General features: G+C 45.9%; 51 protein-coding genes and 1 pseudogene. 27 read left to right on the top strand and 25 right to left on the bottom strand.

Annotation, left to right across the window (positions count from 1 at the left end; genetic code table 11):
* A pseudogene (locus tag QUA42_RS13325) lies at positions 1–472 on the bottom strand (hypothetical protein); the annotation flags it as partial.
* Here QUA42_RS13325 and QUA42_RS13330 point away from each other — a divergent pair.
* A complete protein-coding gene (locus tag QUA42_RS13330) occupies positions 459–1,649 on the top strand; it encodes an Ig-like domain-containing protein (protein WP_333137682.1) in 1,191 nt (396 codons plus the stop codon). The pseudogene QUA42_RS13325 and the gene QUA42_RS13330 sit on opposite strands and share 14 nt — an antisense overlap.
* Positions 1,650–1,905: 256 nt before the next feature.
* Here QUA42_RS13330 and QUA42_RS13335 read toward each other — a convergent pair whose 3' ends face one another.
* The 4 genes from QUA42_RS13335 to QUA42_RS13350 form a co-directional block, all read right to left on the bottom strand.
* The gene (locus QUA42_RS13335) at positions 1,906–2,610 is read right to left on the bottom strand and encodes a rhomboid family intramembrane serine protease (protein ID WP_333137683.1); all 705 of its coding nucleotides are present in this window, start codon (positions 2,608–2,610) and stop codon (positions 1,906–1,908) included.
* Between the two features lie 535 nt (positions 2,611–3,145).
* The gene (locus tag QUA42_RS13340; protein WP_333137684.1) at positions 3,146–4,243 is read right to left on the bottom strand and encodes a DJ-1/PfpI/YhbO family deglycase/protease; all 1,098 of its coding nucleotides are present in this window, start codon (positions 4,241–4,243) and stop codon (positions 3,146–3,148) included.
* Between the two features lie 137 nt (positions 4,244–4,380).
* Positions 4,381–5,139 (bottom strand): SDR family oxidoreductase, encoded by a 759-nt coding sequence (locus QUA42_RS13345; RefSeq protein WP_333137685.1) that lies wholly within the window; start codon positions 5,137–5,139, stop codon positions 4,381–4,383.
* Between the two features lie 258 nt (positions 5,140–5,397).
* Complete coding sequence (locus QUA42_RS13350; protein ID WP_333137686.1) at positions 5,398–9,258, bottom strand: PAS domain S-box protein; 3,861 nt, start codon at positions 9,256–9,258, stop codon at positions 5,398–5,400.
* A gap of 245 nt (positions 9,259–9,503) precedes the next feature.
* Between QUA42_RS13350 and QUA42_RS13355 the strand changes: the two genes are divergently transcribed.
* From QUA42_RS13355 to QUA42_RS13370, 4 genes are all read left to right on the top strand, one after another.
* Positions 9,504–11,678 carry an EAL domain-containing protein gene (locus QUA42_RS13355; protein WP_333137687.1) on the top strand — a complete coding sequence of 725 codons (2,175 nt, stop codon included), beginning with the start codon at positions 9,504–9,506 and terminating at the stop codon, positions 11,676–11,678.
* A gap of 177 nt (positions 11,679–11,855) precedes the next feature.
* Positions 11,856–12,800, top strand: a complete 945-nt coding sequence (locus tag QUA42_RS13360) for an NAD(P)-dependent alcohol dehydrogenase (RefSeq protein ID WP_333137688.1) — start codon at positions 11,856–11,858, stop codon at positions 12,798–12,800.
* Between the two features lie 179 nt (positions 12,801–12,979).
* Positions 12,980–13,825 carry a twin-arginine translocase subunit TatC gene (gene tatC, locus QUA42_RS13365; protein WP_333137689.1) on the top strand — a complete coding sequence of 282 codons (846 nt, stop codon included), beginning with the start codon at positions 12,980–12,982 and terminating at the stop codon, positions 13,823–13,825.
* Positions 13,826–14,495: 670 nt separating this feature from the next.
* Positions 14,496–15,935: a calcium-binding protein gene (locus QUA42_RS13370; protein ID WP_333137690.1), complete on the top strand. Its 1,440-nt coding sequence runs from the start codon at positions 14,496–14,498 to the stop codon at positions 15,933–15,935.
* Positions 15,936–16,138: 203 nt separating this feature from the next.
* On the opposite strand, the gene QUA42_RS13375 is transcribed toward QUA42_RS13370, so the two are convergent.
* Both QUA42_RS13375 and QUA42_RS13380 read right to left on the bottom strand, forming a co-directional pair.
* Positions 16,139–16,447, bottom strand: coding sequence for a carbon dioxide-concentrating mechanism protein CcmK (locus QUA42_RS13375; protein WP_006631236.1), 309 nt, complete (start codon positions 16,445–16,447; stop codon positions 16,139–16,141).
* A gap of 411 nt (positions 16,448–16,858) precedes the next feature.
* Entirely contained in the window at positions 16,859–17,176 is a 318-nt protein-coding gene (locus QUA42_RS13380; RefSeq protein ID WP_190661639.1) for a DUF3067 family protein, read from the bottom strand.
* Positions 17,177–17,393: 217 nt separating this feature from the next.
* Here QUA42_RS13380 and petC point away from each other — a divergent pair, with 217 nt between their 5' ends.
* From petC to QUA42_RS13410, 6 genes are all read left to right on the top strand, one after another.
* Positions 17,394–17,936, top strand: coding sequence for a cytochrome b6-f complex iron-sulfur subunit (gene petC / locus QUA42_RS13385; protein ID WP_242717315.1), 543 nt, complete (start codon positions 17,394–17,396; stop codon positions 17,934–17,936).
* Between the two features lie 165 nt (positions 17,937–18,101).
* Entirely contained in the window at positions 18,102–19,091 is a 990-nt protein-coding gene (gene petA, locus QUA42_RS13390) for a cytochrome f (protein WP_333137691.1), read from the top strand.
* Positions 19,092–19,196: 105 nt separating this feature from the next.
* Entirely contained in the window at positions 19,197–20,048 is an 852-nt protein-coding gene (locus QUA42_RS13395; RefSeq protein ID WP_333137692.1) for an alpha/beta fold hydrolase, read from the top strand.
* Positions 20,049–20,159: 111 nt separating this feature from the next.
* Positions 20,160–20,603: a photosystem II protein PsbQ gene (gene psbQ, locus QUA42_RS13400; protein WP_333137693.1), complete on the top strand. Its 444-nt coding sequence runs from the start codon at positions 20,160–20,162 to the stop codon at positions 20,601–20,603.
* 351 nt (positions 20,604–20,954) lie between these two features.
* Positions 20,955–22,007 carry an FAD-dependent oxidoreductase gene (locus tag QUA42_RS13405; protein WP_333137694.1) on the top strand — a complete coding sequence of 351 codons (1,053 nt, stop codon included), beginning with the start codon at positions 20,955–20,957 and terminating at the stop codon, positions 22,005–22,007.
* A 51-nt stretch (positions 22,008–22,058) separates the two neighbouring features.
* A complete protein-coding gene (locus tag QUA42_RS13410; RefSeq protein WP_333137695.1) occupies positions 22,059–22,541 on the top strand; it encodes a hypothetical protein in 483 nt (160 codons plus the stop codon).
* 198 nt (positions 22,542–22,739) lie between these two features.
* On the opposite strand, the gene QUA42_RS13415 is transcribed toward QUA42_RS13410, so the two are convergent.
* Both QUA42_RS13415 and QUA42_RS13420 read right to left on the bottom strand, forming a co-directional pair.
* Positions 22,740–23,264 carry an NUDIX hydrolase gene (locus QUA42_RS13415; protein WP_333137696.1) on the bottom strand — a complete coding sequence of 175 codons (525 nt, stop codon included), beginning with the start codon at positions 23,262–23,264 and terminating at the stop codon, positions 22,740–22,742.
* A 176-nt stretch (positions 23,265–23,440) separates the two neighbouring features.
* Positions 23,441–26,071 carry a M1 family metallopeptidase gene (locus tag QUA42_RS13420; RefSeq protein ID WP_333137697.1) on the bottom strand — a complete coding sequence of 877 codons (2,631 nt, stop codon included), beginning with the start codon at positions 26,069–26,071 and terminating at the stop codon, positions 23,441–23,443.
* A 224-nt stretch (positions 26,072–26,295) separates the two neighbouring features.
* Here QUA42_RS13420 and QUA42_RS13425 point away from each other — a divergent pair, with 224 nt between their 5' ends.
* The gene (locus QUA42_RS13425) at positions 26,296–27,378 is read left to right on the top strand and encodes a class I fructose-bisphosphate aldolase (protein WP_333137698.1); all 1,083 of its coding nucleotides are present in this window, start codon (positions 26,296–26,298) and stop codon (positions 27,376–27,378) included.
* Between the two features lie 191 nt (positions 27,379–27,569).
* On the top strand, positions 27,570–28,451 hold the full coding sequence (gene cas6 / locus QUA42_RS13430; protein ID WP_333137699.1) for a CRISPR-associated endoribonuclease Cas6: 882 nt from the start codon (positions 27,570–27,572) through the stop codon (positions 28,449–28,451).
* Here the strand turns inward: cas6 and QUA42_RS13435 are convergent, their stop codons facing one another.
* Positions 28,452–28,778: an antibiotic biosynthesis monooxygenase gene (locus QUA42_RS13435; protein WP_190661662.1), complete on the bottom strand. Its 327-nt coding sequence runs from the start codon at positions 28,776–28,778 to the stop codon at positions 28,452–28,454.
* A 428-nt stretch (positions 28,779–29,206) separates the two neighbouring features.
* Here QUA42_RS13435 and QUA42_RS13440 point away from each other — a divergent pair, with 428 nt between their 5' ends.
* Both QUA42_RS13440 and QUA42_RS13445 read left to right on the top strand, forming a co-directional pair.
* Positions 29,207–29,674: a response regulator transcription factor gene (locus QUA42_RS13440; RefSeq protein ID WP_333137700.1), complete on the top strand. Its 468-nt coding sequence runs from the start codon at positions 29,207–29,209 to the stop codon at positions 29,672–29,674.
* Positions 29,675–29,774: 100 nt separating this feature from the next.
* On the top strand, positions 29,775–30,068 hold the full coding sequence (locus tag QUA42_RS13445; protein ID WP_190661665.1) for a DUF2103 domain-containing protein: 294 nt from the start codon (positions 29,775–29,777) through the stop codon (positions 30,066–30,068).
* Here the strand turns inward: QUA42_RS13445 and QUA42_RS13450 are convergent.
* A complete protein-coding gene (locus QUA42_RS13450; protein ID WP_333137701.1) occupies positions 30,057–30,683 on the bottom strand; it encodes a HEAT repeat domain-containing protein in 627 nt (208 codons plus the stop codon). The two genes, QUA42_RS13445 and QUA42_RS13450, sit on opposite strands and share 12 nt — an antisense overlap.
* An 18-nt stretch (positions 30,684–30,701) precedes the next feature.
* Here QUA42_RS13450 and QUA42_RS13455 point away from each other — a divergent pair, with 18 nt between their 5' ends.
* A complete protein-coding gene (locus QUA42_RS13455) occupies positions 30,702–30,884 on the top strand; it encodes a hypothetical protein (RefSeq protein ID WP_333137702.1) in 183 nt (60 codons plus the stop codon).
* 4 nt (positions 30,885–30,888) lie between these two features.
* Here QUA42_RS13455 and QUA42_RS13460 read toward each other — a convergent pair whose 3' ends face one another.
* The 6 genes from QUA42_RS13460 to QUA42_RS13485 form a co-directional block, all read right to left on the bottom strand.
* Positions 30,889–31,728, bottom strand: a complete 840-nt coding sequence (locus tag QUA42_RS13460) for a HEAT repeat domain-containing protein (protein ID WP_333137703.1) — start codon at positions 31,726–31,728, stop codon at positions 30,889–30,891.
* A gap of 241 nt (positions 31,729–31,969) precedes the next feature.
* Positions 31,970–32,266 (bottom strand): phycobilisome linker polypeptide, encoded by a 297-nt coding sequence (locus QUA42_RS13465; protein WP_333137704.1) that lies wholly within the window; start codon positions 32,264–32,266, stop codon positions 31,970–31,972.
* Between the two features lie 101 nt (positions 32,267–32,367).
* Entirely contained in the window at positions 32,368–33,237 is an 870-nt protein-coding gene (locus QUA42_RS13470) for a phycobilisome linker polypeptide (protein WP_333137705.1), read from the bottom strand.
* Positions 33,238–33,456: 219 nt separating this feature from the next.
* Positions 33,457–34,272 (bottom strand): phycobilisome linker polypeptide, encoded by an 816-nt coding sequence (locus QUA42_RS13475; protein WP_333137706.1) that lies wholly within the window; start codon positions 34,270–34,272, stop codon positions 33,457–33,459.
* Positions 34,273–34,421: 149 nt separating this feature from the next.
* Entirely contained in the window at positions 34,422–34,910 is a 489-nt protein-coding gene (gene cpcA, locus QUA42_RS13480; protein WP_006631256.1) for a phycocyanin subunit alpha, read from the bottom strand.
* A 102-nt stretch (positions 34,911–35,012) separates the two neighbouring features.
* Positions 35,013–35,531: a phycocyanin subunit beta gene (locus QUA42_RS13485; RefSeq protein WP_333037001.1), complete on the bottom strand. Its 519-nt coding sequence runs from the start codon at positions 35,529–35,531 to the stop codon at positions 35,013–35,015.
* Positions 35,532–36,898: 1,367 nt separating this feature from the next.
* Between QUA42_RS13485 and QUA42_RS13490 the strand changes: the two genes are divergently transcribed.
* The 7 genes from QUA42_RS13490 to QUA42_RS13520 all read left to right on the top strand — a co-directional run bounded on the left by QUA42_RS13490 (position 36,899) and on the right by QUA42_RS13520 (position 47,173).
* Positions 36,899–39,718, top strand: coding sequence for a cation-transporting P-type ATPase (locus QUA42_RS13490; RefSeq protein ID WP_333137707.1), 2,820 nt, complete (start codon positions 36,899–36,901; stop codon positions 39,716–39,718).
* A gap of 296 nt (positions 39,719–40,014) precedes the next feature.
* Complete coding sequence (locus tag QUA42_RS13495) at positions 40,015–41,268, top strand: DNA replication/repair protein RecF (RefSeq protein WP_333137708.1); 1,254 nt, start codon at positions 40,015–40,017, stop codon at positions 41,266–41,268.
* A 148-nt stretch (positions 41,269–41,416) separates the two neighbouring features.
* Complete coding sequence (gene psb27 / locus QUA42_RS13500; protein ID WP_333137738.1) at positions 41,417–41,815, top strand: photosystem II protein Psb27; 399 nt, start codon at positions 41,417–41,419, stop codon at positions 41,813–41,815.
* Between the two features lie 473 nt (positions 41,816–42,288).
* Entirely contained in the window at positions 42,289–43,932 is a 1,644-nt protein-coding gene (locus QUA42_RS13505; RefSeq protein ID WP_333137709.1) for a family 10 glycosylhydrolase, read from the top strand.
* Positions 43,933–44,490: 558 nt separating this feature from the next.
* On the top strand, positions 44,491–45,090 hold the full coding sequence (locus QUA42_RS13510; RefSeq protein ID WP_333137739.1) for a polysaccharide deacetylase family protein: 600 nt from the start codon (positions 44,491–44,493) through the stop codon (positions 45,088–45,090).
* A 165-nt stretch (positions 45,091–45,255) separates the two neighbouring features.
* Entirely contained in the window at positions 45,256–45,822 is a 567-nt protein-coding gene (locus QUA42_RS13515; RefSeq protein ID WP_333137710.1) for a restriction endonuclease subunit R, read from the top strand.
* Between the two features lie 73 nt (positions 45,823–45,895).
* Complete coding sequence (locus tag QUA42_RS13520; protein WP_333137711.1) at positions 45,896–47,173, top strand: bifunctional sterol desaturase/short chain dehydrogenase; 1,278 nt, start codon at positions 45,896–45,898, stop codon at positions 47,171–47,173.
* 129 nt (positions 47,174–47,302) lie between these two features.
* On the opposite strand, the gene QUA42_RS13525 is transcribed toward QUA42_RS13520, so the two are convergent.
* Positions 47,303–47,902, bottom strand: coding sequence for a glyoxalase-like domain protein (locus QUA42_RS13525; RefSeq protein ID WP_333037013.1), 600 nt, complete (start codon positions 47,900–47,902; stop codon positions 47,303–47,305).
* 120 nt (positions 47,903–48,022) lie between these two features.
* On the opposite strand from QUA42_RS13525, the gene QUA42_RS13530 reads away from it, so the two are divergent.
* Positions 48,023–48,427, top strand: a complete 405-nt coding sequence (locus tag QUA42_RS13530) for a gamma-glutamylcyclotransferase (RefSeq protein ID WP_333137712.1) — start codon at positions 48,023–48,025, stop codon at positions 48,425–48,427.
* A gap of 22 nt (positions 48,428–48,449) precedes the next feature.
* Here the strand turns inward: QUA42_RS13530 and QUA42_RS13535 are convergent, their stop codons facing one another.
* Genes QUA42_RS13535 through QUA42_RS13545 form a run of 3 tightly spaced genes read right to left on the bottom strand, consistent with a single transcriptional unit; the run spans position 48,450 to position 49,835 of the window.
* The gene (locus QUA42_RS13535; protein WP_333137740.1) at positions 48,450–48,797 is read right to left on the bottom strand and encodes a winged helix-turn-helix domain-containing protein; all 348 of its coding nucleotides are present in this window, start codon (positions 48,795–48,797) and stop codon (positions 48,450–48,452) included.
* A 6-nt stretch (positions 48,798–48,803) separates the two neighbouring features.
* The gene (locus QUA42_RS13540; protein ID WP_333137741.1) at positions 48,804–49,187 is read right to left on the bottom strand and encodes a response regulator transcription factor; all 384 of its coding nucleotides are present in this window, start codon (positions 49,185–49,187) and stop codon (positions 48,804–48,806) included.
* Positions 49,188–49,241: 54 nt separating this feature from the next.
* Positions 49,242–49,835: an ATP-binding protein gene (locus QUA42_RS13545; RefSeq protein WP_333137713.1), complete on the bottom strand. Its 594-nt coding sequence runs from the start codon at positions 49,833–49,835 to the stop codon at positions 49,242–49,244.
* Positions 49,836–50,057: 222 nt separating this feature from the next.
* On the opposite strand from QUA42_RS13545, the gene QUA42_RS13550 reads away from it, so the two are divergent.
* Positions 50,058–52,436 (top strand): NACHT domain-containing NTPase, encoded by a 2,379-nt coding sequence (locus QUA42_RS13550; protein WP_333137714.1) that lies wholly within the window; start codon positions 50,058–50,060, stop codon positions 52,434–52,436.
* Positions 52,437–52,603: 167 nt separating this feature from the next.
* Here QUA42_RS13550 and QUA42_RS13555 read toward each other — a convergent pair whose 3' ends face one another.
* From QUA42_RS13555 to QUA42_RS13565, 3 genes are all read right to left on the bottom strand, one after another.
* Positions 52,604–53,209, bottom strand: a complete 606-nt coding sequence (locus tag QUA42_RS13555) for a zf-HC2 domain-containing protein (RefSeq protein ID WP_333137715.1) — start codon at positions 53,207–53,209, stop codon at positions 52,604–52,606.
* Between the two features lie 140 nt (positions 53,210–53,349).
* Positions 53,350–54,009, bottom strand: coding sequence for a sigma-70 family RNA polymerase sigma factor (locus tag QUA42_RS13560; RefSeq protein ID WP_041622468.1), 660 nt, complete (start codon positions 54,007–54,009; stop codon positions 53,350–53,352).
* Between the two features lie 107 nt (positions 54,010–54,116).
* Complete coding sequence (locus tag QUA42_RS13565; RefSeq protein WP_190659969.1) at positions 54,117–54,608, bottom strand: molybdopterin synthase catalytic subunit; 492 nt, start codon at positions 54,606–54,608, stop codon at positions 54,117–54,119.
* Between the two features lie 641 nt (positions 54,609–55,249).
* Here QUA42_RS13565 and QUA42_RS13570 point away from each other — a divergent pair.
* Positions 55,250–55,651, top strand: coding sequence for an SH3 domain-containing protein (locus QUA42_RS13570; protein WP_333137716.1), 402 nt, complete (start codon positions 55,250–55,252; stop codon positions 55,649–55,651).
* Between the two features lie 137 nt (positions 55,652–55,788).
* On the opposite strand, the gene QUA42_RS13575 is transcribed toward QUA42_RS13570, so the two are convergent.
* On the bottom strand, positions 55,789–56,769 hold the full coding sequence (locus tag QUA42_RS13575; protein ID WP_333137717.1) for an aspartate carbamoyltransferase catalytic subunit: 981 nt from the start codon (positions 56,767–56,769) through the stop codon (positions 55,789–55,791).
* Between the two features lie 630 nt (positions 56,770–57,399).
* Here QUA42_RS13575 and QUA42_RS13580 point away from each other — a divergent pair.
* Positions 57,400–57,618 carry a DUF4327 family protein gene (locus tag QUA42_RS13580; RefSeq protein ID WP_193973492.1) on the top strand — a complete coding sequence of 73 codons (219 nt, stop codon included), beginning with the start codon at positions 57,400–57,402 and terminating at the stop codon, positions 57,616–57,618.
* The last annotated feature ends 53 nt before the right edge of the window (positions 57,619–57,671 follow it).

Here is a 57,671-nt window from a genome sequence, read left to right on the forward strand (position 1 = left end):
CATCACCGGGGACAAGTCCGGCAGCATCACCTGCAACATCACCGGGGACAAGTCCGGCAGCATCACCTGCAACATCACCGGGGACAAGTCCGGCAGCATCACCTGCAACATCACCGGGGACAAGTCCGGCAGCATCACCTGCAGCATCACCGGGGACAAGTCCGGCAGCATCACCGGGGACAAGTCCGGCAGCATCACCTGCAGCATCACCGGGGACAAGTCCGGCAGCATCACCTGCAGCATCACCGGGGACAAGTCCGAATCCAACTCCAACCACGGAGCCATTGCCGATACAGGTTCCGGGTACAAGTCCGAGCCCGACTGCGGGCGCGACAACTCCGAGTCCGAGTCCTTCGATCGTCCCGCTTCCAACTGCGGTGCCCCCAACTCCTCCGCCTTTGGGTGGCGGGCCGACTCCGCCGAGTTTTACATCTCCGACTCCTAACCAGCCGCCGCTCGTGGAAGCGGGCAAGACGGTGACTGGTTTGCAGAATTTGCCTCTGTCTCTGAGCATTTCGGCGCCCAGCGACCCGGAGGGCCAGCCACTGTCGATCGCGGTAGTCGGACTTCCCAATCCTACTTTTGGTCAGGTAATTACGGGTACGAACCCGGTCACCGTGAACCAAAAGTTAACAGTTCAGGATTTACTCGGGCTGAAATTCCAACCTGGAACAAACGTGATCGGGCAAGCCGGTTCTTTCAGCTACAGCGTAGCTGACGACCAAGGCGGCACGGCAGCAGCGTCAGTCGCAATTAACATCAATTCTTTTGATACCTCCGTAACTGTTCCAACTCTCCTGCCGCCGATTGCTGTGGATGACGGCATCGTATTTACCAATACGAATAATTTGCTGCCCACTTTCATCGACGTACTGGCGAACGATTCCAGCCCGCAAAAAGGGACGCTCAGCATTATCAATGTCAGCACACCACAACTGGGGGTAGCTGTAAATCTTGTCTCTCAAGTGCAATTCATCCCCGGCAACGTAGCGGGTACAACTGCTTTCACCTACAGCGTCAGCGACGGATTCGGGACAATTCCGGGCGTAGGTACTGTGACCGTTCAAATCTTGCCTGCAGATAGCGGGCCTAACAATTTGGTTGGAGGTTCTTTGCCTGACAACTTGGACGGTTTGGCGGGCAGCGATACTATTGATGGTCAAGGTGGCAACGATACGATTAACGGCGGTGTGGATAACGACGTGCTCGTAGGGGGCCTCGGCGCAGATACCATGACAGGGGGCGGCGGCAACAATCAATTCCGCTATACCAGCCCTGCACAAGGTGGCCCTGCCTTTGATGCGGCTTCTTCGGCGGCGATCGAGGCTGCGATCGCGGCGGGCGGATACGATGTGATTACTGATTTTAGCGGTCTCGGTGTGCCGATCGCCGATCAGTTTAATTTTGCCCCCGGATTTGCGAATCTCAGCGGTAACACCCAAGTTCTGCTGAATGTGCAGACAACGGTTTCTGCAAATATTCTGGGAGGAAGTGCTTTCTTGTTTGCCTACGATGCCGGCGGCAATACTTACATCATTTATGACGGCAATGGCAATAACCTCACCGGCAGCGATTCTCGCATTTTGGCGAAGTTAAATGGTGTAACTGGGGTTTCTTCTATTTCGGAATTTGATTTGACATTTATCTAGGAAGATAAGAGGTTTTAAACCGCAGATAAACGCAGATAAACGCCGATTTTGTTGGCAGTTTATCTGCGTTAATTTTTGTTCACCGGCGGTGAAAAATTAAATCTCATTATCTTCAGAAAACAATCCCAACCAAGAGCCAAGCATACCACCAAACTTTTAGAAAAATCAGAGGTTTTAAACCGCAGATTAACGCAGATAAACGCCGATTTTCTTGGCACTTTATCTGCGTTAATTTGCGTTAATCTGCGGTTTAAAATTAAATCCGATTATCTTCAGAAAAAAGCCCCAACAAAGGGCCGAGAATAGCGCCGAAAACAAAGCCGCCAGCGTGGGCCCAGTAGGCAACTCCCCCGGATTCCATGCCGACACTTGCCGGCGCATTCAAGGAAGCCAGGCCGCTCAATGCTTGCTGTGCAAACCAAAATCCTAGAAAGAAGAAAGCGGGAACTCTGACAGTGGTAATAAAAATTCCCAATGGAAGCAGTGTCAGAACTTTGGCTTGGGGATATCTGAGAATGTAAGCTCCCATGACGCCTGCGATCGCGCCGCTAGCACCTAGGGACGGAATGGCAGATGCTGAGGAAAAAAACCACTGAGTTAGTGATGCTAAAACGCCACAAGTAAGGTAAAATATTATAAATTTGACGTGTCCTAAACGGTCTTCTACGTTGTTGCCAAAAATCCACAAAAATAACATATTGCCGGCAATGTGGAGAAAGCCTGCGTGCAGGAATTGGGAGCTAATTAGTGTTGTCCATTCGGGAAATGGCGAAGCTGGCAGGGCAACCCGACACATATTGCTTAACTGGCAAGGAATTACGGCCCAAGAGTAGAAGAATTGGGTTAATTGTCGATCGCCCAAACTGAGTTCGTACAAAAATACTAATATGTTTGCGGCAACCAGCCCGTAGGTGACATAGGGAGTGATAGTAATGGGATTTTCATCGCGTAAGGGAACCACGGCCTTTTTTCCTCATCAAAATATTGGCAACACAGTAGCGCATTTATAGCCCAGGTGTCTCCTGTCTAAAGGAAGAGGGAACAAGTCAATCGATTTTAGATTAAAAAATTAAAGAATTAAAGAATTAAAGAATTGAATAATTGAAGAAAGCGACTTTACGGATGTATCCGGGGGCTGGTTAATCGAGGTGAGATTTTAGATTAAAGAATTAAATAATTGAATAATTGAAGAAAGCGACCTCACGGATGTATCCGGGGGCTGCTTATAGGATACTATATTTTTTATTTCTGCACGGAGGAATCCGGGGGCTTGTACTGCCCCCGGATGCCGCAAGCTTCCTTCAACCCCCCGTGTCCCGGTGAAACAAAAATAAAACCCTCCACCTTGCAGTTAGTTGAATATCGGCTTTTTAGTGTTGGGTTTTATTTTACCGCAAAGGCGTATATTATAGGATTGCATAGCAAGTTGGTAGTTGCGATATTGGTGGGGTTTTAACACGTCAACACAACTACAAACTTATTTATCCCCTTGCTGATTACATTTTTACAGCGGGGCTAGTCGAAGGTTTAGGCGACTTAATTTCCTGGGAAACTGCACGGGCGCGGAAGATTTTAGCAACGACTTGTTCACACTTAGACAAATCCGATTCTATCTCTGTCAAAATCGCAGTTGATACCGGATCAGTGAACTTGACCCGCAGGTTATTGATATCTACAACACCGGTTTGCAAATCACCTAGAGTGCTCCGCAGCAAGAACGTTTCATCTGTTCCTTGCATCGAGGCTTTTAATTTAGCGTATTTGTCCGCAATTTGGGCGGGAATTGAGGGCTTTTCACCTAAATCGTTGAGGCGTTTTTCGAGAGCGAGGATGTGGTGCTGTTTGTTTTGAATCATATCTCTCAATAGCGATCGCAAATCGCTGTCTTGGGTTTTTTCCGCATAATTTTGAAACGCTTCGCAAGCATAGCGTTCCCCTGCGAGGGCGGTATTCAAACCTTTAACAATGTCGCCTTGTGTAGAACCTCCCCAACCATTAGCTAATTTCCACCATTCTGCATTTGTGTCAGTTTCTTCTGGCAAACCGACTTCTTTTCCACCGTAACCGAGGCGAGCCAGAATTGCCGTGGTAAATATTGCTAAATCTCCCGGTTGGCGGGAAGTAATCAAGTTGCCGTCAACTACTAAAGCTTCGTTAATGTAGTTAGCCCCGGCATTAATCATGTCTTTTTTAATTGCCAAGAAACCCGTCGCATTTTTGCCTTTTAGCAAGTCAGCTTCAATCAAAACTTGGGGGCCGTGGCACACAGCAGCGACGATTTTTCCTTGCTCAAATGCTTCTTGTACAAAACGTACTGTATTGGGATTAGTCCGCATCATATCGGGAGCCATACCGCCGGGAATTATCACTGCATCGAATTCTGCGGGTATTGCTTCTGTGGTAGTTCCGTCAGCCTGCTGAGCAACTTTTCCTTGTTTCCCTGCATACTTTTCGTTTGTCCGCGAACCGAGGACAACTACTTCAAATCCTGCTTGTTTTAAGGCGTTGTAAGGAACTAGAAATTCGGAATCTTCAACTCCATTTTCAATGAGTATGGCAACTCGTTTGGTGTTGGTGCCGTTATTTGTTGTCATAATCAACTTTCCTCAGAGTATCTTTTTATCTAACGCTAAGTGATTTATAGAGTTTTTAGCGTCTTGCTAAAGTGATAAATTAGTTAGTTTTAAAATGTGTCAGCGTGAGCCTTGAGAGGTATTTTACAGTAATTGTCTCAATGCACGTAAGAGGCTCCGTTAATGTCGATCGTAGTCCCGGTAGCGTGTGCAGCTAAACCCGACGCTAAAAACGCGATAACATTGGCAACATCTTGAGGAGGAGCGATTTTGCCGATCGGGATATCGCGAATAATATCAGCTTCACCGAACTCCTGAATAAACTGATTAGACATTTCTGTACTGACAAATCCCGGTGCAACTGTAAATGCCAAAATATTATCAGCCGCAAACCCTCTAGCAATGCTGCGAGTTAAAGCAACAATAGCACCTTTAGAAGCGGCGTAGTGCAGATAATTCGGGTCATCGCCGCGAAAAGCAGCGCGACTTGCTATATTAATAATTGTACCGACTCGGCGAGTTTGAAAATGCAGGATAGATTCGCGGCACAAATCGGCAACGGCAACTAAATTTACTTGTAGAGTTTGCTGCCAAGCTGAAGACCAAATATCGAATTTGTCCTCTATACCCGCTGACTGCATAATCCCCGCATTATTAACTAAAATATCAATATGACCGCGCCATTTTAAAGCATCTCGCCACAAAGTCGAGGCCGCGTTTTCCACCCTCAAATCCGCTGCCAATAAATAACAGCGATCGCGCCCAACACTTGCTGCGATCGCTTCAGCTTCTTTCTGACTGCGAAAGTAATGCAAAATCACCTCGGCCCCAGCATTAACCAGAGTCCGCACCGTCACTGCACCAATCCCTTTCGAGCCACCAGTTACTAAAATTACCTTTCCGGTTAGATCAATCATTTCTTTATCTCTTTTCTCTTTCTCTGCCCCCTCAGCACCCTCTGCATTTAATAAAAAGAATAAATCTCCTTCACATACGAAATAGAATTGCTATATGATACAGCACATTCCATCCAATGTGTATGCCATTTCCTCAAGCTGATGGATATCTGCAATCGACCTCTCCAAAAACTTCCCAATCCTTTTCCCTGTGGGTTTCTATTGGAAATATAGCTACTGCTGAAAGCACTATAGCTTTTTTGTCCTTAAACTCGATAACTACAGTGGATTCGGCAGCAGAGGTCGAATTAACTCCATAATTCTATCAGAATTAAAATTATTGATATAATCAGTTAGTGCTTGGGCCAAACTTGCTTTGGATTCTGGAATTTGTACAATTAATTCATTCATAACTTCGGTATCGAGATAGTAAGCGGCGTGATACATTTGTTCTAACCACTGAGGGGACATCATGGATAGATCTTCTCCAGACACCGTTTCAACTAATTGTTTTTGTGGAGTTTGTTCTACGACTTCGTAGATATATTGCACTGGCAAATATTTAGCGATTTTGTCAAAGATGTCTCTCTGCTGAAATGGCTTGCTTATAAAGTCGTTAAAGCCAGCCATAACAACTTTCTCTCGCTCTTCTTCAAAAATAGTGGCAGTTAAAGCAATAATGACAGTTTCTTGGCTCTGAGGGCGTTCTCTAATATATTTACTAGCTGTGTAGCCATCCACGATCGGCATTCGCAAATCCATCAGAATCAGGTGCGGCCGCCAACTCTCCCACAAGGAGAGTGCCTCCACTCCCTGTTTTGCTTCTCTCACCTCAAAACCAACCGAGGTAAGGAACTCGACTAACAAGCGACGATTGTCTTCTAAATCTTCAACAATAAGAATGCGGTAAGTGGGTTGTCCGGGAGCTAAACCAATTACTCTTTGATTACTTGATTCTGGGGGTAAGGAGTCTGCTTGAGGTAACTGTACAGGAATCTCAAACGAAAAAGAGCTACCTCGGTGCAAAGTGCTTTTAACGCCAATTTGACCGCCCATGAGTTTGACGAGTTTTTGACTGATGGCTAAACCAAGCCCACTCCCTTGACTCAAATTATTCCCAGCTTGGGCTTGCACAAATACCTTAAATAGGCTATCAATTTCTGTGGGGGCAATTCCCACGCCTGTATCTTCAATTTCAAAATATAGGTGACAGGATGTTGTGTCTCTTTGTGTTGCTCTTACCCGTAGGGTGACGCTTCCTTTGTTGGTAAACTTAATCGCATTACCGAGCAGATTGACGAAGACTTGGTAGAGTTTTTTATTGTCGCTATGCACAAATCTAGGAATGTCGGGAGCTAGATCGAAAATTAGTTGCAATTCTTTAGATTGGACTTTAACTTGGAACATTTCTTCAATAGAAGCCAGTAAATTTGTCAAATCAAAGTCAGAAAGATTGAGTGTCATCCGTCCGCTCTCTATTTTGGATAAATCTAAAATATCGTTAATCAAGTCCAATAAATGTCTACCGCTACGATTGACAATTTGTAAACGTTCTTGAATAGAAGGAGCCAGATTTCTCTCATAGCTCATCAATTGCGTGAATCCCAAAATTGAGTTGAGGGGGGTGCGGAGTTCGTGGCTCATATTGGCGAGGAAGACAGTCTTGGCTTGGTTTGCTTCATTTGCCTGGTGAAATTCCAACTCAGCTTGTTTGCGATCGCTAATGTCAATTAAATATCCCAAGATTTCTACTGGTGTACCTGAATTATCTCGAATTAGCCTAAGCTGACTGAGCATCCAGCGATAAACCCCATCGGAGCGACGAAAACGGTATTCGTGTAAATAAAAATCATTAACCAATACATTTGGTAAGTCATTAAGCACGGGTTCTACATCATCTGGGTGTAAGTGATTCACCCAAAATTTAGAATCTTCTAAAAACTCGCTGCTTTCGTAGCCCAATATATCTTTGATATTTTCGCTGATGAACGTGGCTCCATAATCGCCAGCAGGTTTACTGCTAGAAATGACCACGGGGCTGTAGTTTAGAAGAAAATTGAGGCGATTTGTAGTAGCTTGCAAGGCTTGCTCAGCCATTTTTAACTCTGTTGCGTCCTCCTGAACGGCAACATATACAGTTCCGTATTCAGGATGCTCAAACCTGGATGTATGAACTCTGCACCAAAAGAGAGTTCCATCTTTCTTTCTATTGTGGACTTCATATTTCGCTTCGCCGGTCTGTTCAATTTGAGTGACGATATCTAGAACGGTTATATCTGGTGTAAAATTTGTATCGACATAATTCAAGACACCAAGGGCTTGACCTGCGAGTTCGTCCTCTGTGTAGCCAAACATAGCGTCAAAGGTAGGATTGGTGTAGACGATCATGAGGTCTGAGGCTTTGATTAAACACACTCCTCCTGCCATGTTATTCATGATAACGCTTTGAAGTTCTAGCGTTTTTTGAGCTTCTTTTCGAGCGGTAATGTCTTGGATTTGAGCAATAAAATGCAGTGGATTTCCCTGTCCATCTTGTACTAGCGAGCCATCAAGAAGAATCCAAATTATATGTCCTTGTTTATGGAAATACCGTTTTTCCAGTTGGTAAGTTGAAATTGTTCCTGCTAATAGGTGATGTGCATAACTAAGATCCGCGTCTAAATCGTCAGGATGGGTGATGTCTTGGAAAGTTAACGCTAACAACTCTTCTGAGGAGTAGCCAAGAATCTGACATAAGGCAGGATTAACTTTAATCCAGTACCCATCAAGTGAAACGATCGCCATCCCGATAGAAGCATCTTCAAACGCATGGCGAAACTGCTCTTCACTGTTTCGTAAAGCCATCTCAATTTGTTTGCGATCGCTAATATCGCGCATAATAACAGTAAATACCGTTTCATCTCTCATTTCCAGCTTAGAAATAGAGGCTTCAGCCGAAAACTGCGTTCCATCTTGACGACGACCCAAAATCTCGCTTCGTTCTCCCATCCTTCGCGCTCTGGTAGAAGACTGTGCAAATTGTTTGATATGCTGCGGATGTGCATTTCTAAACTGTTCTGGCAGCAGTAAATTCAGTGGCTTCCCTAAAATATCCTCAATTTTATAGCCAAACATCTTTTCTGCCCCTTGATTAAACAGGGTAATGCGTTGAGTGAGATCGACTGAAATAATTGCATCATTGGCGATTTCTAGAATTCCCGCAAAACGAGCCTGCGATTTTTGTAAAGCATCTGTTCGTTCAGCCACAAGAATTTCTAAAGTTTCGTTAAGTTTTTTAATTTCTTTTTCGGCTTTTTGGCGCTTGTAATCTATCTGGTTTAAAAAGCGAGCCGTCCCCAAGATGAGAATTGAGAACGTGACAACCATAACAGTGGAACGCAATGTATAGCCAAAATTAACGTTATACCAGCCTAAATTTTGTCCCTGAAGAGTCAACCAGTTCAGTGTCACTGGAAAGAGTGTCCCCCAAGGCAGCAACCACCGAACCATTACTCCGCCGACCAGCGGACTGCTTACTACTTGCATTAATCCTTCCTTGGGGCGGAGCCCTAAAATTCCTCCATAGAGGATGAAAAAGGTGGCGATCGTGTTTACGGGCTGAGTCGTCGTAATTGTAGCCAACCGTTCAAGAATATCGACATTGAATAGGTGTGCAAATAAAGCTAGTAGAGAAATTAAAGTTGCAACACTACTAAAAATCTGAGCCGACCAAGTATCCCGTTGGGAATTTTGCCCTAATAGTAAGAGTGCTAGTCCCATCAGCACAAAATTTAGGGCGGTATTTACTCCCATTCTTCCCGGATAAGGAGTCGCTGAAGACACGAAATCCCGGAATAGCCACTGATCAATACCCAGATTCCAACCAAAAATATACTGGCTCAGCGTCAGCAGACCGATGATGATTATGAATCCTGCCATCCCTTGAGCGATGCGATTGTGCAGTCGCGTTCTTTGGTACTGCAACAATCTCAAAGACCCTCCAGCCAGCAAAAAGCAAATTGCCGTGTTTGCTTTCATGGTCGAAGTCATACCCGGAAAACCACTTTTGAGTAGGGAGATGTCAAATTGCCAACCCAGCAGCACGAGACATCCGATCGCAATGACGAGTAGACTTGCCATTTGAGAAATCCGCTTGTTCATAAATCGGCTGCTGGGGTTGAAATACTCTTCTTCTGATGTTAGGCGAAGCGAAGAAGGGCAACCACGGGGGGACTGCCCCTAACCGAACTATTCAGATTTTGTAGGGCTGCGCCCCCTTGCCAACCCAATATATCGGGGCTCGCAGGACTTCTTTCTGCGTAAAGTGAGCTTGATAGGCTAATAATTCAACTATACTATTTGTGCATATGTTTATAGTCGTCTAGCAAGAAACTAGGGAAATCAGTATGATTATCGATAGAACTAGCGATAGGGTTAGCGATCAAGCTACACACTACCGAGGCAATATTTTAATTGTTGACGATCTGCCTGATAACCTGCGTCTACTAAGGGATACTTTGAGGGAAGAGGGTTATAAAGTTCGCAGTGCTATAACAGGGTCAATGGCGATCAGAGCCGCCCAATCGCCATCGACAGAGTTAATCTTACTAGACATTAAATTGCCTGATATTGATGGTTATGAAGTTTGCCGACAATTAAAATCTGACGAGGGCACCGCAGACATTCCAATAATTTTTTTGAGTGCGCTAAATGAAACTTTTAATAAGGTGCAAGGGCTGGCTGCTGGAGGGGTAGATTATATTGCTAAGCCATTTCAAGTGGAAGAAGTATTAGCTCGTGTCGAAACCCACCTAACGATCCGAAGGCTGCAACAAAGACTCCAAAAGCAGAATTTACGTCTCTTGATAGAAATTGAAGAACGGCAACGTCTCGAAGAGTCTCTCTTTGCCGAAAAGGAATTGGCTCAAGTGACACTGCAATCCATTGGCGATGCGGTCATTACTACTGATGCCCAAGGTAGGGTGAAATATTTCAATCCTATAGCTGAACGACTGACAGGCTGGAAAACTCAGGAGGTTCAAGGAGTTCCTTTCTCTACAGTCTTCCTAATTGTTGATCAAGTAACGCGAGAGCCAGTAGAGAATCCTATAAACAAGGCTCTATTAGAGCAGCGAATTGTCACCTTAGCTAACAATACTATTCTGATTGCCGATGATGGAACCGAGTATCCCATTGCTGACTCGGCAGCACCTATTCGAGACCGCCAAGGTCAAATTATCGGGGCAGTAATCGTCTTTCATGATGTTACTGAATCGCGCTATCTCACCCATAAACTGTCTTGGGAAGCCAGTCACGATGCCCTAACGGGGTTAATCAACCGTCGAAGATTTGAGCAGCAGCTAGTTGAGGCGATCGCCTCTGTTAAAGATAGCAATGAGCAGCACGCTCTCTGTTATTTAGATTTAGATCAGTTCAAAGTCGTTAACGATACCGTAGGTCATATTGCTGGCGATGAGCTACTGCGCCAAATCACCGCACTTATTCAACAGGGAGTCCGTGCTCATGATATGCTGGCTCGCTTGGGAGGTGATGAATTTGGTATTTTGCTCACTCAATGTTCGCTCTCTCAAGCAACTCAGATTGCGGAAAACCTCAAAGACCTAGTGCATCAGTTTCGGTTTATTTGGAATGGCAAAACCTTTATCATCGGAGTCAGCATTGGAGTTGTTGCTATTGACAAAAGCAGCCAAGATTTGAGGGAGCTTCTGGGAGCGGCTGATGCAGCTTGTTATGCCGCCAAAGCCAGAGGCCGCAACTGTGTTCATATTTATAGTTTAGATGATAGCGAACTAATTAAACAACGTGGTGAGAGGCAGTTGATTTCCAATATCAGCCGAGCGCTGGAAACCAATCGTTTTTCTCTTTATTACCAAAAGATTGTCTCTATTACCTCTAAACCATTAGTAGAGCATTATGAGATTTTGCTCAGAATGCTGGACGAAAATGGAAAAATAGTCTCTCCAAATGAGTTTATTCCCGCCGCAGAACGTTACGGATTGATAACAGAGATCGATTGTTGGGTAATCAAGACTTTTTTCTCTAATTATCACAAATTACCGGATAAAGATGTTATTAGTCAAGGCTTGTATACGATCAATCTCTCAGGGTCTAGCATTAGTAACAATCAGTTTCTGAGGTTTTTAATCGAACAATTTTCTCGCTACCAAGTCCCCCCACAAAGCATTGGTTTTGAAATCACGGAAACCGCAGCGATCGCAAACTTTGAGCAAGCCAGATATTTCATGAGCGAACTCAAAAAAATTGGCTGTTGCTTTGCTTTAGATGATTTTGGCAGTGGGTTGAGTTCCTTTGCGTATCTGATAAATTTACCAGTTGATTATCTAAAAATTGATGGTGCTTTTGTCAAGAATATTAGTCATAATTTGATTTCTCAAGCGCTGGTGGAAGGCTTTAATCGTATTGCCCATGCGATGAATCTTGAAACTATAGCTGAGTTTGTCGAAGACGAGGCTATCTTAAAAAAATTGCGGGAGATTGGAGTAGATTATGCTCAGGGTTATGGGATCGCCCGCCCCGTCCCTATTAATTTTAATCGCTAGCCATCGCACTCACCCAGCGAACCCATTCCCTCACGCCTGCGCCTTGTCTGGAGATTAGCAAGAGTCGATCGCCCGCTGCTACAAGGCTAGCTCAATTTACTGTGTCACATTTAGATCGAATGTGCTGTAATTGTAAAGGATTGAGTGTTGTATTGGAAATAAACCGGAAAATTGGCCATGAAAGCAGTTGCGTTCGATCGCTACGGTTCAGCCGAGGAATTGCAGTACCGAGAGTTGGAAAAGCCGATCGCCAAATCCAACGAATTGTTAGTGCGAGTTCGCGCTAGCAGCGTCAATCCCGTAGACTGGAAAATCCGGCAAGGACACCTGCAACTATTGACAGGATTTAACTTTCCTCGAATAGTCGGTTCTGACATCTCGGGAGTTGTCGTGGAAGTCGGCCGGGAAGTCACCAAATTTCAACCCGGAGATGAAGTTTATACTTTCTTAAATCCCATCAGTGGGGGTGCTTGCGCCGAATACGCGGTCGTGGCAGAATCGGATGCAGCAATTAAACCGAAAAACATCACTCATGCAGAAGCAGCAGGAGTACCGATCGCAGGTTTAACTGCTTTGCAATCGCTGAGGGATTTGGGTGAAATTCAAGCAGGAAATAAAGTATTGATTAACGGCGCTTCCGGCGGAGTCGGCACTTTTGCCGTGCAATTTGCGAAAGCAATGAATGCGGAAGTAACGGGAGTTTGCAGTGCTAAAAATAGAGAATTGGTCAAGAGTTTGGGAGCCGATTTTGTCCTGGATTACGCAGAAATTGACTTTACTCAACAAGCCGATAAATATGATATAATTTTAGATGCTGTGGGGACAAGAACATTTGCTGAATGCGAAAAAGTGCTGCAACCAGAGGGAGTTTATATCTCGACTTTGCCAAGTTTCGAGAACCTCACACCGATGTTAACGAGCTGGTTTATATCGGGTAAAAAAGCTAAATTCATTCTAGCCAATGCCAACCCCAGCGATTTAGAGGCTTTGCGGGAGTTAATAGAATCCGATAAAGTTGAGCCGATTGTCGATCGCACTTACAGCTTACAAGAAGTAGCAGCAGCCCACGCTTACAGCGAAACCGGCCGCGCGATCGGCAAAATTGCGATCGTGATTGAATAATGAAGGCACGACACGGGTTTTGACACCGCTACACGGATTAATTATCGATCGTTCCTTCTGCTGCTGAAGTCAGAATAAAGAATGAAGAAGGAAGTCGGAGCAATTATGAAATAACTATTCTCATTTACCCCTTTCCAATTACCAATTTCCAATTACCCATTACCAATTACCCATTCCCTATGACTGCTCCCTCAAACTTGGAGACATCCGAACAAGGTTCCGACAACAACCTCGAAGCAATTAGCCCGGAAAACAGCATTGCACCAATCGCAGGCGGTGCGATGGGTTCTCGCAACTTAGAAAACGAATTTCTAGACGAACTTCCTGACGAAGTTGAGATGTCTTTGTTCGAGCATTTAGAAGAATTGCGTCTGCGACTTTTCTACTCGCTAATTGCAGTAGTAATCGCTGTAATCGGTTGCTTTTTGACAGTAAAACCCATCGTGCAACTGCTAGAAGTACCGGCCGGGCCAGTGAAGTTTCTGCAACTAGCTCCCGGCGAGTATTTCTTTGTTTCTATCGAAGTAGCCGGATACAGCGGTTTGCTGATCGCCACTCCGTTTATTTTTTACCAGATAGCGCTGTTTGTTCTCCCCGGTTTGACTCGCAAAGAACGCAGGTTGCTGGGGCCGGTGTTTTTCGGTTCGAGTTTCCTATTTTTGGGCGGTTTAGTATTTGCTTACATCGCTCTGATTCCGGCGGCGCTTAACTTCTTTGTTACCTATGGGGCGGATGTTGTAGAGCAGTTGTGGTCGATCGACAAATACTTTAAATTTGTGCTGCTGTTAATGTTCAGCACTGGCTTAGCTTTTCAAATCCCGATCGTCCAAGTATTGCTCGGTGTTTTGGGCATAGTTTCTTCCAACCAAATGCTCTCCGGCTGGCGGTATGTAGTCTTGGGAGCGGCAGTTTTGGGAGCGGTTTTAACGCCTTCTACTGATCCTTTAACGCAAAGTCTTTTAGGAGGTGCGGTACTGAGCTTGTATTTTGGCGGGGTTGGTTTGGTGAAGCTTTTAGGACGATGAGAATTAAGAATAGCAGACAATGTAAAAGTTACCGAACATCTGAATTTTAAATTTGTCTGCTATTTTTAGCCGAGATGGGGATTGTTGTCAACTTATCTTAAAAACATTGCTTCAGCTATTTTGAGGGCGAATTCCCTATTTACTTAAGTAAGCTGATAAATATTGTGTAAAGCTAAGCTTCTCAGCTATTTGAGTAAGTTGATTCTTTTATATGATAATCTTTGCTGATTTAGTATCTGTTGGATAAGTATTTAAAATAAAATATAAAATTCACATTAGCAAAGTTTAGTGTTAGGTGTCTGGGGTCAAGGTTTTGAGGCTTAATTCACACTATTCTTTAGGCGATCGGGCTGGCAATCATAAGTTATTTTAATAATTTAGTTTTTAAGGTTTTCATGAAGATTGGACACGAGCCGCTCTTTAGTATTCGATTTAGAGATAACATACCCACACAGTGAAATTACTGAACAAGAACGTAAAACTTCAGCAAGAGGGTCAACTTGGCTCACTGAAGTCTAGCTATATCTTTTGAGTTTCCTGGCTGCCTAAGATAGGAGACTTGTTGGTTTTTTGAGTGGATTTTTTAGTAAGTTCATTTGAAAAATCCACACTGTAGATTTTTACCTTTTTCACGGTTTCAGTTTCTTAATCTCAATCGGAAATTAAATATATGGCACCCATAACTGGCACTTCTGGCCCTGACTACTTATACGGCCCTGGCCCTATCATTGATAGCGATGACACCATCTGTGGTCTGGATGGCAATGACACTCTCGATGGTGGCCTTGGCAGTGATAGTCTCAAGGGTGGAAGTGAAGATGACCTACTCTATGGTGGAAAGCAAGATTATCCGACCGATATTAACACTCTTGTTGGTGAAACTGGCAATGACGCTCTCTATGGAGGCGTAGGTTATGACTTGCTCGACGGCGGAAAAGGCAATGATTCTCTGGTTGGTGACTACACTAGCGATAATAATAATTCAGGTGGTAACGATGACACGCTCTACGGTGGAGAAGAAAATGACTTTCTTAGCGGTATCCGTGGTAGTGACCTTCTATATGGCGGAGTTGGCAACGATCAACTCGAAGGCGGCTTCGAGAACGATTTGCTCAATGGCGACGATGGCGATGACACTCTGTCTGATGGCAGTGAGATCTTAGGTGATCGTGATAACCCAGCAAACAACGGTAACGACACTCTCAACGGCGGCAGGGGTAATGACTATCTCGATGGCGGGGTTGGCAATGACTTCCTCAATGGAGGGGATGGCATCGACACAGTATCGTACATAGGTGCGAGAAGTGGTATCAATCTACAGTTGGCGCCTATTGGCGACGGGTCTGGGTTAGGTCGCGCTCTCGATGGATTCGGCGGTATAGCATTCGCGGGGATGTCCACGATCGTAATAGAGAACGGTGTAGACTCACTCTCTGGCATTGAAGTCGTTATAGGTTCTGGTTTCGACGACACCTTAGTTGGCGGGAGCAACAATGAAACGCTCTTGGGCGGGCGCGGTAATGACTCTTTGTCGGGTCGTGCTGGGAATGACTTGCTCAATGGCGGGGATGGCATCGACACAGTATCTTACAGTATTGCAGGAACTGGCGTCTATCTCCAGTTGGGGCCAGTCGGTGACGCGTCTGGGTTAGGTCGGGCTTCCGACGGGTTCGGTGGCGTAGACTCGCTCTCCGGCCTCGAAGTAGCAATAGGTTCTAGGTATAACGATACTCTCCTTGGTGGATACGGCAGCGAAACGTTGATGGGCGGGGGGGGCGACGACTTGTTGTTTGGCTTGAGCGGTGATGACTATCTGGTTGGTGGCAGGGGCGCTGACAAGTTTAGGCTTTGGAGGAGTTCGGGAATAGATACTATTGCTGACTTCAAACAAGGTGAAGATAAACTTTTGGTACGTTCTACCGCTCCGTCTCCCGCTCCGTCTCCCGCTCCGTCTCCCGCTCCGTCTGAACAAATTCCGTTTAAAGACATAACTTCTAAGTCTGTGAGTAATGGTTTAGATATCGATACCGGGATTTTTCAGAATGGCCAAATCATCGGAATTCTGAAGGGAGTTCACACAATCACCGCCAGTGATTTGATTACTGGCTGATTGTATTATCTGCGTTGATCTGCGCTTATCTGCGGTTAAGAATTCCAAGTTATTCTGCCTGCTGCTTCAGCAAAATATACCGCAGATAAACACAGCACAAAAATATATCGACTCGCAGCAAAAAAATATAGAGACGCGATCGCCCGCGCCTCTATAATTACTAAAAGTTAAAATTCCACACCAAAGTTTTGTCAAAACTTTGACTACATTCGGAACTGTTCTACTTCGGGAGTGTAGCCGATCGGCAAAACGTAATCCAGATTCTCGTGAGGACGAGCAATTATGTGATACGATAGCAACTTTCCGCCATCGACCTTTTTAACTGATTCAATTCCAGCAGCAACGGCTGCTTGCACTTCAGAAACATCTCCTCGCACTATAATTGTCCAGTAGGCGCGGGTTATTTTCTCATAGCGAACTAAAGTAACACGGGCTGCTTTCACCATTGAGTCCGCAACTTCTACTGCAGCGGGAAATCCTAAGACTTCAACCATTCCCAGTGCAACACCCATTACAACATTCTCCTAAATTTCACAAGATATCTGACCTTCATTGTATGTGAAATTGTTGACAGAAATTGGTTCGGATGATTTTGGTAAGCTAGAAGTCCGATCGCCCAAAATTAAAAAAGCCCCTAAAAAGCCCCAGAAACTGTTGCGGCATTTAAATCCCACAGTTGGGGGCGCGCAGCAAAGCCCGCCACACAAGACTTTGAATCAAAACAACTGTGCAAATTAGATGCGCCACAGCTTAGTTTCTCACCAGCAGCAAGTCGTATGACAAGCTCGCCGATCGATTGTCGGGACTTTGGGATCAACTAATCCAGCCGCGGCGCGACACAAAACTTTAGGGAACTCCCCCAGATCCCGGCTGTGGAGTCAATCTAAAATCTAAAATCTAAAATCTAAAATCGACTGAGTGATTCAAAACTCGTCTAGCAACCACTCCGAGGCTCTTTCACCCAAATCTAGAGGAACGCTGACAGCTTTACCCAAGCGGGGGCGATCGCGAGTAGTTACGATATATTCTCTCACCTGTTCTGTGCTCCCCCAGCCGTTGAGGTAATTGGCCACCGCATCCAAATGCTCGAAATAATCAGCCTCCGTCATCGGAAAAGATGCCTGTTCTAGATATTTCCACATAACTTGCACAAAAATCTTGCCCCGCGTCCGCCGCAATCTGATATCGTAAGACTTTCCCCATTTTTCTAGCAGTAGCTGGTGTAAATCCTTACCCGTCATGGTTGCTCCTGAGTTAATCCATTAAACAATAAAAGACAAAGTTCAAAAAATGTAATAATACTCTAATAAAGGCTGGAAGGCGCATTCTTAAAAGGAATTTTCGCGGCCTAAAATTTGTGCGAGCAGATTAACGGCAATTATCCCAGTTGTCTGCACGTACAGGTTCGCTAACAGCTAACAAACAAACAAACGTAACTTAAAACCGTAAAGGCAGGTCATGGCTCAATCTTCTGCTGGAAATCCCGATGTTCCCGATATGGGGCGTCGCCAATTTATGAATTTGCTGACGTTCGGTACAGTCACAGGTGTGGCACTGGGCGCACTCTATCCCGTTGTCCAGTATTTTGTTCCTCCGTCGAGTGGGGCAGTTGGTGGCGGAGTGACAGCTAAAGATGCTTTGGGTAACGACATCATCGTTAGCGAATATTTGGCTTCGCACCCTGCGGGCGATCGCAGCTTAGCCCAAGGTCTCAAAGGCGACCCCACCTATGTTGTGGTGAAAGAAGACCAATCTATCGCCGACTACGGCATCAATGCAGTCTGCACTCACTTGGGTTGCGTCGTGCCTTGGAATGTTAGCGAAAACAAGTTTATCTGTCCTTGCCACGGTTCTCAATACAATAATGAGGGCAAAGTGGTGCGCGGCCCCGCGCCTTTGTCTCTGGCCCTGGCCCACGCCACTGTCGCAGATGACAAGATCGCTTTTACAACTTGGACAGAAACAGATTTCCGCACCGGCGAAGCACCTTGGTGGTCTTAAACTATTTTGGATTTGAGATTTTAGATTTTAGATAGGGGGTGAATGGTGAAAACCACAGATAATTGCATCCCTAAAGCAGTCTAATAATCCAAAATCCAAAATCCAAAATCCAAAATCCAAAATCCAAAATCCAAAATTGTCTGACCTTTGAGATTGAATACTCTAATGCCACAAACTAATTTATCTGCGATATTTCGCCGCAGTGCCAGGACGATCGCGAAAACAGCCTTAATTGCGATCGCAGCCACAGCATTTTTCCTCACCAGCGACATCGCACTTCCCCAAGCAGCATTTGCTTACCCTTTCTGGGCTCAGCAAACTGCCCCCGCTACTCCCCGCGAAGCAACAGGCCGGATTGTTTGCGCTAACTGTCACCTCGGTGCAAAACCGACTGAAGTTGAAGTACCGCAATCTGTTTTGCCAGATACGGTGTTTGAAGCTATTGTCAAAGTTCCCTACGATACTAACGTTCAACAAGTTGGCGGCGACGGCAGCAAAAGCAGCTTGAATGTAGGCGCTGTAGTGATGTTGCCCGAGGGTTTCAAAATTGCTCCCGCTGACAGAATTCCCGAAGAAATGAAGGAAAAAGTCGGCGATCTTTACTTCCAACCTTACAGCGAAACCCAAGAAAATATTGTTTTAGTGGGCCCAGTACCGGGAGAACAGTACAAAGAATTGGTATTCCCAGTTTTGTCGCCGAATCCAGAAACTGACAAGTCCGTTCACTACGGCAAATACCAAATTTATGTTGGTGGCAACCGCGGTCGCGGTCAGGTTTATCCTACTGGCGAAAAGAGCAATAATACTGTTTACAATGCTTCGGTAGCTGGCACCATTTCTAAGATTGCTCAACCTGAAGATGGCGGTTATCAAGTGACAATTCAACCTGCCGAAGGTGCAGCCGTTGTTGATACCATTCCCGCCGGCCCAGAACTGATTGTTACCGAAGGACAAACAGTTGCAGCAGGCGAACTTTTGACCAACAATCCTAATGTGGGCGGCTTCGGTCAAAAAGACGTGGAGATTGTGCTGCAAAGTGCAGGTCGAGTTAAAGGATTGATGGCTTTCGTGGCTATAACCATGCTGGCTCAAATCATGCTGGTTCTCAAGAAGAAACAGGTCGAAAAAGTTCAAGCTGCTGAAATGAATTTCTAAACGCGGCTGTAATTAGTTGGGTAACGTGCTCTGTGCACACCCAACTATTAGGTAAGTAGGGCGGGTATTCCCCGCCTTATTGTTTAATAAATAACCAGTAAAATAATGTTAATTGATGAGAAAATAGTTGAAGTAGGCCCGCTGCAATGGTTTTATCGGGAAACAAATCCGGTTAACGCAACTGAGAAACCGCCCGTACTGCTGCTGCACGGTTTGCCGTCCCAGAGTTTTACCTGGACTGTAATGATGCCGGATTTGGCTGCACAGGGATTTAGATCGATCGCCCCAGATTGGGTGGGTTATGGGCGATCGACCAAACCAGACAAGCGCGACTTTGCCTACACTCCCGATGCTTTTGTTGACGCCCTCGCTGGCTTTATTCAAGCTCTAGAATTAGACCGATTTTACCTCGTTGTCCAAGGATTTTTAGCTTCAGCGGGGATTCAATACGCTTTACGCAATCCCGATAAAATTGAGCGTCTAGCCGTCATCAATACCCCAGTTTCAGCAGATATAAAATTGCCTTGGAAAATGCAGCAGTTGGGGTTGCCTTTTATTGGCGACATGATGACGCAAGACCCGCTTTTGGTTGACAGAACTCTCGAAGGCGGCAGCCGGCAGACAATATCAGACAAGGATTTAGATGTTTACCGCCGCCCGTTTTTGAAGAGTTCGGATGCAGGTCGATCCCTGATGAATACTGTCCGCAATATTCAATTGCCCCAGTCAATGGCCGAAATTGAATCCGGCTTGAAAGCATGGACTCGACCAACTTTATTTGTGTGGGGTTTGACAGATCCTTGGCTGAGTGTTGAACCTGCTAAAAAGCTAGTCGGTTCCCTGCAAAATGCAGAGTTAGTCACACTGGAACAAGCCGGGCATTATCCTCAAGAACATTGGTCAGAAAAAGTTGGCGATGCTGTGATAACTTTTCTGCGCCGCCAGGAGGTAAAATAATATTTTGTACATAACTCTCGGTGCTAGGTCAGTGAACCAGCTCCTCGCCGAGCTGCATTTCCAGGCAGAGCCTGAGAACGAGAAATCTAAAATCTAAAATCTAAAATCGATATGACTCGTCCCCGTTCAATTTTTGCCTTGATGATGGCGTTTTTGATGGCATTTCTGGTTAGTTGCAGCAGTGTCGAAGCAAAAGTTCCAACGACTTACACAGCAGCCCAGACCCAGCAAATTCAGCGCTATGTTCCTACTCTGACAGAGTTCCGCTCGCGCATGGATAAACTGGGCACCCTAATTCAAAAACGGAATTGGGTTGACACCAGAACTTACATTCACGGGCCTCTAGGCGACTTGCGGAACACCATGAAAACCGTCTCTGCGAGTTTGTTGCCTAGTGCTCAACAACAAGCTGTTGATTTAACTAAGAGTTTGTTTACCGATTTGGTTAACATTGATCTTGCTGCTAAAGAGCTTGACTATGCAAAAGTCACGGCTAGCTATCAAAAAGCTGTCAATGATTTCGATACCTTCTTGCAGCTAATTCCTAAAGCTTAATAGCTTTAGGGGTTTGTAGGCTTGGCAGTTGATGGGTGTCAAATTAAGACTGAAACCCATAATAAATATCGCTGGTAGTCGAGTCTAGATACCCCCTAACCCCCCTCAGTAAGGGGGAGACAAGAGTATTCAAACTCCACCTTAAAAAGGGGGGCAGAGCATTCAAAGTCCCCCTTATTAAGGGGGATTTAGGGGGATAGAGACTTCGATACAAACGATAAAAACAGAGGATTTTACTGTTAATTTGACACGCTTTGCGCTCAAAACCCTACGAAAAACTTCTATCAAATCTAAAATCTAAAATATAAAATCTAAAATTTCTAAAATCTAAAATCTAAAATCTAAAATTGAATGATTCGCGTTGCAATTATTGGTTGCGGTATTATTGGGGCTTCGATCGCCTTTGAACTAAGTCAATTTCCCGAACTGAAAGTTACTGTGTTCGACAAACAGCCGCCGGCACAAGGTTCTACTGGCGCTGCACTCGGTGTTTTGATGGGAGTTATCAGCCACAAAACTAAGGGCAGAAATTGGCAGTTGAGACAAACCAGCCTTCAGCGCTACGAAACTTTGATTCCAGAATTGGAAGCAGTTACGGGGCGAAAAATTCCTTTTAACAAACAAGGAATTTTAATGCTTTGTTCGGAGGGAGAGGATTTAATTAAGTGGGAAAATTTGATAGCAACTCGCCGATCTCAAGGTTGGCAACTGGAACTTTGGGATGTGGAACGAGTGCGCGATCGCTGCCCTCATCTCTCTTTAAACGATCGCATTATTGCTGCGATTTATTCGCCTCAAGACCGGCAAGTCGATCCGAGGGCGCTAACTTTGGCTTTGGTTGATGCTGCTGAACGAAATGGGGCGATTTTTGAGTTTGGCGTGCCCGTTGAAGCAGCGGAGATGGCTGCTAGTTTAAAGTTCGATCGACTAATTGTGGCGGCTGGTTTGGGTTCTGCTGCTGTGACTGCATCGTTAAATCAGTTGGTTGACATTCGCCCGGTGTTGGGACAAGCGCTGCATTTGCGATCGACCAAGCCTTTAGGAAACCCTGATTTTAGGCCAGTAATTACTTGCGATGACGTTCACATTGTGCCTTTGGGAAATCAGGAATTTTGGGTGGGGGCGACGGTGGAGTTTTCCGAAAATGGCGGGGAAATTCAGGCGAATGCTGATATGTTGGCGCAAGTGATGGCGAGGGCGAGATCACTTTGTCCGGCCTTAGCAGAAGCTGAAATCATCAAGAAATGGTCGGGATTGCGCCCGCGGCCGGAAGGGCGGCCGGCGCCAATTATCGAGACGCTTCCCGGTAACGATCGCGTTCTCATCGCCAGCGGCCACTATCGCAACGGTGTTCTGCTGGCCCCTGCAACAGCGCGATCGATTCGAGAAATGATTTTGCAATAATTAACAAATGTTAATACAATCAAGACAGCCATTCATATCTTACATCTAAATATGTCCGACAAACCTTTAGGCAAACCGCGCTCTTTGTGGCGAGTAATTTTGCTGTCTGGAGTCAGCTTGCTGCTATATTACGGATGGTACAAATGGATTATTCAAGAAGAATTGCGTCGCTATAACGGCAGCGGTTGGTCGGGAACTCTTTGCTTGCTTCCCTTTGTTTTAGGAGTAGCCGTCCCCCAAGCTTTGCGGATATTCGATCCTGACGTTCCCGGATGGTTTGGTTGGTTTTCCTTCCTCGGTATTGCTTGGATTTACATCGTGCAGTTCAAACTTTACAACACAGTGAACGAATTGTACCGTCAAGAAGGAATCAAAGAACCGCTAACAGTTTGGTGGATTTTTGTACCGGGTTTAAATTTAGTGGTCGGCTTGCGACAAATTCACTTTTTAAGCCAGTTTTGGGCTAGAAAACAGGGAATTGAAGTTAAGGATAACTTAGCCGAAAGCATTCCTTTCCTCTCAGCTAACGCTTAAGGGGAAAGTTTTTATACTGATATCATAAGTTTGTAGGGTGCGTCAGTAATCATAGCTCGATTTTCAAATAATTTAGCTGACAGACGCGCCCTAAAACTTTATACTAAGACCCAAAAGTGGTTGAACGCAATACTTAGGGCCGTAAGGTGCGCCGAAGGGTACCCTACATAATTAGGTTTTGCATCCTGGACATAATCACTAGAACCTAGTAGGCAAATCCCCCAAAATGAGTTTGAGTTCCGGTTCGTTAACCCGCTTAATTGCTTTAGGAATACTTACCCACTGCCGCTTTCTCTTGCTAGCTTCGGGCCAAATTTCCAGAACTGCTTGCACTTGCAGTAGAAATACTCCTACCAGCCAAGTACAGCCGGACTTTTGATACTCGTAAGTTCCTAGCAAATCCGGGAACACTTTACCCAACAAACCTGCTTCTTCCCAAGCTTCCTTGGCGGCAGAATCTTGGGGAGTCATGTCAGGTTCAATTAATCCTTTGGGAATAACCCAGCGCTTGCTAGCCGAAGAAGTAATTAGCATTACTTCTATTTTTCCGTCTTGAATACGATAGGGAATTACCCCCGATTGCTCAATCAATACAGGGCTTCTTATACTCATGAGTTCTGCAATATTTATGGGTAAAAACGCTACTGCAACTTCATCAAAAGTTGATAACTCAAAAATAAAAATTGCATCCTGATTTGCGTTAATTCCCCGGTTGAGAGACAAAAAAGTGGAGAATAGAGATATTGGGCTTTTCCCCTATGTGGAAAATAGGAAATTCCAATGCACTCCCGCTGAACAATAATATTATTATAATAACCGCGTGCAATCATCTACCGACAAGCAGATAAAAGCAGAGCGCCAATATCTGCCTTTATCTGCGTCGGTATGGGGTTTTACACCTAATCTTTCTTCGCCTTAGCCTCCAAATTTTCCATCCGACTCCTCAAATCTTGATTCTCCTTTTTCACCTGGTCTAATTCCTCCCGCAACTGCTTTACCGCTGCATCAGAACCAGTATTTTTCTGAACTCTTTGCACAGCTTCATCAGCCATGCGGCGAACGCGGCCATCGGGAGTTTGGTCAGCTAAAGAACGCAAAATGCGAATTGCTTTGCGAGTTTGCATTTGTCCTAATCCCACTACTACAGAGACTTGAGTTAAGAAAAACGTCTCTTTAGATAATTCTGCCAATCGCTGCAAAATCCGTTCTAAATTGACCTTGGTTTGACCAGTCGAAATTGTGCCCAAAGATCGAATTGCAGCCAAGCGCAAAGCTTGCGGAGTACCGGCGGCGGTGTATTTCAAAATTAGATTCAGCGCATCTTCAGAAGTTTTCATGTGCGCCAAACCTGCGATCGCCCCCGATCGCACTACTTCATTCCACCCCTGACGCTCTTTCAGCACCAATTTTAAGTCTTTCAGTACCTGTTCGTCGGTCGGTTTTTCGTCGGGGTTGGCCCCTGCAATGGAGCCCATAGCACTCGCTGCTGCTGCTTCTACGTAATAGCTGTCGTCGCCTTTTTCAACGATCGACCTCAGCGCTTTATAAGTTTCGTGAGTTTGGATTTTACCCAGCGCATTCACCACAGCGCGACGAACACGAGCATCTTTATCTTTTAAACCACTTACTAAACCTTCAAAAACTTGGTCGAGTTTAATTTCAGCTAACTGACCGGCAACTTCGGCCCGTACTGCCCAAAACGGCTCTTTCTTGAGAACTTCGGACAGCGTTTTCACCGCTTCCAGCCCTCCCTTTTTCGCCAAAGCGTGGGCAGCGTAAATCCGGGAAACTGGGTCTGGATCGAACTGCAACTGAGCTTTGAGTTCGGCAACTCCATACTCTAAAACGACTGTTTTTAAGTAACTATTGCCAACATCGAAACTGATAAACGCCGGCTTCTCTTCTAGGGGGAAATAAAAGCTTTGCTCGCGTTCGTATATTCTGACGGTGAAAGTTTTTAGGTTAGCAGTAGAACGGGCATAACTGTTATCTTCTGCATCTTTTTCCGGCTTGTAACCGAAGCCTATGGGAATTTTTAGGTCAAAGACCTCTTTGCTGTTGCCGTTGCCATTTTTGCTATCTTTTACCTGAGTTTGGGTGACAGTAACTTTTGCTAATTTGCTGTCGCCATCCCAGGAATAAGCAACTTTATAATCTGGATGACCGCCGCGATAAACGTACTGGTCAAACAAAAACATGAGATTGCGACCGGTAGCCTTTTCTATCGCCCTGAGCAAATCGATGGTTTCTACCGTTTTGTGAGCGTTATCCCGCACAAAAGTGTGAATTGCTTTGTAAAATAATTCGTCGCCCAACTCGGCGCGAATCATGTGATAGACGCAAGCGCCTTTTTCGTACAAATGGCGATCGTACAATTCAATGGCTTCGCGGTAAACGTGAGTAACGATCGGGCGGCGGTAGCGGGAACTATCTTCAGCTAAATAATTGCGGGCTTCATTTAACATATAGTAAGCCGCGTCTTCTTTGCCATATTCTTTGTCAGTCCACAGCACCTCGGAATAAGAAGCCATGCCTTCTTTCAGCCAAGCATGAGACCAATGTTTAATTACTACTAAATCACCGAACCACTGATGAGCTAATTCGTGGGCAACTAAGCTTTCAGTACCTCGATTGTCGAGGGTGGCACGTTCATCTAACAAGCACCTATCTGTTAGCAAAGTTGTCGAAGTATTTTCCATACCGCCGAAGATGAAATCATCGACGCAGACTTGAGCGTATTTGGGAAAAGGGTAAGGATAGCCAAATGCTTGAGAGAAGAATTCAATCATTTGAGGCGTTTTGCCCATGCTGCGCTTAGCGTCTGCTTCGCGGCTTCTTTCCACGTAATAATTAACTGGTTTGCCGTTCCATTCGTCTTTAATTTCGGCAAAATCTCCGACGGCTAAGGTCATTAAATACGTCGGGTGTACCTGGGTTTGAGACCAGTGATAAATTTTATCGTCGCCTTCGTTTTTTGTACTAATTAATTCGCCGTTGGAAATAGCAAATAGTTGTCTCGGAACTTGCACTCGAATTTCCGAAGTAGCAAGTTGTCCAGGATAGTCGAAACAGGGAAACCAGAAGCGGGAATCTTCGTCTTCGCCTTGAGTCCAAACTTGTGTTGGTTTGTCTGGATAGTGTTTGTCTGGACCGACGAAATAGAGACCGCGCTGGGGTTTTTCGACCGAGTATTCGATCGCAATTGTAATTGGTTGGTAAGCTTCGGTTGGTTCGTGTAGTTTAATTTGCAGCACTTCGCCATCGCTGTCGAAAGTTTGCTCAATTTCGCCGACTTTTACTGATTTAATATTCAGGTTGACCGCATCTAAGGTTAATTTGTCAATACCGCTGCGGACTGGATTGATGCGGATGCTGCAAGTGCCACGAAAGCTTTGTTTAGGAATATTCAGCACTAAGTCGAGGAAAATATGCTCTACTTGACCGGGGCGATCGGGGTTGTAGTGGGGCCTGGCACCGGGCATCTCGAAGGATTTGTGACCGTTTTCAGAATCAAAGTAAGTTTGTGACATTGTGATGGCAAAGTTGTGAGTCGATCGGCGATCGCTGGCAGCGCAGATCCGGCTGAACTGCCAGCTTATTATAGAGTAGCGCGTCCTAGCTGCTGTTGTCGCTAACTTGTTAAAAACTGGGTCTAGTGTTGAAGGGATGGAAAATATGATTTTTTCGCTACAATATCAGCAAGGTTAATGTCTGCAATCATCAGCCTGCAATTGAAATTGAGAGGGAAATCTGTATGACAGCTACACTATCAGTTCCCAGTTCGATCGAATCTTGGCTTGGCGACGAAGCCGAAGACTTGCTCACCCATCAAGCGAAAGTTTCTAAAGATTTGTTGCACCTGCCGGGCCCGGATTGGGTCGATCGCATTTTTGCTCAAACCGATCGATCTCCCCAAGTTTTGCGATCGCTTCAGCAACTCTATTCTAGCGGACGCTTGGCAAATACCGGCTATTTATCCATCCTGCCGGTAGACCAAGGAATCGAACACTCGGCGGCCGCTTCTTTTGCACCGAATCCCATCTATTTTGACAGCGAAAACATCATCAAACTAGCAATCTCTGCTGGCTGCAATGCTGTCGCGACAACGCTGGGAGTTTTGGGAAGCGTATCTCGCAAATACGCGCATAAAATCCCTTTTATTGTCAAGCTCAATCACAACGAGTTGCTAACTTATCCCAATCAATTCGACCAAATAATGTTTGCTTCTGTCGAACAAGCTTGGAATTTAGGAGCCGTTGCAGTGGGAGCAACAATTTATTTTGGTTCTCCAGAATCGACGCGACAAATCCAAGAAGTCAGTCAGGCTTTTGCCCACGCTCACGAATACGGAATGGCGACTATTCTGTGGTGCTATCTCCGCAACGATATCTTTAAACAAGACAAAGATTATCACATTGCGGCAGATTTGACAGGTCAAGCAAATCACTTAGGAGTCACAATTCAAGCTGACATTATCAAGCAGAAATTGCCAGAGTGCAATAACGGTTACGAAGCTGTGGCTAAAGCTAGTGGCCACAGTTACGGTAAAACCGATAAGCGCGTTTATTCGGATTTGACAACGGATCACCCGATCGATCTAACTCGCTATCAAGTGCTCAACTGTTATGCGGGAAGGATGGGTTTAATTAACTCCGGCGGTGCTTCCGGGAAAAGCGATTTTGCAGAAGCAATTCGCACGGCGGTAATCAACAAGCGCGCTGGCGGCTGCGGCTTAATTTCCGGTCGCAAAACTTTTCAGCGTCCTTTTGAAGAAGGCGTAAAATTGTTCAACGCCATTCAAGATGTTTATTTGTCGCCAGAAATCTCGATCGCCTAAAAATTTACCGCACAGAGATTCGCCTCAATATTACAACCTAAATGTAGGTGGACACGACCCACAAATCGTCGTAAACGTAGGGTGCACACTGTGCACCTTATGTGATTTAAATTCCTTAATCTAAGTTGCAACTTAGCTGTAGTATTAATACTAGCTGAACATCTATACAGACACCGTATATAAATTTAAAAATGCCCTACAGCCTTGTTTTAAACCTGCGGCCAGTTGCACCAATTCCATCCCAGTTTTTAACGGGACGGCATCTCCACGCTTTATTTTTGAACCTTGTGAGTGCTGTAGACACCGATTTGAGCGCGTACCTGCACGACCAATCTCAGGAAAAAGCTTTCACTTTAAGCCCTTTCCAAGTAAGGAGAAAAGAGCCTTACAAAAGCAGTACGCCGCAGCCGCAAAAGAGAGTTTTGCCTCCTGCTTCGCGCACAATTTCGCAGGCTGTACAATGGGAACACAAGCAAGCTATTCAGGAAAATACGCCGATTTGGTGGCGAATTTCTCTGCTGGATGACGGTTTGTTCGATCGCCTAACTCAACTTTGGCAGCAACTCAATTTCGAGAGCCCTTGGCATCTCGGGCCGACAAATATATACATTACTAATATTTTGAGCGAACCGCAATCAAACCAGCCTTGGGTAAACTTTTGTACTTACGCCGAATTGTTCGAGAGAGCTTCGGAAACTGAGCGCCAAATTGCTTTTACTTTTTGCACTCCTACTAATTTTCGGCAAGGGGTATACGATAGTGCTATGCCAACTAGAGAAAGTATTTTCGGCAGTTTAGCGAATCGCTGGAACAAATACAGCAGGATTGCGATCGAACCTAGTTTCACAGAAGCTATTTTCCCCAGTTTCTTCGATATCCGAACAGAAGTTAGTACGGATTCTCGCAGTAAATTTATTGGCTGCGTCGGCGATATTAGTTACCGAATTATGGGAGATATAGCTCCTGCTACTATCAAGCAAATTAACACTTTAGCAGATTTTGCGCTTTACAGCGGAGTCGGGCGAAAGACGCCGATGGGTATGGGAATGACTCGCCGGTTGCAGGATTTTTAATCATTCACTTTTGGGCTGAATTTCACTGACGATTTCATAAACATCAGTGTCGGGAAGTTTCGCAAACAAAGGCGTCATCTGCTTTAATATTTCCTGATAAGCTTCGCTTTGATTGGCGGCCATCTCTTCTACGCTTTCCCAAAAAATGATGGCAATACCTTTGTCTGTATTGGGCAATTGCAGCAAATACGCTCCCTTAAAACCTGTAGCATAAGTTGCAACGGCTTTTTCAAAAAGTTCTTCTGCTTCTTTAAATTTTCCTGGTTTAAATTCGCCAATGGCAACGTAGGCAAACTGATGTCTGAGAAAGTCTAGAAATTCTGACATATATTTTTCCTCACTCAATAGCGATACACCAAGTTATATTTTACCCGATCGCCGGAAATTTGTGAAGTTCACAGGTTGAAGTTTCACGCTTAGCTCATCGGCAGATTTATTAATTACACGTAACTGCGATCGCCACTCAAATAGAAACTTTTTGAGTCAGGCGGCTGGAATCTTTATTAAATAAACTGTTGAATCGCTGATTTTATACGTTCACAATCCTAGGTACGCCGGAGCGACTTCTAGCGCTAGGACACAAGGTAAAGCTGCTGATAACTTAACTCTTGCGTGTAACTGCAAGCATACACAAAGCCGTAAAAAGTAGGCAGTCAAAAGCGGTTTTTTGCAATAACCCTATTGAATTCTTTCAAACTCACCTGTAACAATTATAACAGAGGCATACAAACAAAGTAAATAGCCATCTCAAACACATGAAAAAAATATTAGTAATTGAAGACGATCACTTAATCCGAGAAACGGTATTAGAACTTCTGGAATCGCACGGTTTTGAAGCAGTCGGCGCCGAAAATGGAAAAGTTGGTATCCAGTTAGCTGCCCAAATTCCCGATTTAATTTTGTCTGATGTCATGATGCCGGAACTCGACGGTTTTGAAGTATTCGCAGCCGTGCGATCGCAGCCTGCAACCGCCAGCATTCCGTTTATTTTTATGACAGCCTCCGAAATGGAAAAAGCCCTGGAACTCAAAGCAGACGGCTATCTCAAGAAACCTTGCAGCCTCGCAGAAATGCTCGCGGCGATCGCGGATCAACTAGAAAAACCGACAGTTGCCAACCCAAAATATCAAAAAGTACAGGACAATTCTGCGCCATCAAATCTTAGCTTGCGCGCCAGGAATCAAAAATCTCGGTTTGAGATTGCCTCGGTTTGCTGGCAATGACGCTCACAGTAACGTTATTGATACAGAAGTTGAGGGAATTTCAAATTGGTTCCAGCCAGGGGTGGCTTAGACTGGGTATGTTGAATTTGGTTAAATATTTATGCACGCACAACCCAAAGGCCGCCTAGTTTGGAATCACTCTACCCATCTTCCCGGTTTGATACCAATTTTAGAGCGCCTCACCCTAAAAATGGGAATTCAAACTGTCACTCCGGGCGTCATCAACAAAGTTAAAGGACACATCCCCCGCATGACATTAAGAGTGTCAGTACCCATCCGCGGGGGATTTAAAATCATCGCCAGACAGGGCAAAACCGTACAAGAAGTCTTTATATTAACCACTCTCAGTCAAGGGGACTTGGAAGAGACGATCGCCCAAACCCTAGCCAAGTGACAATATTTTCTTAGCAAGCAAAGCCCGAGCCCTAACTGAAGTAGTTTCATCGCTTTGGGTGATTTCCTCAAGTCTGGCCGAAACTTCCGCTAACCAATCCGGTTTAACAGTCGCAGCACCCGCCAAAGCTTGCAAACCCCCCGCTGCTGCGTAGCGAACCACCCATTCTGGATCGCGGGACGCTTGCAGTAGCGTTTTCACAGCGCGAAGTTGAGCATCTGCAATTTGTTCTGCCGGCATCAGTTCCCAACAAATCGTCCCCAAACCCCTCGCCGCGGCCCGCCGCACGCTCAAAGCAAAGTCATTCGCCGCTGCATCGAGCAAAATCTCCAAACCCCTGGGGTCGCCAATTCCTGCCAAAGCCCGAACAGCCCAAGCTCTCGCCCCGTAATTGTAGCCGTCAAGCTGTTCTAGAAGCGGCAGCACCGCAGGTTCTCCGAGCTGAATTAGCCCATCAACGGCGGCAACAGCGGCGCCTGGGTTGTTGTAACCGAGCACTGTAATTAAGGTAGGAATTGCTTGTTTTGAGGGAATCGCCGCCAGTGCTTTGACTGCGTTTAACAAGCCTTCGGAAGAATCTGCTTGTTCGACAGCCTGAATTAGTTCTAATGCCATTTATTTGTAAGCTTTACCGTGACTATTATAATTCTAGGTTGGGTCGATCGCGCGATCGAACTTTTTGCCATCTCACCCACCAACATTCTCATCAACATAGGTAGGGAAACAGCACTGCTCTGTCCTGAAATGTGCTGTCTCCTGAATATACGGCAGACAATTGAGAATCGCTACAGCAATCCTATTTTAGTTGTGAACTAATTTTTTAAAGTAAACTATCCATTAAGTTCATAACTTGGATAGCTTCATCTGACAAAGATAGAGATTCTTGTTGATTGAGGTGATGCTCCAAAACTCCTTTGAGCGCTATCAATTTCAGGCTATTTTCTGCTAAAGTTTCAGAAATAGCTTGCGCTCCCGGTAAATAGCCGATCGCCCCCAAGTCCATCAAAGCCGATCGCCTCAACTGCAAATTATCCCCATTCAAAGCGCTTACCAACCGCTCTCCGTAAACCCGCTCTCCAGTTAACTGATACATCGCCCGCGCCGCAGCGTACTGCACCCGCTCCACAGAATGTTCCAAAAAAGGTGAAATTAGGGGTATTGCTTCTGTCGCTTTCAGCGTTCCCAAAGCTTCAATTACCGAGTCGTAAGGTTGCACGAGGTGCGATTTTCCTGGCACTCGCACAGCCACAGCTACGCCCCCATCCAATAGCTTCATTAGCGGCCCAATAGAATCTATCTCGCCCAGCATTTCTAGAGCTTGAGCCGCCGCTTCTCGCACGTAATAATCAGCGCATTCCAAACAACGAATCAGGGCCGGTAAGGCTTGTTTGTCACCCAATTTGCCCAGAGCCCGCGCCGCATTTCGTAATAGGGAATAGTCGCCGATTTTTGTTTGTTCTGACTCTTCTTGCAATGCGGCAATTAAAGCTGCAATAGCTGCCGGTTCCTTGACTCGAAATCTGCCAACCCACCAAGCAGCATAATACCGGAGACTGTAATCTTGGGAGTGCAAATTTGCGATCGCCTGTTCAACAGTTAAAGACTCGCCCTCAGCTACACCCGCCGGCGGTGAGTCGGATTCGTAATAATCCATAGTCATTAGTTATTAGTTATTAGTTATTAGTTATTCTGCTATTGAAATCGCTGCTACCCAGACAAAACCTACAAGGCAAGGGTTAGGGAAACTCGCCGATTAAAATCGCTACTAAACAGACAAAACCCGCCTGGGCGGGTTACATTAACTCTTAGTCCGCTTGGAGTGGACTTTGTTTATCTAGGAGCGATTTTCATCGCCCCTTCTAGCTTGTGTCGGAGCGATTTTCATCGCCCCTCCCACCAAACTATTGGTGATCACCCGATGATTCATGGGATGATTCATGGGATGACTCATGGGATGATTCTGCAGCCGCGTTTAAAGGATGAATGCTGACAATTTTCCCGCCCATGCGAGTAATCCGCTGCATTTCTTGATTCATCCGATTGTAAGGCACGGTGATAAATGTACTCGCGCTCGATCGAATCGAATAATCCACATTATCTGTTTCATCGCTTTGGCGCAAGCCCACAACTTCATACCGAAAGCAGCGACCAGCCGAAGCTGTATTGCCACTTTTTCCAGCTACAATTTGACCCAACATAAGCTTCTTGGTAATTGGTAATTCTGACTGTTGACTGTTGACTGTTGACTGTTGACTGTTGACTAAAAGCTAGTAACTGCCAACTGCCAACTGCCAACTGACTAAATTGAGGTAATGCTGGCGATTTTCCCGCCCATGCGTTGAAATTTCTGCATTTGCGAGGACAACTCCTCAACAGGTACGATGAAAGCCTTGCTGCTGCGGCGCACGCTGGGATAGCCGCCCGTGCGAATTCCCGAAACTTCCACGCGCACCAGCCGCCCTTCTTTGCCGTAAGCTGCCGCGCCGCCGAAAGTGCTGGAGGGAGTTACGTTTCTGGCAGAAGGCCGATATGCCCAACCTTCGTTACCGCCAGAAGGTCCAACTACAGCCGTAGCGCTGTTAGTGCCGAGCTCGACAGCTAAGCGAGAGTTATTGCCTTCTAGTTGAGATGTATCGCTGTTTGCATAGCCGCGATACAACCGGAACATCCGGGTAAAACCGACGGTTTTTTGACCACGCTGGGTGTTAAAGCCGCGGTAGTAAGGCACGATACTTTCGCCAAAGTTTTCTTGATACTCTACTGAATCGATGTAAGAATCAATATCAGCGTCGTAGCCTTGTGTTTGGTACAAATCTAAGTGCTCAACTACTTCAGATTCGTCGTAGGGAGCGCGACCGAGCAAGTGTTTGTAGTTTAGTTCGATCGTCCGAGTTTGGAAGCTGTTGTAGAAAAACTTGGTTTTGTACAGTTCTGACTTAGCTACAGCGCGTACAAATTCTCGTACCGTCAAGCTACCGTCCCGCAGCAAAGACTCGGAACTTGTAAGTCGCTCGGATTTCATTAAATAGTCGTTGCCCAACACCTGACGGTAAACTGCACGAATCACAGTTTCAACGTCGTCTTTGGTGTAGTTCGGGCGCAATTCTACCTTCGGCGCATCGCTCAATGCGGAAGTTCCCAGTCTGGACGCTGCTGTCGTAATCGCCACCAGATTTTCTCCTAAATTAATGACAAAAGTTTAATGCTTTGTTGCACTTGAGATTTTTAGGACTCAGGCTAATATGTCTCAAATTAGGGCGCGCACTGCGCGCCTGCTCAAAGTAGGGTGCGCACTGCGCACCTTACCTATACACATAAAAGTGAAGAATTTTTTAGCCTTAGTCCTAATTTGCTAAAGACGTTTCCAAAAAACGTCAATACACAAACTTTAAGCTGTGGTAATACTTACCACTTTGCCACCACATTTGTTGATTTGCTGCAAGCGGCTCGAAAGTTGCTCGTAAGGCACGAGATATTCCGTAGTAGTCCGGCGCACTTGAGGGGAAAACTTAGCCGAACCTTGCATTGCCGTGACTCGGTAGAGTTGGCCGCGAGAACCGCCGGAAGTCCCGCCAAGGGCTTTTCCGGTGGAGGCTGTGTGTATCGGCGAAGCCATATTTCTCGCTACTTCCCAAGTCAGCCGGGCTTGGGTTTGGTTTTGCGAGCGATCGCTAGAAGCAAAACCCCGGTACAATTGAAACATCCGGTTAAAACCGACGGTTTTTTGACCTCTTTGAGTCGCGAAACCGCGATAGTAAGGCACTATACAGTCGCCAAAATTTTCTTCATACTCAACTGAGTCAATGTAAGAATTGATTTCAGCTTCGTAGCCTTCTGCATTGTACAAATCAACGTGGAAAGCAATTTCCGACTCGTCGTAAGGAGCGCGGCCCAACAAATGCTTGTAATTAAGCTCAATTAACCGCGTTTGCGAGTTCGGATAAAAAAACTTTTTCCGATAAGTTTCGGAATGTGCAATTGACCGCACAAAATCTTTCACTGAAATCTGCCCTTGCATCAGCAGAGATTCAGCACTGGTCAGTCGTTCGCTCGACATTAAATACTCGTTGCCAAAAACTTGGCTGTAAGCAGCACGAATTACTGCTTTCGCATCGTCTTGCGTCCAGTGGGGACGCAGTTCTACCCGTCCCGCTTCTTCAAATGCTTTTATTCCCAACCGTTCTGCTGCACCTAATCCCGCCATCTTCGCTTCTCCCTTTTTTGCTTTAAAAACTGAAAACTGCTTAAAAAAAGTATTTGCAAAACTAGGCTTAGATCGCAGATGCCCGGAATTCTAAACAACCGCTAACACTTAAGCTAACAGCAGCTTACAATTCCGGGCATCACGCAAATCTAGCTCAGAGCGTTGATTGCGTAGTCGATGTAGGAATTCGCTTCAGTTGCAGCGTCGCCACTCAAACCGTGGTTGCCTTTGATGTACTTGAGAGCTTCAACGTACCAGCTAGGAGACAATTCAAATGTCCGGTTGATTTCGTCAACACCTGCAATCAGGTACTCGTCCATCGGACCGGTGCCGCCTGCAACTAAGCAGTAGGTTACCATCCGCAGGTAGTAGCCGATGTCGCGAGAGCACTTGGCTTTACCGGTTGGGGTAGAAGCGTAGTTCGGGCCTTGCATTTGTTGCGTGTACGGGAATTTGTTGTACACAGCTTGAGCTGCACCGTCGATCAAGCGCTGAGAGTTGGCGGTCAAAGCTTTGGCTGCTTCCAAACCTGCTGCTGCTTGGCGGAAACGGCCAAAGGCGACTTGCAGTTCAGTGCTGCTCAGGAAACGGCCTTGAGAATCGGCTGCGGTTACTGCTTCAGTCAAAGGGGTTTTCATTGTTCTGGTTTCTCCCTAATGTTGTGTTGTTTTTGTACAAAAATGATTGTTTGCAAAAATGCGATGCTCGCTTCTTTACAAGAAAGGTTCGCTTGGCTATTTTTAGCCGACTGCATTAGCAGCGCGGTCGAAGTAGCTGCCGATTTCAGACATCAGCGAGCTGCAATCACCACGGGTAACACCGTTGGGGTCGTTAGCGATCGCGATTGCTGCTTCCTTCATTTTTTGCACGCCGGCTGCAACTGAGCCACCGGGAACTCCCAGAGCTTGGTATGTTTCACGCAGACCGTTCAAGCAGCGGTCGTCCAAAACGCTGGCGTCGCCTGCAAATGTTGCATAGGTGACGTAGCGCAAGATGATTTCCATATCGCGCAAGCAAGCTGCCATGCGGCGGTTGGTGTAAGCATTGCCACCAGGAGCGATCAGTTGAGGCTGTTCAGCGAACAGGGTGCGAGCTGCATTGGCTACGATGCTGGATGCGTTGCCGGTGATGCGGTTTACTGCGTCAATCCGCTTGTTAGCGTCGGAAACCATGCTGCTGAGAGCATCTAGTTGACCCTGAGCTAGAAATTCGCCCCGAGCGTCAGATTGGGAAACCACTTTTGTAAATGCGTCAAACATGAAAGAACTCTCCTATTTGAGTTAATTGAGTTTGGTTGCGGTATAAAACCGTTAAGTTAAATTTGTTCAGGCTACGAGTGCCTGCAAGGGTTGAAATTTGATGCCAGCTAATCTGCTGGTCCCATCGATCTCTCCCTTTCCGCTACCTGCACTATTGTTACATTGCAACGGAGGTTTAAGAAACCTTAGAAAATTTTACACCTTTTATGAGATGCGACAAACCTTGTCAATCAGGGTTTTTGTTAACTTTGGCCTGTCGTTTCAACCCTCTGATAATCTTTATACAACGCTCGCCTGCGTTTGTTTATTACAAATTATTACAGAAACTTATCTCTCTAAGAAGGTAAATATTTGGGGTGCAAGTACGAGCAAATCTCCTTCTGAGGGTAGATGCGAGATGATAACAAAAAACGCAGAGTTTGCTTCGATCGCCCTGCAGTGGCGGTAGAACCGCCCGGAACCGTCCCGTGGGCCGCTCGCCTTTGTTGGCTTTCTCTGGAAAAGTGGAATTGTTAAGAAGTGTTAAGTAAATTAAAGTTTTGGTAAAAGAAGGCTGGGGGAATAGGGAAAAAAGCAAAAATTCTGCCCCATGTCAGGATGGCGGCAGAATTGGGTGTGGGCAAAATCCAAAAGATCGTGAACCCCCTCGCCACAGCCTCAGCTTTTGCCGGAAATATCAGCATTTAGCGACAAAACTCAGCCTTTGGAAGTTGAAAGACCGGGCACGGTCTTTCATAACGCGGGGATTCTTGTATCATGGAGAGTCCTTGAACTTGACCCCAGAGCCCGCATCTACTGTTTGTCCTGCAGCGGTTGCAAAAAAACTTTCTTCATCTATATCTTCTATGTTCTGCTTCCCACAGGCTAGTCACACGGAAGGGTGTGGCAAGCTGAGCATTGTCGATGGTGAGAAAACCAACAGAGGCGATCGAGACCTGTTACCGCAGCGCCCTTTTTCTTTTAACATTAAACACTGGGAGAATAGATGGGTTCGGATACGCACCTTTTATTACATTTTTTTTTAGGTAGGTTGTAACCTGCGGCGCACGCTTGCATTCCCGGACTAAAATCACTCTTGCTCTCGGCTTCTTTTCTGTTTAATCGCCGAAGGAATTTCTAATTTTTAGTAGTAAGGTGGATAAGTGCTATCAGCCGTAGGCCTACAAACGGCGCGCTCGATCCGCCAGACGCATGAACTTAAAAGCTTTTTGCTTCCCCGGCATCGAACAGCCCAAAACCAGTCCCAAGTTAAACAGTTTTTTATTCAGAACTCAAAACTTAAAACTCTCTTACTGTAATCAGCCAGATGGATCGGCTGTAGCTGTCCGGCCGCAACCACCTTTATGCCCCACGATCGATCGTAATTTATGTCTTCAAATTCTCCCTCTTCTTGGCACACCGTAGCAATTGACCAAACTCTCCAGCAGCTAAGCAGCAACAAAGACGCTGGCTTGAGCAGCAAACAGGTGTCAGAACGCTTGCAGCAATACGGCCCCAACGAACTCGAAGAAACAGGAGGCCGCAGTCCGTGGTCGATTTTTGTCGATCAGTTCACCAACATCATGTTGTTGATGCTGATGGGTGTGGCCGTGATTTCGGCTTTTTTGGACATCAGGTCGAATACTTTTCCCAAAGATGCGATCGCCATTTTTGCGATCGTCATACTCAACGGCATTCTCGGCTATTTCCAAGAGCAAAGTGCTGAAAAAGCCCTCGCAGCCCTCAAAAACCTCGCTTCTCCCCTAGTCAGAGTCGTGCGGGACGGCAAAACTTCGGAAATAGCAGCCAAGGAACTCGTACCCGGAGACGTGATGCTGTTGGAGGCTGGGGTAAAAATAGCAGCAGACGCACGCTTGATAGAAACATCAAATCTGCAAGTCAGAGAATCTGCTTTGACAGGAGAAGCTCTAGCAGTCACCAAGCAAGCAGAGCTAGAACTTGCCGAAGATGCTTCCTTGGGCGATCGACTCAACCTAATTTTTCAGGGCACAGAAGTTGTTCAGGGACGAGCAAAGGCGATCGTCACCAACACTGGAATGCAAACTGAACTGGGCAAAATTGCCACCATGCTTCAGTCAGTAGAAAGCGAACCGACTCCCCTGCAACAGCGGATGAGCCAGTTGGGAAATGTTCTAGTCTCCGGAGCCCTAAGCTTAGTCGCAATTGTCGTCATCGGCGGCATGATTACCTTCCAGAACGGCAGCATCGGGTTCGATACCAGCAGGTGGGAAGAGTTGTTAGAAGTTTCTCTAAGCATGGCTGTGGCTGTGGTTCCCGAAGGACTCGCAGCAGTCGTGACAGTTACTCTGGCACTCGGAACTAGGCGGATGGTGAAGCGAAACGCCCTGATTCGCAAACTGCCGGCCGTAGAAACTTTGGGATCGGTAACTACCATTTGTTCTGACAAAACAGGTACTCTGACTCAAAATAAAATGGTAGTTCAGCTAGTCTCTACGGGCGACTGCACAGTCGCCGTCGCAGGATCTGGCTATGCGCCGATCGGAGATTTTACCGATCGCCTGACATCTGCCAAAATTAATAATTTAGAGGAATATCCAGAAGTCGAATCTTTATTAATTGCCTGTGCAGTTTGCAACGACGCAGTATTGCAACAAGAACAGCAAGAATGGCAGATTTTAGGCGACCCCACAGAAGGAGCTCTGCTGTGTGTAGCGGCAAAAGCAGGCATTTATAAGGAAAAACAGTCTCAATTGCTGCCGCGGACGGCGGAATTTCCTTTTTCTTCGGAACGCAAGCGGATGAGCGTGATTTGCGAAGTGCCGGGCCGATCGGGAAATTCGGGATTTCCCGCAGCAGAAGGACAGCAGTCGAATTATTTGATGCTGACAAAAGGCTCTCCAGAGTTGACTTTGGAGCGCTGCAAAGGCATTATAGTCGGCGATAGAGTACAACCTTTAACCCAGGAAATGCGCGATCGCATCCTCGTCGAAAACAACAACATGGCAAGCGGCGGTTTGCGAGTCCTCGGGTTTGCGTACAAACTCTGGGAAAACCTGCCGCCCGAAGGTTCTGAGGAAACCAGCGAACAAGACATGATTTGGCTGGGACTCGTCAGTATGCTGGACGCCCCGCGCCCGGAAGTGCGCGAAGCAGTGGTGAAGTGCCGCAATGCTGGCATTCGGGTGGTGATGATTACAGGAGACCACCAGTTAACAGCAAAAGCCATCGCCTACGATTTAGGGATTGCAACAGAGGGCGATCGAGTTCTCACCGGTCAAGAATTAGAAAAGCTCAGCCAAGAAGAACTCAAACAGCAAGTCGAACAGGTTAGCGTTTACGCCCGCGTCTCCCCAGAACACAAATTGCGGATTGTCCAAGCTTTGCAAAGTTGGGGCAAATTTGTCGCAATGACCGGCGACGGCGTTAACGACGCCCCCGCCTTGAAACAAGCCGATATCGGCATCGCCATGGGGATTACCGGCACCGATGTCAGCAAAGAAGCTAGCGATATGGTGCTCCTCGACGACAACTTCGCAACTATTGTCGCCGCCGCTGAAGAAGGGCGAGTAGTTTATAGCAATATTCGTCGCTTTATTAAATACATTTTGGGCAGCAACATCGGCGAAGTTTTGACAATTGCGGCCGCACCTTTAATGGGTTTGGGAGGAGTGCCGCTGACGCCGCTGCAAATTTTGTGGATGAACTTAGTAACAGATGGCGTTCCCGCTTTGGCCTTGGCCGTGGAACCGGGGGAACCGAACGTGATGAAAAGGCCTCCTTTCAGTCCGCGAGAAAGTATTTTTGCGCGGGGTTTGGGTTCTTACATGATTCGGATCGGGATTATTTTTGCAATTTTGACGATCGCGATGATGTCCTGGGCTTATGGATATACTCACTCTCCCGGACACGGCGATCCAGATGCTTGGAAAACAATGGTGTTTACAACTCTTTGTTTGGCGCAAATGGGTCACGCGATCGCAATTCGGTCTAACACTCAGCTAACTATTGAGTTAAATCCCTTCACTAATGTTTTTGTGTGGGGGGCTGTAATTGTGACTACTATTCTGCAATTGATGCTGATTTATGTTCCGCCACTGAGAGCCTTTTTCGGTACTCATTATTTAACGGGGTTTGAGTTGCTAGTTTGCTTCGGTTTCAGCGCTCTGATGTTTGTATGGATTGAAATGGAAAAACTGTTCTTGCGCTTTTACAAATCTAGAAAATAGTGTTAACCGCTGAGGAAGACTGAGCGAGGTTTCATTATTAGCTAGCACCCTCGCAGGCAATATTCTCAAGCACATCCGCCAGGGGTTTCAACCCCTGGATCACTACCAAAGTCATCGCTATGAAGACTAAAGAGATTGTGTCACAATAAAACATTTATTACTTCGTTATAATGTCATTGCCAGGGCAGCGAGCGGCGAAAATCGCAATCGTAAAAGCGCTCGGTTGACAAGCTGTAAAATGCGCCCGGTCGTGCACCCTACGATGGCTGTATTACCAATTACCAATTACTAATATTATGTATTTGAAAACGCTGCACCTACGGCAGTTTCGGAACTACTTCGATCAAAAGGTAGCGTTTGACGCTCCCAAAACCATTTTAGTAGGAAATAACGCGCAAGGAAAATCTAACTTGTTAGAAGCGGTAGAGTTGCTTTCTACCTTAAAAAGCCACAGGGTAGGGCGCGATCGCGATTTAATACTCGACTCAAAGCCGATCGGGCAAATTGATGCTACACTCGAACGTCAAACCGGAGCGATCGACTTAGCTTTAACTCTTCGCTCTGCGGCGCGTCGAACACTGAAGATCAACGGTGAACCACTGCGGCGCCATTTAGACTTTTTGAGCGTCTTAAATGTAGTGCAATTTTCTTGTTTGGATTTGGACTTAGTGCGCGGCGGACCCGAAGGAAGGCGCAATTGGATCGATCGCTTAGTCATCCAGTTAGAACCGATTTACGCTCACATTTTGCAGCAGTACAACCAAATTTTGCGCCAGAGAAACGCTCTGTTGAAACGTTCTAAAGAACTCCGCAAAGCTGAATTTTCCGACAGTTTTGACAAAATGCGATTTATGACACCCGAAAGTCCCGAACCGGAAAATACAGAAGACTTCCCAATCGCCAATTCCCAATCGCCAATTCCCAATTCCCAATTCCCAATCCCCAATTCAGAATTAGCTTTGTGGGACGCGCAGTTGGCGACAGCGGGCGCTCGCGTCATCCGCAGGCGCGATCGAATTTTGGAGCGTTTGATGCCTTTAGCTCGAAATTGGCACCGTTCAATTAGCGGTTCTGCCGAAGTTTTAGATGTGAAATACGATGCTAATATTGAAGTAGGGGCGGAATTAATCGCTAAAGATAATCTCGAAGGAGTGCGACAAGCATTTTTAGAGAAAATTCAAAAAAGGGCGATCGCAGAACAGTTTCAAGGAACTACTTTGGTCGGCCCCCACCGCGACGACATTACATTTACAATTAACAATACCCCAGCTCGTCAATACGCATCGCAAGGTCAGCAGCGAACTCTGGTATTAGCATTAAAATTAGCCGAACTGCAGCTTATTGAAGAAGTCGTCGGCGAAGCGCCTTTACTATTGCTCGACGACGTACTTGCAGAACTCGATCTGAGCCGCCAAAATCAACTTTTAGAAACAATTCAAGAACGATTTCAAACTCTGATTACTACAACTCACCTAGGCGCTTTTGATGCTCAGTGGCTGCGACAAACCCAAATTCTCTCCGTCGTTGCTGGACAAATCAATCGATTTTAGATTTTAGATTTTAGATTTTAGATTGACAAATTTTCTGTTTCATGGTATTGACACAAAAAAATTGTATAAAGTGGCATTATTAGCTCAATTCGAGATAGGATAAAGGTTAATTTTGATTGCCGCTTTCGCTTCCATTTTTCTAAACCTTATGAAGCATTACATTTCCCGTCTGTTAGCCCTGGTATTAGTTGTTGTCATCGGCGTAGCGGGCTGTACCAATGTTCCGGCCACTCTGAGTGGAGATTATGGCCAAGACACATTAGCATTAGTGAAGAGCTTGAGAACAGCGCTCACTTTGCCAGAGGGCACGCCGGAAAAAGCAGCCGCTCAAGCCCAGGCTCGCACAAGTATCAATGATTTTTTTGCTGCCTACCGCCGCGATCCCGCTCTTACCAAGCTGGCCTCTTTCACGACAATGCGCACGGCATTAAACTCTTTGGCAGGACATTATAGTTCCTATCCAAACCGTCCCGTTCCTGAAAAATTGAAAAAGCGTCTTGAGTCAGAATTTCAGCAGATTGAAGCTGCTCTTAACAGAGGAGCTTAATCTCAAAATTTAGGATCAAGGATAAATTTTAACAATTCATCTTCATCCTTGATATTTGAGTGTTAACAATTTTTAGTAGAAATATCAACTGCTTTTAGCGCCCACTGTATCCAGGCGCTTTTTTATGCAGCATTTAGGGAAAAAATACAGAAAAATTGAACTGGATATGATATCAAATCCGGGCTTTTTACCCCCTTTATTTTTGAGTCCGCGAAGGCGCGTGCCTGCGCGCCAACACTTAGGCCAAGGAAATTTTGTATAACATAGCAGCGATTTAATCGCGGAGTCTTATGTTACCCGATCGCCCTTATTGAATTTAAATAGCCGCCAGATAGAATTTGCATTGTGCGATCGACTTGTGCCATAACTAAGTCAACCGAAAAAAGTAGAAAATTTGTAGCTGCTTGTTGAGCGCGATCGCATTTTTGCGCTCGTCACCCAATTTAAACCAGAAAACCCCATTCCATTCTCCCATGAAAATTGCACCAACTCGCATCGCGAATTTTCAACACCAGCGACGCTTTTTAAGTGCGGTAACTGCTGTTTTAACCAGTAGCTTCATCAGCCAGCTTGTTTGGCCGTTTATCGGAAATCAACCAGCTTTTGCCCAAACATCAGCCTATTGTCAATTATCCCAAGAACAGGTCAATCAAAAAGAAGACTTGCGCCGCGCCGCGCTCTCGGGAAAACAGGAATCTCAGCAAGCATATTTTGCTGTTTTGAACAAACACGCGCGGGAAATAGCAGAATGTCGCCAAAAAACTTGGCCGGAAACCCAAGCAGTTTGGCTGCGTTTGTATCCCTGCGATGTCAGACCCGGAGAACTCGATCGAGTATTAGACAAAGTTGTGAATAAAGGCTACAACCAAGTCTATGTTGAAGTGTTTTACGATGGTCAAGTGCTGCTCCCAGTTGCAGACAACCCTACGGCTTGGCCTTCTGTTTTGAGAAATCGCGGTTACGAGAAATACGATTTGTTAGAAAAGGCGATCGCCAAAGGCAAACAGCGAGGTTTAAAAGTTTATGCCTGGTTATTTACCATGAACTTTGGCTATAGCTATGCTCAACGTGCCGACAGACAGCAAACCCTCGCTATCAACGGTAAAAATCAGACAAGTTTAACAGTAAGTGAAGGCGCAGCAATTAACGAGGACTTCGGAGAAGTTCCGGGCAATCAAGCCTTTATCGACCCCTACAACCCACAAGCCCGGCAAGACTATACTTTGTTAGTAAATCAAATAGTCAAGCGCAAGCCCCAAGGAATGTTGTTCGACTACATTCGCTATCTACGGGGCATTGGACCCGCTTCAGTTGCTACCAAAGTTCAAGACTTGTGGATTTACGGCCCAGCATCGCAGCAAGGTCTTTTGCAGCGGGCTAGCAATCAGCAAGGGCGAGATTTAATTCAGCGATATTTGACTAAGGGATTTATCAATACTAATGATGTTCAAGCAGTCGTCAAACAGTATCCAACTGAGCGAGAACCTCTTTGGCAAGGGCGAATTCCGCAGGCGATGTCAGTATCAACTCCACCTTCTAGAAGGGAGAATGCCGCATCAAGATCTGCCTCAAGAACTCCCGCGGCTAACAAGCCAAACGCTGCAACTGCCACATCAAAACCGACACCGCCACTTCCCGATACTGGCATTCTGCAAAAAGACCTCTGGAAACTGAGCGTTGCTCACGCAGTCCAAGGGATTTTAGATTTTTTGGGAATAGCAATTCAACCAGCTCAAAGGATGGGAATTCCTGTAGGAGCGGTATTTTTTCCCACTGCAAATCAAGCGATAAATCAAGGGGGATATGATTCGAGATTGCAGCCTTGGGACAGCTTTCCGGCTGCTGTAGAATTCCACGCCATGTCTTACGGAAATTGCGGCGATGTAAGCTGCATTGTGCCACAGGTGCAGCGAACAGTGAGTTTAGCGCCTGCGGGAGCAAAAATTATTCCTGCCATTGCTGGAGATTGGGGAAAACCTCTCAGAAATCGGCCGTCTTTGGAGATTCAAATGCGGGCAATTCGCTCGGCGACTCCGCAAATTAATGCGGTGAGTCATTTTGCTTTTGGGTGGCAAGAACCGGAGGATGAAAGGGCACGGCAAACTTGCCGATTGTAGATAGTCCTTGACAGATAGGGTGTCATCACGTTGTTTTATTGTCGGGGAAAGAGTCTGAAAGTGTAGATTTTTTATTAAAAAACCGGGTTTTGATAGCGGAAAGGGTGGCTAGCCACGATTGATTTGCTTAAAAAAACCCGGTTTCTGCCTAAGTCTAGCTTTAGTGCGATCGAAGTTTTGCAAGAAAAATAATTTACCAAACTTTTAAGCTAGCAGAGCAATCAGGCATAATGGGATTGTTCAAAATAACTCCTATACCTGATGAGTCGCAAAGGCAATAAAAAACGGGGTATTAAAACCGTTATACTTATCGGATTGAGCATTACAATTTCTCGGGTGGGGGAAAACAGAAAAACCGCCAATTAAAATCCGCTAATACCGATCGCACCCGTTGAAAATCCCCCCCCAAACCTGCGGAAACCCCGAAAACTAAAAACACCCCCTTCTCCCCCCGCCACTCCCTCTCCCAAACCTCCCGAACAACCTTTAGTCTTCGCACCGCCCGCGCAATTTCGCAGCCAAATTGTTTATAAAGCCAGTATTAACAACTCAAAAGTTATCGCCCTGACATTTAACGATGGCCCTTCGCCTGAAACTTTGAAAATATTAGAAATTTTGCAGAAACATCAAGTTGTGGGCACATTTTTCTGCTTGGGTGCAAATTTGCGGGAGTATCCCGAAATTGCGAAAAGAGTTGTGCAAGCGGGAAATGCGATCGGCAACCATACTTGGCATCACTATTCTCATAATGTTACCGAAAAAACAGCCTCAGATGAAATAGATAATACTGGTGTTCATATTTATCGATCGAGTGGGGCCAAAAGTTTCTTGTTTCGCCCCCCTGGTGGCCGCTTAAATAACGGTTTGGCAGCTTACGCTCAAAAGAAGAATTATGTAGTGCTGATGTGGTCGATCGACCCTAAAGACTTTTTGCAACGTCCGGCCGCTGCGATCGCCAATAGCGTGCTATCCCAAGCGACATCGGGGGCGATCGTATTGTTGCACGACGGCGGCGGCAATCGCCAGCAAACAGTCGAGGCACTATCTGCAATTATTCCCAAACTCAAACAGCAGGGGTATCGTTTTGTAACCGTGCCGCAATTGCTGGAAATGCAAGCCACGCAAAAACAGGGAATTGCCGATCGCAAATCCCCATGAACAGACATCTCAGCCAAATCTGCTTTATCTGCATTTCATCTGCGGTCAACAATCAAAATTCTGCTAAACTTATTATTAATAACGATAAAAACCTTTATTAATATCTTAACGCAAAAACTTCAAGCAAGAGATATTAACCTCCGCTATCTAATCGATAACTTCGGCTTGCAGCGAGTTCGTAACAGCGAATTTTTCCGAGCAGGGCAAGAAAAATTGCCCGAAGTAACAGACTCAGAAAAACAATTGCTCGATCGCGTCCAAGACATATACTTCAGCTTGGTAGACACCCCGCCTGTATTGGAAAATGCCGTCAAGCTAACAATCATCAGCCCTATTTTGTTTATTGCGGGTCTGTATGAGTCTCCTTTTCAAGTCAAAGCCGAAAAGTCTATCTCCCTTCAAGAGGAAGACGAATGCAGAATCATCGAAGGCAGAATAGATATCCTAATTATCAAAGCAAACTTGTGGGTTACATTAATTGAATCCAAACAACTTTCGTTTTCAACTGACGAAGCACTTGCCCAAATCCTGAGATATATGCTGGCAGAGTCCGATCCTGAAACTCCTACTTTTGAAATGATTTCTACAGGTGCTAACTTCTCTTTTGTCAAGTTAGTTAGAGGCGAAACTCCCCAGTATGCGCGATCGTCGGAATTTGTTATTTCCAATCCCGGCAATGAATTGTACCGGGTTTTGCAGATTTTAAAACGCCTGAGTCAACTTCCAGACTAGCAATAAAAGCCATTTTGAGTTATCTTTCAAAGCAGACAATATCTAATATGTCAAATTTCAAACTGGTGCGAGCATGGTAAATTACTCGATAGTCGGCGCTGTGGCAATAGCTTCTGTCTGCTGGGCAGAAATAATACGAGACTTTTATCACGTCGTGTCCCATTATTGGACACCCCTGCAAAAGCTGCACACTTGGCATCACCGCGTTTTCCGCCCCAATTTGACCCCCGTCAGCGAGACAATTTACAAGCAAGCACACTGGCGTCACGACGTGCCCGAAGCTGCGGCGATGATGGTTTTGGGCTTGTTGCTGTGGGTTGTAGCTTATTTTGGGCTGCCGGAATATCACTGGGGCGCAGCAGCAGGCTGTATTTATACTTTAGGCTTTTTGTTGAGCGCGATCGCCCGCGGGTGCGGCATCAAAGGCGCAGACGAATTAACCGACATCACCCACCAACCGGGAGACTTTCTGACTCCCCCTGGCAAGTGGTTAGTTAATAAACCTTATCACTGGCGGCACCACTTCGACAATCAAAATGCTTACTATTGCGGTACTTTCACCTTAATAGATAAACTTATGGGTACAGCACTTTCTCTCAAAGGCAAAACTGTAGCCGTCACCGGTGCATCGGGAACTTTAGGTCGTTCGCTTCTCAAACACCTGCACAAAGCTGGTGCAAAAGTGATCGCCCTCACCTCTGGAAATGAGGAAATTACTTTAAATTTAGACGGCGAAAGTTTACCTATAAAAACCGTAACTTGGCAAGCTGGCCAAGAGGCAGACTTAGCCCTATTTTTAGAAAAAATTGATATTCTCGTCATCAATCACGGGATTAATGTACACGGAGAAAGAACAGGAGAGGCGATCGCAAACTCCTACGAAATTAACACTTTTTCCGCCTGGCGGCTGATGGAACTCTTTTTCTTAACAGTCCGCACTAACGAAAACATCGCTTGCAAAGAAGTCTGGATCAACACTTCCGAAGCAGAAGTAATTCCCGCTGTAAGTCCCCTGTACGAACTCAGCAAACGCGCCCTTGGAGATTTAGTCACCCTGCGCCGGCTGGACGCGCCCTGCATCGTTCGCAAACTGATTTTAGGGCCGTTTAAAAGCAACTTAAACCCGATCGGCATCATGTCGCCAGATTGGGTAGCGCAGCAAGTTGTCAAACAAGCTAAAGCCGATGCGCGGAATATCATCGTGACAATTAATCCTTTGACTTTTATAGTTTTTCCAGTCAAAGAGTTTTTTGTTTCTCTCTACTTCCAAATTTTCAGCCGGAAAGCGATTTCCGAGATTAAAGCAGCGGCGGTTTCGGAAAAATCAAGCGTTGAATCTAAGATTAATTAATGAACAAGAAACCCGGTTTTTTAGATAAACCGGGTTTCTAACTTGGGATGTAATACCCCTTTGATTCTTTTGTCCCTCTCTGCAGAGACTAAATTTTGTGTACGATCGGTTTCAAGAGCCGAGTCTTATCTAATTACTAACCTCAGCCATTTCAATTACCCGGCCGTCATAATCCTTGACCAAAAAATTCAGCGGCTTTTCCCGGCGAATTTTATAACTAATGCCCCGAGTTTGTACCCTCATCAATAGCTGATCCAAACATTCGCGATCGAAACAAACGTGACGCGGGCGATTTTTTTCCCCTACACCGGCCCCGCTAATAATGTGCAGTTGGGTATTTTTCATCAACTGATACCACAAACCCTCGGGACTCCCCATCGTTTGAGAGCTCGTTGCCCTCCCGACATTCGGCGACAAATACAGCGGATCGATACCAGTTGTCCCCAAAGTTTGCTCGTAATTGTAGTAGTAGTGCAGCGGCACTTCGGCTACGGGCAGGTTTAGCATACCTTCATAGAACTCCCTCGCTTGTCCGAGATCCGATACCATTACCGTGTGTACCTTCGGAGCACTGGTGAGAAACATCCACATCGCCCCCGCATAGGCCGCCAGCAGCATTACCATAATCCCTTGAGTCGAAAACAAGCTGTCAAGGGGCAGGGATGGCAAGAAAGAACTCAGGTGTAAAGGGTGAAGTCCAAAAGCAATAAAACTAACTGCTAGAGTCATGAATTATAAGAAAGGGTAAACAACGAAATTTATCAAGATTGCTGTCGCGATCGCCCGCGAGACTTAAACTATTAGCTTAGCCATCTATGTTAGCAAAAACTAGCGGTTAAGCCATACCCGATGAAAGTCTTTGTATACGGCACACTCAAACCGGGGGAGTGCAACTACCTCCGCTACTGCGAAGGAAAAGTTGTGGATGCTTGCCCCGCCATCGCCCGCGGTCAACTTTTTGCGCTGCCGATCGGCTATCCTGCGATGATGGCTGGAGATGGCACAGTCTGCGGTTTTCTCCTCTGTTTCGCAAACTCGGCTATTTTGGAAGATTTAGACCGACTTGAAGACTATCATCCGCTGCGGGAACCGACACAAAACGAATATCAGCGGGAAGAAATCGAAATCTTCGATCGACATCTCAAATCTTTAGGCACGGCTTGGGCTTATTTCATGTTACCCGATCGCGTTCGTTCTCTGAGAGGCATCTGGCTGCCCGACGGCACGTGGGAAAATAGGTTTTTCACCAAATAAGCCGTTAATGCTGATGAGCTGACTAAATTGCCATTGGCGTGCGATCCTCTTCGAGGGCTTCGCTAACGGGCGGATCGAATTTGTAACCGAAACCCCGAATAGTTTTAATAAACTGCGACCCCGTAGCATCAACTTGAATCATTTTCTTGCGAATCTGAGCGATATGTACGCTAACAAGTTGGTCTTCTCCTGTGTCGTCGCAGTTCCACCCCCAGATTTTTTCGATTAGCTGTTGGCGACTCCAAGATTGACCGGGATGACTTGCCAAAAAATACAATATCTTAAATTCCAAGGCTGTTAACTTGAGCGTGCGATCGTTGAGTGTTGCTTCCCGACGTGCTGAATTGAGCGCGAATTGATCGAAGACAATACGTTATCAAGTGACAGACCTCATGCGTCTCAACACAACTTCTATACGAATTGCCAACTCGGCCAGAGCAAATGGTTTGCAGATATAGTCATCAGCGCCAGCAGAAAGGACTTTAAGTTTATCAGCTTCGTCTGTGCGGCTGCTTAACATGATCACAAAAACATTAGTACGGCGCTGCATTTCCTGGCAGAGGTGGTAGCCTGTAGTATCCGGCAAATTCCAATCAAGAACGACTAGCAGGGGCTTTAATTTGTCAAACAATGCTAAAGCAGTCTCGCCATCTGCTGCCGAATATACTTGATATTTATGATTTAAAAAGCGATGAATTAAATTGCGGATGGATGGGTCATCATCTACAATGAGAATCTTGGGAGTAGTATCAGTAATCATCACAAAAAAGTTCCTTTTGATTGTCAATGGACAACTGGCAATTTCAGAACGGCGTTAGTGAAGAGTAAAGCCCAGGTCGTTCCAAATAACTGGCAATTCTTCAATCAACTTGGCTTGGAGGTCAAAAGGCTCTCCCATATCCCAAATGTTGACTTCTAGGCGTTCGTTAAATACGGTTATTTCAAGGTTGATCGGAGTTTCTAAGGGCAGATTTTTGTGGGCGTGGCGAACAGCATTCGTAAACCCTTCGATCGTAGCAAGTTTGCACTGCTGCAATACTGCTTCGGGAATACGTAGATAGTCTAAAAAAAACTGCTCGACCCACCATAAAACTTGAGCAACACTCTTGAGGTCAGTATTTAGTTGAAGGTTAATTGTTTTAGTTTGCTGGTGACAAGTTCTATGAAATGAACCAATTCGTTGTTTTTGGAACGGCAAATTAAAGGCATTTAAAACATGAATTGCCTGTTTAAAATAACCCAAATGAGTGGTATGTTTGGGTGGCATTAGATCAAAGGGAAAATATTTTACAATTAACAGACAGTTTCGCCCCTCAGAAGTGCGGGTATAACTTAGCTCATCGGCAATTTTGCTAATTAGTTTTATACCTATTCCACCTGACGGTATTTCCTCTGCATTATTTCTCATTTTTCCCTCCTTAGTCATCATTTAATGGGTGTTTTTCACATACAAAAAATAGTGGCATTCTGAACAATAAATTTTGCATGATTTATGCCTGACTTTTGACGTATGCCGTGCAGTTGTTGTCAGGATCATTTTCTCTTTGTTGCTGGGGTCTTGACAAACTCAGTTTGCGATCGCTAAACTGAGCGAAAACAGACATTGACAATTAGAGAAGTAAATTATATAATGACGACCCTCAAAGCCTCTGAGGAGGGATTAGTAAAAATTAGGCAAGCTAGAAGAGAAAGGGGCTCGACGATAGAAGACCCCAAATGGTTAGTAGAAGCTAGTCAAACATTAGAACCCGATCGAACTTGGACAGAAGCCGGGCCCTATGCCGATGGCCTGTCGCTGCCAACTTGGAGGCGTTTTTTACGAGGAAGAGAACCCATTAAAGCTAATGCTTTCAAGGCTTTCTGTACGGTTTTGCAGTTGAATTGGGAAGAAATTGTTGATCGTCCTCCACCAGAAAATCCGCAGCCACGGAATTTAGACATTGATTCCTTAGTGCAAGAAATACGGCAAAAATGCCACACCAAAATCCAACAGCTATACAGCAAAATGCAACTGTTGGATATTGCACAGCCCGTTGATGTCAGCAACCTGTACGTTGAAGTCAACATTTTGGAGGAAATTACCAGTTGGCAGCCGGGAGAAATTCGCGATTTACTCAGAGACTTCAACCCAGATGCGGATAACTTTAACCGCTTGGGATTAGGTAAAGTATGCCAGAAACGAGTACCAGGATTGGATGCGGTGAAATCTCACTCTAAATTGATGGTACTCGGCAAACCTGGTTGCGGTAAAACTACTTTTTTGAAACACATCGCCATTCAATGCGATCGCGCCAAATTTGAAGCAAACAAAATACCGATTTTTATCTCTCTGAAAAACTTTGCTGAAATCACTAATCTTGACTTATTAGAATATATCAGCGACGAAATTGCCAGTTACGGAGTTGAGGCGCGATCGCAAACTGAATCTGTACTTAGTCAAGGCCGAGGTTTGATTTTATTGGACGGCTTAGATGAAGTGCCCGAATCGGATAGCGATGCAGTCGTCAGACAGATTCGTCAGTTTGTCCAAAAGTATTACAACAATCAGTTTATTATTACCTGTCGAATTGCCGCTGCTAAGTACCGATTTCACGACGAAGCCTTTACCTGTGTTGAGGTAGCGGATTTTAATTGCGAGCAAACCGCTGCCTTTGCTAAAAATTGGTTTGCAGCATTTTCCCAGAATCTTGAGGCAGGGAAAGCTTTAGCTTCTCAATTTGTAGACACGCTGACACTGCAAAAAAATCAGCAAATTCGAGAACTAGCAGTAACGCCAATTTTGCTTAATCTGACTTGTTTGGTATTCCAAGCCAAAGCAGATTTTCCATCCAACCGAGCCAAGTTGTATGACGAAGGAATGGAAATTATGCTCAGAAAATGGGATGAGACTAGAGGCATTCAACGGGATGAAGTTTATCGAGATTTAAATTTTTCCCGCAAACAATATTTACTTGCTTTTGTGGCAGCTATTACTTTTGAGCAGGGCGATTATTTTTTTGAAAAAAATACTGTTCAGCAATTGATTGCCGACTATCTGGCTAACTTACCCGATGCCACAACTGACCGCGTTCAGTTAGAAATGGATAGTGAGGTTGTCCTGAAGGCGATCGAGGCACAACATGGATTATTAGTGGAGAGGGCAAGAGGGATTTATTCGTTTTCTCATCTAACATTCCAAGAGTATTTGACTGCTACAGAAATAGTTCATAATTCCGCTCCACAAGCTTTGGGAAAACTGGTCAGTCACCTGACAGAGAAGCGTTGGCGAGAAGTTTTGTTGTTAGCAGTTGGGATGTTGCAAAAAGCTGATGACTTGTTGCTGTTAATCAAACAGCAAGTTGATGGACTGATCGCTAAGGATGAGCAGTTACAGCAATTCCTACTGTGGGTCAACCAAAAATCCCTTTCTGTTGATTTTCCGTACAAACCTGCGGCCGTGAGATTCTTTTACTTTTCCCTTCTTCCATGCCTTGAGCTTGCTCTTAATCGTAACCCTGAACGTTTCCTTGACCCAGCCCTTTACCTTGCCGTTAAACATACCTTTGACCCTGCTGTTGAATTTACCCTTGACCTTGTTCTTGACCTTGCTATTTTGCCTGTACTTGACGGTGCTATTGATCCAGCCCTTAGTCTTGCCCACGACATTCTTCTTGTTCCTCTTGTGGAACCTGAACTGATGCAAGCACTGCAAGAACTTAAGAAACAGCTACCTCACCCAGATGGTGACAAGGAAATATTTAGGCAATGGTGGCAAGCTAACGGACAGGTTTGGACTCGGGAATTAAGACAAATCATAATTTCCTATCGCAATATAGGTCACGATTGGCTATTTAGCGAACAGCAGAAGTCATTGCTGAAGAAGTATTACGATGCTAATAAATTGCTGGTATATTGCCTCAATAGCGGTTGTAATGTATCTCCTGCTGTGCGGCAGGAAATTGAGGAGACATTGCTGTTGCCGATCGCAAATATCAAAAAAACTGGTGAGGAGTGCGATCGCCCGCTCTAATTCCACTCGCTACCTACTCCGATATCAAGATGCGATCGCCCCACAATTCGTCATTCAAAGCCGGGGAAGTGTCAAAGGATCTATCAACCTTGAAACACTGGGAAAAATGGCAAAAGCCCCCTTTTTTAGGGAGCTTAGCAACTTCAGTTATGCTCAAAACAGAAATCCTACTGCGCCTTTGGCAATGACTTTTGAGGGGTTGCTACACCAACTTTGGGAATATCCATTATCGGTGCATTCACCCCAAGCATCAAATCGTTGGGATTAACCATCTCCACCAAAGGCTCGTTTAAAGCCATAATCAAACCGTCTGATTCAGCAGGAACGGGCGATCGAGCAAACTGAGGAGCAAACAATTGGCGATCGCCACCGACACCAGACACCACCGCAATCAACAAAGCTGCGATCGCACCTCCACCCAAAATCCAAGTTTGTTTCGGCTTGCGTTCCACCCGCTGCAAAACCTTCGTCGCCAACTCCTCGGCAGATTGTTCCGCAGCAGGCACCGGCAGTGCCTGAAAACTCTGCTGCATCATCAGCAGTCGCGAGTACAAACGCTTCGTAGTGGGGTCATTTGTCAGCCACTCCTCAACTTGCCGGCGTTCTGTCGCCGTCACTTCACCGTCGAGGTAGGCACTCAGCAATTCAAAGCGATCGCGCATCATAGTAGTTACATTGCCCTGGGCATAATTGTTGTTAACTTGAGTTTCAGCGAGTGAATCCCCGACACCTTGCTGATTCTGATTTTTATCGAATTCACAGTTACCATTCATAATTTCAGACTTGCTCTAATTGGGGAATCACGCACTCGCTACTTGAAGGATTTACTGCTTATTTATATTTTAAAAGAGAAGTTTTGATGTCACAGCAAACATCACCAAATCTTCTTAACCCGCCTCTGAAAATACTCTTGCTAATTACCATCGAGATATTTTTGCAATTCCAACTGCAATCTTTGGCGAGCTCTAGCAATTCTCGACTTGACAGTTCCCAGAGAAACTCCGGTCATTTCGGCTATTTCCTCATAGGCTAAACCTTCTATTTCTCTCAAAACAATTGTCGTGCGGAATACTTCCGGCAAATCTGCGATCGCCACCCGCAACTGGTCGTAAAATTCTCTAGTCGTCAAATCTTCATCAGGCCCCGGACTGTCTGCCGGAATTTCCCAATCAACCTCGCCATCTTCCAGAGTACGGGGTACGTCCAGCGACAGCGGAGTTCGCACCCGCTTGCGCTTCCGCAACTCATCGTAAAACAAATTAGTGGCGATGCGGCTGAGCCAGCCCCGAAATTTAACAGGCTCTTGCAAACGGTTAATATTGCGGTAGACCCGAATCCACACTTCCTGAGCCAAGTCTGCTCGGTCTTGCCAGTCAGGGGCCAAGTGATAGAGAACCCTGTCTACGTGGGACTGATACCGCTTCAACAGTTCTGAAAAGGCCGTGGTCTCAGGTCGATTTCCTTCCTGACACCGCAACACCAAGTCATAATTAGAGAGTTTTTCGGCTGGCAATTGCACTCTTTGAACGGTCGCCACAACCGCAGACCAGGACACGGAAATAAAGTCGCTCATCGGTGGAATTGGCTCATCGAACATTCCACACTTTTTGACGTTAGGAGATCGTAACAAGTTCCCCTCTTCAATCTCAAATCTCAAATCTCAAATCTCAAATCGATTGACTAATGCCCGACCACCTCGCACGCTCCAATACTAACCCAACTGCTAGAACCGTCAGCCCAATGTTCCTTTTTCCAAATCGGTACATTGTGTTTGAGCGTATCTATGGCGTACTGGCAAGCTGCAAAGGCCTCCCCCCGGTGGGGACAGCCAACAGCCACCAGTACGCTGATTTCGCCCACCTGCAAGTGTCCGACGCGGTGGTGAATAGCGACCCGATTGACATCGGCCCACTGGCGGCGGATTTCAGTAGCAATTTGCTGGAATACTCGCACAGCCATAGGTTCGTAGGCTTGATATTCTAGGGAAACTACAGCTTGACCGTCAGTTTGGTTGCGGACTGTACCGCTCATCATTACCACGGCTCCGTTCGCGGGGTCATCTGCCAAAGCATATATTTCCTCTACAGACAACGGCGCTAAGGTAATGGCGAAGCTGTCTGATTCATGCCGTTGAGGAATTGTGCCGATCGAAAGTGCAGCGCTAGAGTTCATTGCCAAAGAAGTGGTGCTGGATATGTTAATTGATCTTGACACAAATCAAGTGGCGATCGATTGATCTTGCATCCTTGTCAGGGAGACGGGGTGGCTAATCTTGAGGCTAATCTCGTAGCACGGGCCAGGGCCCGATGCCATCTTCCCGAACTTCTGCACCAGTGCGATCGGCTACACTATGACTGGCTCGAAGCAAATTAAGATCGTGCTTGAAGACGAGCCGGATGCTTGCTCGATCGAATTAACTGCCGATATTGCTGTAGCAATTCAATAAATAAGCAGCAAAATAAGTAGTGTAATTGGCAACTCAGTACAAGCAATTTCCCACCCCAATCGATAACTTCGTTCCCTTTTTAATGACACAGTTAAGTTTAATTCGGCCCGGAGTTCTGATCCGCGTCGGCAAAATTTTTAGCAGTCGATGTAAACTTTATTTATTTTTTTGTTCCGGAAAGCTACATAAATGACATGATATACCTGTGCAGGGTTCAGGAACATTAGCCCATACTCGGCAAAAGCAAGACCTTAAGGCAACGCCCTTTTGTGGCTTTTAGGAAACATAAGTTAATAATTTGGGCTGTTAATTGAGGTTTTGACCTGAGTCTGCACCAAGAAATGTTAACAACAATCACGAGGAAACTATGGAAGCACTAGCATTGAGCCACTCTTTTGTTGCTTATGAATCTCCAGAGTCCGAACTCCAGGTCAAGTCGTTAGACCAACTGGGCTTGAAAATTCCTAATTCTGCATGGATAGGCGTTGCAGGTATGGCAGTAGCCCTATCTGTTCTGAGCGTAGCTGGCGAAGCGCAAGCAAGTTGCCACTACTCCCGCTGCGGCAAGAAAAGCCATCACGGCCATCACAGCTACGCCAAAGTTGTCACGAATGGCGGCCGACTGAATATCCGCAACCGCCCCGATAGCTGTTCTCATGTAATCGGCAAGTTATATTATGGAGACCACATCAAATTGACCGGTCGTTACAAAAACGGCTGGGCACAACTCAAAGGTGGCGGCTGGGTGTCTGCGTCCTGGCTTTCCTAACTCTTAACTAGAGAAATTTACATTTCTAGAAAGAGTTTTAATCGTTACCCGGTTATACTGGGTAACGATTATTTTAAAGAGGCGATCGATCCTGAAAATCATGGAATATCCGAAATTCATGACTAACAACTAACAGTCTAAACTTTACCGCCGCCGATTAGATAAAGTAATGCCATCCGCACCGCCACGCCGCTGGTAACTTGCTGAGAAATCAGGCTAAACTGGGCATCGTCCATCAAATCCGAACTAATTTCCACGCCACGGTTAACTGGGCCAGGGTGCAACACCTTCACATCCGGCTTGCAAAGTTTGAGCCGATCGCGCGTAATCCCGTACAAAGAATGGTACTCTCGTAAACTCGGCAGCAAATGCTCGCTCATCCGTTCCTTTTGCAGCCGCAAAGTCATCACAAAATCAGCATCGGCCAAAGCAGGTTCAAGCTGCCAGTGCAAAAATAACTTGCCTTCCCTACCATCGCCACACTCAGCAAACAAAAGCGGTAGCAAAGTTGGCGGCCCGGCCAAATGAACCTCTGCCCCAGAAGCCGTTAGACTCCAAATATTAGACCTAGCCACCCGCGAATGCAAAATATCCCCCACCACAGCAATTTTTTTGCCCGCTAAAAGTTCCAGCCGCGGACTTTCGGTATCTAACAGAGCACAAATAGTAAATAAGTCTAGCAAACCTTGCGAGGGGTGTTCGTGCTGACCGTCTCCTGCATTGAGAACGCTGACTCTCGAACCCAAGCGATCCATTTCCGAAGCAATCGTGCTGGGAACTCCAGCTTGTTCGTGCCGGATCACCATCAAATCCGTTCCCATCGCCAGATAAGTTTTAGCCGTATCCAGAATAGTCTCCCCCTTCGTTAGAGAAGAACTTCCCGGCGTAAAATTTAGCGTATCCGCCGACAGCCGCTTGGCCGCCAACTCAAAACTATTGCGAGTCCGGGTAGAAGGTTCAAAAAACAAATTCGCGACCACTTGACCCTGCAGGGCCGGCACTTTCTTCGTGCGGCGGCCGAGCACCTCCCGAAAACTGGCTGCTGTTTGCAGCACCGTATCGTATTCGTCGGAGGTAAAATCAGCCAGAGTGAGAATGTGTCGCCTTGTCCAAGTCATACAATTTTAGATTTGAGATTTGAGATTTATTGAATCAAGACAGACGATGGGTTTGAAACTTGCCTGCTGACCCACGTGGGGTTTCCTAGAATGTTCGATCGACATTTAGGGGTGGCGATCAACAGTATCCAACAATTTTTGATCGCTTTTGCGGTCAGTAGAGTTATAATCAGTTTATGTAGCTCAGACCCCACTCTCACAGCGAACCCAGCGTCGAAGGTGAAACAGGTGTGGTTTACCCGCAGGAAAGCGGAAATTACGCTGTAGCAGCGAAAGCGCAGTAGTTGCAGTTTCTCCTACGCAAACTCAGCCTTGTCAAGAACAAGCCGAACGCAGCCCTTGCATCTATCACTATGTGGAAACAATCGAGGCGACACATCTCCCCCTGTCGATCGACAGCATATAGCGGGACATTTTAAAGATGATTAATTCTTTGAAGTCGGTCTTGACTCTTCAGTCCTGCTTATAGCCCCTTGTCAAAACGAACAGTGTTAAGATACAAGTTGAATATGTAGCTTCCCGACAAAAATCTACACGTATCTTGGCGAGACTGTTCTTGGCGAAACTGCGGTAAAAAGTGAGAGCTGGGAAGTGGTAATTACACAAGATTTAAACAATTCAAGAGGTATTATGAGCCAAAAGGTTATACAGCCGATGGTTAAGTTCCAGCGTCAGGTGCATTCTCTCGTCACGTCTGACATTATCAAGCCGACAGACAGTATTTGGAAAATTGCTCTACTTTACGGCGACGAATGGCCGTACTGGAAACAGCAATTGCTAGAGTTTGATTTTTCTATGCAAGACCCCGTGAGCGAGTTGATAGCTGTAGAAGCTTGGGACGAAGAATAACAGAGAAGACGGAGGACTGGGGTGTCGGAGAGAAATTTCGAGGCGATGAGGTA

Source organism: Microcoleus sp. Pol11C2 (assembly GCF_036701505.1).
GTDB lineage: Bacteria > Cyanobacteriota > Cyanobacteriia > Cyanobacteriales > Microcoleaceae > Microcoleus.

Coding starts and splice junctions, on each gene's coding strand:
- QUA42_RS13370 (WP_333137690.1), top strand. CDS start 14,496: ATGGCACCCATAACTGGCACTTCTGGCCCTGACTACTTATACGGCCCT.
- QUA42_RS13495 (WP_333137708.1), top strand. CDS start 40,015: ATGTATTTGAAAACGCTGCACCTACGGCAGTTTCGGAACTACTTCGAT.
- QUA42_RS13485 (WP_333037001.1), bottom strand. CDS start 35,531: ATGTTTGACGCATTTACAAAAGTGGTTTCCCAATCTGACGCTCGGGGC.
- QUA42_RS13440 (WP_333137700.1), top strand. CDS start 29,207: ATGAAAAAAATATTAGTAATTGAAGACGATCACTTAATCCGAGAAACG.
- petA (WP_333137691.1), top strand. CDS start 18,102: ATGCCACAAACTAATTTATCTGCGATATTTCGCCGCAGTGCCAGGACG.
- QUA42_RS13395 (WP_333137692.1), top strand. CDS start 19,197: ATGTTAATTGATGAGAAAATAGTTGAAGTAGGCCCGCTGCAATGGTTT.
- QUA42_RS13420 (WP_333137697.1), bottom strand. CDS start 26,071: ATGTCACAAACTTACTTTGATTCTGAAAACGGTCACAAATCCTTCGAG.
- QUA42_RS13505 (WP_333137709.1), top strand. CDS start 42,289: ATGAAAATTGCACCAACTCGCATCGCGAATTTTCAACACCAGCGACGC.
- QUA42_RS13490 (WP_333137707.1), top strand. CDS start 36,899: ATGTCTTCAAATTCTCCCTCTTCTTGGCACACCGTAGCAATTGACCAA.
- QUA42_RS13375 (WP_006631236.1), bottom strand. CDS start 16,447: ATGGGTGTTGCACTGGGAATGGTTGAAGTCTTAGGATTTCCCGCTGCA.
- QUA42_RS13350 (WP_333137686.1), bottom strand. CDS start 9,258: ATGAACAAGCGGATTTCTCAAATGGCAAGTCTACTCGTCATTGCGATC.
- QUA42_RS13575 (WP_333137717.1), bottom strand. CDS start 56,769: ATGACTTGGACAAGGCGACACATTCTCACTCTGGCTGATTTTACCTCC.
- QUA42_RS13410 (WP_333137695.1), top strand. CDS start 22,059: ATGTCCGACAAACCTTTAGGCAAACCGCGCTCTTTGTGGCGAGTAATT.
- QUA42_RS13550 (WP_333137714.1), top strand. CDS start 50,058: ATGACGACCCTCAAAGCCTCTGAGGAGGGATTAGTAAAAATTAGGCAA.
- QUA42_RS13580 (WP_193973492.1), top strand. CDS start 57,400: ATGAGCCAAAAGGTTATACAGCCGATGGTTAAGTTCCAGCGTCAGGTG.
- QUA42_RS13530 (WP_333137712.1), top strand. CDS start 48,023: ATGAAAGTCTTTGTATACGGCACACTCAAACCGGGGGAGTGCAACTAC.
- QUA42_RS13435 (WP_190661662.1), bottom strand. CDS start 28,778: ATGTCAGAATTTCTAGACTTTCTCAGACATCAGTTTGCCTACGTTGCC.
- cas6 (WP_333137699.1), top strand. CDS start 27,570: ATGCCCTACAGCCTTGTTTTAAACCTGCGGCCAGTTGCACCAATTCCA.
- QUA42_RS13525 (WP_333037013.1), bottom strand. CDS start 47,902: ATGACTCTAGCAGTTAGTTTTATTGCTTTTGGACTTCACCCTTTACAC.
- QUA42_RS13355 (WP_333137687.1), top strand. CDS start 9,504: ATGATTATCGATAGAACTAGCGATAGGGTTAGCGATCAAGCTACACAC.
- QUA42_RS13360 (WP_333137688.1), top strand. CDS start 11,856: ATGAAAGCAGTTGCGTTCGATCGCTACGGTTCAGCCGAGGAATTGCAG.
- QUA42_RS13560 (WP_041622468.1), bottom strand. CDS start 54,009: ATGAGCGACTTTATTTCCGTGTCCTGGTCTGCGGTTGTGGCGACCGTT.
- cpcA (WP_006631256.1), bottom strand. CDS start 34,910: ATGAAAACCCCTTTGACTGAAGCAGTAACCGCAGCCGATTCTCAAGGC.
- psbQ (WP_333137693.1), top strand. CDS start 20,160: ATGACTCGTCCCCGTTCAATTTTTGCCTTGATGATGGCGTTTTTGATG.
- QUA42_RS13380 (WP_190661639.1), bottom strand. CDS start 17,176: ATGACGGGTAAGGATTTACACCAGCTACTGCTAGAAAAATGGGGAAAG.
- QUA42_RS13345 (WP_333137685.1), bottom strand. CDS start 5,139: ATGATTGATCTAACCGGAAAGGTAATTTTAGTAACTGGTGGCTCGAAA.
- QUA42_RS13520 (WP_333137711.1), top strand. CDS start 45,896: ATGGTAAATTACTCGATAGTCGGCGCTGTGGCAATAGCTTCTGTCTGC.
- tatC (WP_333137689.1), top strand. CDS start 12,980: ATGACTGCTCCCTCAAACTTGGAGACATCCGAACAAGGTTCCGACAAC.
- QUA42_RS13460 (WP_333137703.1), bottom strand. CDS start 31,728: ATGACTATGGATTATTACGAATCCGACTCACCGCCGGCGGGTGTAGCT.
- QUA42_RS13475 (WP_333137706.1), bottom strand. CDS start 34,272: ATGGCGGGATTAGGTGCAGCAGAACGGTTGGGAATAAAAGCATTTGAA.
- QUA42_RS13405 (WP_333137694.1), top strand. CDS start 20,955: ATGATTCGCGTTGCAATTATTGGTTGCGGTATTATTGGGGCTTCGATC.
- psb27 (WP_333137738.1), top strand. CDS start 41,417: ATGAAGCATTACATTTCCCGTCTGTTAGCCCTGGTATTAGTTGTTGTC.
- QUA42_RS13545 (WP_333137713.1), bottom strand. CDS start 49,835: ATGAGAAATAATGCAGAGGAAATACCGTCAGGTGGAATAGGTATAAAA.
- QUA42_RS13340 (WP_333137684.1), bottom strand. CDS start 4,243: ATGACAACAAATAACGGCACCAACACCAAACGAGTTGCCATACTCATT.
- QUA42_RS13445 (WP_190661665.1), top strand. CDS start 29,775: ATGCACGCACAACCCAAAGGCCGCCTAGTTTGGAATCACTCTACCCAT.
- QUA42_RS13465 (WP_333137704.1), bottom strand. CDS start 32,266: ATGTTGGGTCAAATTGTAGCTGGAAAAAGTGGCAATACAGCTTCGGCT.
- QUA42_RS13425 (WP_333137698.1), top strand. CDS start 26,296: ATGACAGCTACACTATCAGTTCCCAGTTCGATCGAATCTTGGCTTGGC.
- QUA42_RS13450 (WP_333137701.1), bottom strand. CDS start 30,683: ATGGCATTAGAACTAATTCAGGCTGTCGAACAAGCAGATTCTTCCGAA.
- QUA42_RS13555 (WP_333137715.1), bottom strand. CDS start 53,209: ATGAATGGTAACTGTGAATTCGATAAAAATCAGAATCAGCAAGGTGTC.
- petC (WP_242717315.1), top strand. CDS start 17,394: ATGGCTCAATCTTCTGCTGGAAATCCCGATGTTCCCGATATGGGGCGT.
- QUA42_RS13570 (WP_333137716.1), top strand. CDS start 55,250: ATGGAAGCACTAGCATTGAGCCACTCTTTTGTTGCTTATGAATCTCCA.
- QUA42_RS13565 (WP_190659969.1), bottom strand. CDS start 54,608: ATGAACTCTAGCGCTGCACTTTCGATCGGCACAATTCCTCAACGGCAT.
- QUA42_RS13540 (WP_333137741.1), bottom strand. CDS start 49,187: ATGATTACTGATACTACTCCCAAGATTCTCATTGTAGATGATGACCCA.